Origin of the sequence: Pelosinus fermentans DSM 17108 (assembly GCF_000271485.2) — a bacterium.
Lineage (GTDB): Bacteria > Bacillota > Negativicutes > DSM-13327 > DSM-13327 > Pelosinus > Pelosinus fermentans.
In genome coordinates, this window is record NZ_AKVN02000001.1 from 4,337,844 (window position 1) to 4,395,514 (window position 57,671).

51 protein-coding genes and 1 other RNA gene (2 of these 52 cut by a window edge) are annotated in these 57,671 nt (G+C 37.3%); 9 read left to right on the plus strand and 43 right to left on the minus strand.

Annotated features, from left to right (window positions below):
* Window positions 1-1,177: the 3' portion of an LTA synthase family protein gene (locus FR7_RS20020; protein ID WP_007932438.1), read on the plus strand. The gene continues 812 nt to the left of window position 1, outside the view; only the last 1,177 of its 1,989 coding nucleotides appear in the window; the start codon falls outside the window, past its left edge; the stop codon is at window positions 1,175-1,177.
* Between the two features lie 140 nt (window positions 1,178-1,317).
* On the opposite strand, the gene FR7_RS20025 is transcribed toward FR7_RS20020, so the two are convergent.
* Window positions 1,318-2,547 carry a purple acid phosphatase family protein gene (locus FR7_RS20025; protein WP_007932439.1) on the minus strand — a complete coding sequence of 410 codons (1,230 nt, stop codon included), beginning with the start codon at window positions 2,545-2,547 and terminating at the stop codon, window positions 1,318-1,320.
* A gap of 303 nt (window positions 2,548-2,850) precedes the next feature.
* Here FR7_RS20025 and FR7_RS20030 point away from each other — a divergent pair, with 303 nt between their 5' ends.
* Entirely contained in the window at window positions 2,851-3,039 is a 189-nt protein-coding gene (locus tag FR7_RS20030) for a hypothetical protein (RefSeq protein ID WP_007932440.1), read from the plus strand.
* A 124-nt stretch (window positions 3,040-3,163) separates the two neighbouring features.
* On the opposite strand, the gene hcp is transcribed toward FR7_RS20030, so the two are convergent.
* Window positions 3,164-4,879 carry a hydroxylamine reductase gene (gene hcp, locus FR7_RS20035; protein ID WP_007932441.1) on the minus strand — a complete coding sequence of 572 codons (1,716 nt, stop codon included), beginning with the start codon at window positions 4,877-4,879 and terminating at the stop codon, window positions 3,164-3,166.
* A gap of 217 nt (window positions 4,880-5,096) precedes the next feature.
* Here hcp and FR7_RS20040 point away from each other — a divergent pair, with 217 nt between their 5' ends.
* Entirely contained in the window at window positions 5,097-5,591 is a 495-nt protein-coding gene (locus FR7_RS20040) for a hypothetical protein (RefSeq protein WP_007932442.1), read from the plus strand.
* Window positions 5,592-5,674: 83 nt separating this feature from the next.
* Here FR7_RS20040 and FR7_RS20045 read toward each other — a convergent pair whose 3' ends face one another.
* From FR7_RS20045 to FR7_RS20085, 9 genes are all read right to left on the minus strand, one after another.
* The gene (locus tag FR7_RS20045) at window positions 5,675-7,189 is read right to left on the minus strand and encodes an FGGY-family carbohydrate kinase (RefSeq protein WP_007932444.1); all 1,515 of its coding nucleotides are present in this window, start codon (window positions 7,187-7,189) and stop codon (window positions 5,675-5,677) included.
* A 296-nt stretch (window positions 7,190-7,485) separates the two neighbouring features.
* On the minus strand, window positions 7,486-8,019 hold the full coding sequence (locus FR7_RS20050; RefSeq protein ID WP_007932446.1) for an ECF transporter S component: 534 nt from the start codon (window positions 8,017-8,019) through the stop codon (window positions 7,486-7,488).
* Window positions 8,020-8,288: 269 nt separating this feature from the next.
* Entirely contained in the window at window positions 8,289-9,053 is a 765-nt protein-coding gene (locus FR7_RS20055) for a glucose 1-dehydrogenase (protein WP_007932448.1), read from the minus strand.
* On the minus strand, window positions 9,054-10,367 hold the full coding sequence (locus FR7_RS20060) for an aspartate aminotransferase family protein (RefSeq protein ID WP_017531239.1): 1,314 nt from the start codon (window positions 10,365-10,367) through the stop codon (window positions 9,054-9,056).
* A gap of 206 nt (window positions 10,368-10,573) precedes the next feature.
* Entirely contained in the window at window positions 10,574-11,464 is an 891-nt protein-coding gene (locus FR7_RS20065) for a substrate-binding periplasmic protein (protein ID WP_007932450.1), read from the minus strand.
* A gap of 109 nt (window positions 11,465-11,573) precedes the next feature.
* On the minus strand, window positions 11,574-12,266 hold the full coding sequence (locus FR7_RS20070; RefSeq protein WP_007932452.1) for an amino acid ABC transporter permease: 693 nt from the start codon (window positions 12,264-12,266) through the stop codon (window positions 11,574-11,576).
* An 11-nt stretch (window positions 12,267-12,277) separates the two neighbouring features.
* Window positions 12,278-12,997 (minus strand): amino acid ABC transporter ATP-binding protein, encoded by a 720-nt coding sequence (locus tag FR7_RS20075; protein WP_007932453.1) that lies wholly within the window; start codon window positions 12,995-12,997, stop codon window positions 12,278-12,280.
* A gap of 508 nt (window positions 12,998-13,505) precedes the next feature.
* Window positions 13,506-14,729, minus strand: a complete 1,224-nt coding sequence (locus tag FR7_RS20080; RefSeq protein ID WP_007932454.1) for a PucR family transcriptional regulator — start codon at window positions 14,727-14,729, stop codon at window positions 13,506-13,508.
* A gap of 424 nt (window positions 14,730-15,153) precedes the next feature.
* Window positions 15,154-16,038, minus strand: a complete 885-nt coding sequence (locus FR7_RS20085) for a LysR family transcriptional regulator (protein WP_007932455.1) — start codon at window positions 16,036-16,038, stop codon at window positions 15,154-15,156.
* A 256-nt stretch (window positions 16,039-16,294) separates the two neighbouring features.
* Here FR7_RS20085 and FR7_RS20090 point away from each other — a divergent pair, with 256 nt between their 5' ends.
* The 3 genes from FR7_RS20090 (at window position 16,295) to fosX (ending at window position 18,907) form a co-directional block, all read left to right on the plus strand.
* The gene (locus FR7_RS20090; protein WP_007932456.1) at window positions 16,295-17,272 is read left to right on the plus strand and encodes an NAD(P)-dependent oxidoreductase; all 978 of its coding nucleotides are present in this window, start codon (window positions 16,295-16,297) and stop codon (window positions 17,270-17,272) included.
* Window positions 17,273-17,525: 253 nt separating this feature from the next.
* Complete coding sequence (locus FR7_RS20095; protein WP_007932457.1) at window positions 17,526-18,386, plus strand: EamA family transporter; 861 nt, start codon at window positions 17,526-17,528, stop codon at window positions 18,384-18,386.
* 116 nt (window positions 18,387-18,502) lie between these two features.
* The gene (fosX, locus tag FR7_RS20100) at window positions 18,503-18,907 is read left to right on the plus strand and encodes a FosX/FosE/FosI family fosfomycin resistance hydrolase (RefSeq protein ID WP_007932458.1); all 405 of its coding nucleotides are present in this window, start codon (window positions 18,503-18,505) and stop codon (window positions 18,905-18,907) included.
* Window positions 18,908-19,053: 146 nt separating this feature from the next.
* Here fosX and FR7_RS20105 read toward each other — a convergent pair whose 3' ends face one another.
* The 19 genes from FR7_RS20105 to FR7_RS20200 form a co-directional block, all read right to left on the minus strand.
* The gene (locus FR7_RS20105) at window positions 19,054-19,524 is read right to left on the minus strand and encodes a HEPN domain-containing protein (RefSeq protein ID WP_237715554.1); all 471 of its coding nucleotides are present in this window, start codon (window positions 19,522-19,524) and stop codon (window positions 19,054-19,056) included.
* Complete coding sequence (locus FR7_RS20110) at window positions 19,455-19,790, minus strand: nucleotidyltransferase family protein (RefSeq protein ID WP_237714815.1); 336 nt, start codon at window positions 19,788-19,790, stop codon at window positions 19,455-19,457. Before FR7_RS20110 ends, FR7_RS20105 begins: the two co-directional genes overlap by 70 nt.
* Window positions 19,791-20,319: 529 nt before the next feature.
* Complete coding sequence (locus FR7_RS20120; RefSeq protein ID WP_007932464.1) at window positions 20,320-21,138, minus strand: PDDEXK family nuclease; 819 nt, start codon at window positions 21,136-21,138, stop codon at window positions 20,320-20,322.
* 106 nt (window positions 21,139-21,244) lie between these two features.
* On the minus strand, window positions 21,245-23,467 hold the full coding sequence (locus FR7_RS20125) for a hypothetical protein (RefSeq protein WP_007932467.1): 2,223 nt from the start codon (window positions 23,465-23,467) through the stop codon (window positions 21,245-21,247).
* A gap of 618 nt (window positions 23,468-24,085) precedes the next feature.
* A complete protein-coding gene (locus FR7_RS20130; RefSeq protein ID WP_007932469.1) occupies window positions 24,086-24,385 on the minus strand; it encodes a hypothetical protein in 300 nt (99 codons plus the stop codon).
* Window positions 24,386-24,766: 381 nt separating this feature from the next.
* Entirely contained in the window at window positions 24,767-25,801 is a 1,035-nt protein-coding gene (locus FR7_RS20135) for a hypothetical protein (RefSeq protein WP_007932472.1), read from the minus strand.
* A 27-nt stretch (window positions 25,802-25,828) separates the two neighbouring features.
* Window positions 25,829-26,959: a cyclophane-forming radical SAM/SPASM peptide maturase YhhB gene (gene yhhB / locus FR7_RS20140; RefSeq protein WP_007932473.1), complete on the minus strand. Its 1,131-nt coding sequence runs from the start codon at window positions 26,957-26,959 to the stop codon at window positions 25,829-25,831.
* Window positions 26,960-27,052: 93 nt separating this feature from the next.
* Window positions 27,053-27,988, minus strand: a complete 936-nt coding sequence (locus FR7_RS20145; RefSeq protein WP_007932475.1) for a radical SAM protein — start codon at window positions 27,986-27,988, stop codon at window positions 27,053-27,055.
* A 533-nt stretch (window positions 27,989-28,521) separates the two neighbouring features.
* Window positions 28,522-28,701: a YhhA family cyclophane-containing RiPP gene (gene yhhA, locus FR7_RS20150; protein ID WP_007932476.1), complete on the minus strand. Its 180-nt coding sequence runs from the start codon at window positions 28,699-28,701 to the stop codon at window positions 28,522-28,524.
* Between the two features lie 930 nt (window positions 28,702-29,631).
* A complete protein-coding gene (locus FR7_RS20155) occupies window positions 29,632-30,687 on the minus strand; it encodes a hypothetical protein (protein ID WP_017531228.1) in 1,056 nt (351 codons plus the stop codon).
* Entirely contained in the window at window positions 30,680-33,160 is a 2,481-nt protein-coding gene (locus FR7_RS20160) for an ORC-CDC6 family AAA ATPase (RefSeq protein WP_237715552.1), read from the minus strand. Before FR7_RS20160 ends, FR7_RS20155 begins: the two co-directional genes overlap by 8 nt.
* 166 nt (window positions 33,161-33,326) lie before the next feature.
* Complete coding sequence (locus FR7_RS20165; protein ID WP_007932479.1) at window positions 33,327-34,193, minus strand: SIR2 family NAD-dependent protein deacylase; 867 nt, start codon at window positions 34,191-34,193, stop codon at window positions 33,327-33,329.
* Between the two features lies 1 nt (window position 34,194).
* Complete coding sequence (locus FR7_RS20170) at window positions 34,195-35,220, minus strand: ParA family protein (RefSeq protein WP_007932480.1); 1,026 nt, start codon at window positions 35,218-35,220, stop codon at window positions 34,195-34,197.
* 130 nt (window positions 35,221-35,350) lie between these two features.
* Window positions 35,351-37,084, minus strand: a complete 1,734-nt coding sequence (locus tag FR7_RS20175; protein WP_007932481.1) for a DNA-methyltransferase — start codon at window positions 37,082-37,084, stop codon at window positions 35,351-35,353.
* Between the two features lie 246 nt (window positions 37,085-37,330).
* Window positions 37,331-37,681: a hypothetical protein gene (locus FR7_RS20180; RefSeq protein ID WP_007932482.1), complete on the minus strand. Its 351-nt coding sequence runs from the start codon at window positions 37,679-37,681 to the stop codon at window positions 37,331-37,333.
* Window positions 37,682-37,781: 100 nt separating this feature from the next.
* On the minus strand, window positions 37,782-38,330 hold the full coding sequence (locus FR7_RS20185; RefSeq protein ID WP_007932483.1) for a DUF1643 domain-containing protein: 549 nt from the start codon (window positions 38,328-38,330) through the stop codon (window positions 37,782-37,784).
* 151 nt (window positions 38,331-38,481) lie between these two features.
* The gene (locus FR7_RS20190) at window positions 38,482-38,985 is read right to left on the minus strand and encodes a hypothetical protein (protein WP_007932484.1); all 504 of its coding nucleotides are present in this window, start codon (window positions 38,983-38,985) and stop codon (window positions 38,482-38,484) included.
* Window positions 38,986-39,157: 172 nt separating this feature from the next.
* Window positions 39,158-39,481, minus strand: coding sequence for a hypothetical protein (locus tag FR7_RS20195; RefSeq protein ID WP_007932485.1), 324 nt, complete (start codon window positions 39,479-39,481; stop codon window positions 39,158-39,160).
* 22 nt (window positions 39,482-39,503) lie between these two features.
* On the minus strand, window positions 39,504-40,910 hold the full coding sequence (locus FR7_RS20200; RefSeq protein ID WP_007932487.1) for a hypothetical protein: 1,407 nt from the start codon (window positions 40,908-40,910) through the stop codon (window positions 39,504-39,506).
* A 231-nt stretch (window positions 40,911-41,141) separates the two neighbouring features.
* Between FR7_RS20200 and FR7_RS23380 the strand changes: the two genes are divergently transcribed.
* Window positions 41,142-41,360, plus strand: coding sequence for a helix-turn-helix domain-containing protein (locus FR7_RS23380; RefSeq protein ID WP_071524647.1), 219 nt, complete (start codon window positions 41,142-41,144; stop codon window positions 41,358-41,360).
* Between the two features lie 300 nt (window positions 41,361-41,660).
* Here FR7_RS23380 and FR7_RS20205 read toward each other — a convergent pair whose 3' ends face one another.
* The 7 genes from FR7_RS20205 to FR7_RS20235 all read right to left on the minus strand — a co-directional run bounded on the left by FR7_RS20205 (window position 41,661) and on the right by FR7_RS20235 (window position 50,218).
* A complete protein-coding gene (locus FR7_RS20205) occupies window positions 41,661-43,241 on the minus strand; it encodes a recombinase family protein (protein WP_007932489.1) in 1,581 nt (526 codons plus the stop codon).
* 99 nt (window positions 43,242-43,340) lie between these two features.
* Complete coding sequence (locus FR7_RS20210) at window positions 43,341-43,559, minus strand: hypothetical protein (RefSeq protein WP_007932491.1); 219 nt, start codon at window positions 43,557-43,559, stop codon at window positions 43,341-43,343.
* A 169-nt stretch (window positions 43,560-43,728) separates the two neighbouring features.
* The gene (gene radC, locus FR7_RS20215) at window positions 43,729-44,328 is read right to left on the minus strand and encodes a RadC family protein (protein ID WP_007932493.1); all 600 of its coding nucleotides are present in this window, start codon (window positions 44,326-44,328) and stop codon (window positions 43,729-43,731) included.
* The gene (locus FR7_RS20220; protein WP_007932494.1) at window positions 44,325-44,726 is read right to left on the minus strand and encodes a hypothetical protein; all 402 of its coding nucleotides are present in this window, start codon (window positions 44,724-44,726) and stop codon (window positions 44,325-44,327) included. Before FR7_RS20220 ends, radC begins: the two co-directional genes overlap by 4 nt.
* Before the next feature lie 357 nt (window positions 44,727-45,083).
* Window positions 45,084-45,974: a tyrosine-type recombinase/integrase gene (locus tag FR7_RS20225; protein WP_007932495.1), complete on the minus strand. Its 891-nt coding sequence runs from the start codon at window positions 45,972-45,974 to the stop codon at window positions 45,084-45,086.
* 20 nt (window positions 45,975-45,994) lie between these two features.
* Window positions 45,995-47,719, minus strand: a complete 1,725-nt coding sequence (locus FR7_RS20230; protein ID WP_007932496.1) for a DNA polymerase — start codon at window positions 47,717-47,719, stop codon at window positions 45,995-45,997.
* A gap of 114 nt (window positions 47,720-47,833) precedes the next feature.
* Window positions 47,834-50,218 carry a hypothetical protein gene (locus FR7_RS20235; protein WP_007932497.1) on the minus strand — a complete coding sequence of 795 codons (2,385 nt, stop codon included), beginning with the start codon at window positions 50,216-50,218 and terminating at the stop codon, window positions 47,834-47,836.
* A 428-nt stretch (window positions 50,219-50,646) separates the two neighbouring features.
* Here FR7_RS20235 and FR7_RS20240 point away from each other — a divergent pair, with 428 nt between their 5' ends.
* Window positions 50,647-51,219 carry an arginine repressor gene (locus FR7_RS20240; RefSeq protein ID WP_007932498.1) on the plus strand — a complete coding sequence of 191 codons (573 nt, stop codon included), beginning with the start codon at window positions 50,647-50,649 and terminating at the stop codon, window positions 51,217-51,219.
* A 279-nt stretch (window positions 51,220-51,498) separates the two neighbouring features.
* On the opposite strand, the gene ssrA is transcribed toward FR7_RS20240, so the two are convergent.
* Window positions 51,499-51,845: a transfer-messenger RNA gene (gene ssrA / locus FR7_RS20245) on the minus strand.
* Window positions 51,846-52,145: 300 nt separating this feature from the next.
* Here ssrA and FR7_RS20250 point away from each other — a divergent pair.
* Complete coding sequence (locus FR7_RS20250; protein ID WP_007932500.1) at window positions 52,146-53,060, plus strand: DMT family transporter; 915 nt, start codon at window positions 52,146-52,148, stop codon at window positions 53,058-53,060.
* Window positions 53,061-53,066: 6 nt separating this feature from the next.
* Here the strand turns inward: FR7_RS20250 and FR7_RS20255 are convergent, their stop codons facing one another.
* The 5 genes from FR7_RS20255 to glpX form a co-directional block, all read right to left on the minus strand.
* The gene (locus FR7_RS20255; protein ID WP_007932501.1) at window positions 53,067-53,825 is read right to left on the minus strand and encodes an amino acid ABC transporter ATP-binding protein; all 759 of its coding nucleotides are present in this window, start codon (window positions 53,823-53,825) and stop codon (window positions 53,067-53,069) included.
* Window positions 53,826-53,837: 12 nt separating this feature from the next.
* Window positions 53,838-54,491, minus strand: coding sequence for an amino acid ABC transporter permease (locus FR7_RS20260; RefSeq protein WP_007932503.1), 654 nt, complete (start codon window positions 54,489-54,491; stop codon window positions 53,838-53,840).
* Between the two features lie 236 nt (window positions 54,492-54,727).
* On the minus strand, window positions 54,728-55,510 hold the full coding sequence (locus tag FR7_RS20265; protein WP_007932506.1) for an amino acid ABC transporter substrate-binding protein: 783 nt from the start codon (window positions 55,508-55,510) through the stop codon (window positions 54,728-54,730).
* A gap of 343 nt (window positions 55,511-55,853) precedes the next feature.
* On the minus strand, window positions 55,854-56,759 hold the full coding sequence (locus FR7_RS20270; protein WP_007932507.1) for a M23 family metallopeptidase: 906 nt from the start codon (window positions 56,757-56,759) through the stop codon (window positions 55,854-55,856).
* A 188-nt stretch (window positions 56,760-56,947) separates the two neighbouring features.
* On the minus strand, window positions 56,948-57,671 hold the 3' portion of the coding sequence (gene glpX, locus FR7_RS20275) for a class II fructose-bisphosphatase (protein ID WP_007932508.1). Its footprint extends 242 nt past the window's final position; the window shows 724 of its 966 coding nt (coding positions 243-966); its start codon lies off the right edge, out of view; it ends in the stop codon at window positions 56,948-56,950.

A 57,671-nucleotide genomic window follows, 5' to 3' on the forward strand; every position in this document is an offset into this window, starting at 1 on the left:
ATTTTCAGAACAGGAAACCAAGCTGCTAAATGAATTAGGAATTGCTGTTAGCGAAAAACCTACTCCCAATCAAAAAGCTTTTCCATATGAAAAAATAATTGTAATTATCGCTGAATCGTTTCATCGAGATTACTTGAATTTCTATAATTCACAAATTCCAATGGAAACAACAGAATTCTTGGATGGCTTATTAAAGAAGTATCCTCATTTAGATCATTATTACACTTCCAATAAACCTACAACGCAGGGACTTAACTCTATGTTTCTTTCTCAGTCGATCTATTCCGACGAACAATCTTTTGAAAATAATGTCACGTTATTCAAAACTCTCGAAAGTAACGGTTATGATACAGTCTTTTTGGAAGCTACCAGCCAGTACTATAATGATGAATTCCGAGCATATAAAAAACGGTTTGGAATGCAGACTTACAGAGCAAAAGAAGATTTAGAAAGACAAGGATATATGGGAAGCAGTGGCTGGGGATTCCATAATGACGTAATGTATGACGAAACGATCAGGTTATTGGAGCAAAACCGGGATCATAAAATTTTTATAGCAACTAAGACGATCGATTCCCATCAACCTTTTCCATATTGCGGGCTTTCTGAAAGAGATATTCCGGCAAATATCAAGGAGCAATATAAAAATGTTTATCTTAAAGGAATCTATTGGGAAAATATTACCTTGAAAAAATTTTTCCACGACCTTGAAGATCGAAATTTGCTGGACGATAAGACTCTTATTATTGTTACAAGTGATCATAATCCTCATCCAAGTCAGAATGACAATTATAAACGCCTTGGGCAAGACGATCTGCGTTTAAGCCCAGCTCCCATCCCGCTTATCTTTGTTAGCAAAAATTTGCAGCCTTTTGACAATTTCAGCAGTGCAACATTCGCGAGTCAGATTGATTTCGCACCCACACTTTTAGGAATATTAGGAATTCCTTCACCACCGGAGTTTTCAGGCAGAAATATAACTACTATTCCTGAAAATCGTGGTTATGCCATTGGGTGTGTGGGAGAAACAGTTTACTACTGGTCAAAAGACCGCCAACTAACAATAGACATGTATAGCGGAAAAAATCAAAATGATTATGAAAAATCACTGATACATTGGGTTCAAGATTCATATGTCAAATATTTTCATGGTAATTCTACCAATGGGCTGCAGTAGAGTCGTACAGTATTTTTTACTGCTTTGCATGCAAGTAACACCAGGCTAATAGATATAATAATTCAATATAAAGATATGGCAAAATGCCTCCATTTGTAATTTCATTAATATGCTTACAAACGGGGGCATTTGAAGTATTGCTATTTTTTTAGTTCTGTTTGATCAATAATCTCACCGTTTTGCTTAAAAGCAGTTACTTTAAGAGCATCATGTGAGGCTTCAAATACAAGGTAATTCGGCATATCAAGTGGATTATAATAAAGCTCATCCATCGGTTTTTGCGGAGATTTATCCCATACCCTGTCGCCGCTGCGTCCTGTCGAAATATAGATAGTCCCGTCAGGATCGGGATTGCCATTTTTCAGTGCCTTGGTACGCGCGTAGGAATGGACATGCCCGGTAAATACAAGATCAACATGATATTGATCAAACACTGGCACAAAGGTTTGACCAATCACATCAAGCGGTCCATTGAAAGGATGTGTCCAGATACCACGATGCATAAGAACTACCTTCCACTTTTTCTGTGTTTTGGAAAGATCTTTTGCAAGCCATCTCTGTTGCTGCTCTAGTAAATCAGGATACCATTCCTGTAACTCATTTAATTGAGTATTGAGTACGATAAAATGTACATCGCCATAGTCATAGGAATAAGCGAATCGTTCCAGGCCTGCCAGACCATTTGCCGGCAGGGCAAAAAGCGAAAGATAGTAATCGGGTTTTGCCATCTTCCAATCGAGACTATATGTCTCGTGATTCCCCATGACCGGAACTACAGGTATTGCTGCGAAAAGCTTTGCTCCTCCATTAAACCAGGCATTCCACTGCCATTCGTCCTGCCCATTATCAACGAGATCACCCATATTAACAAAAAACGCCGCATCCCCATTTTTTTCCCATGCTGTCTGAGCTGTTTTCGCCCAATCTTTATAATCTAATGACTGTGAATCACCAAAAATAAGTGCCTTAAATGATGTTGACTCTGGCTCGGTCTTGAATTCCATCCATGCAGATTGCCGTTTGCCAACGGAAATACGATATTCATACTCAGTTCCAGCCGTAAGATTGGTAATATGTGCTGTATAAATCCCAAAGTGTTTTCCCCCATTATATGCAGGCAACTCCACTGCCTCTGCGTTGACTTTTATGATATTTTCCGACTGCTTGGGTCGTATCTCCAAATTTCCTGGCTCACCAAACTTTGCCGTCTTCCACGAAATCGTATGCTCATGCTTCATATCTGCCGCAACCACATGCATGATCTGCCCCACATCAGTACCATAACCGATATGCATCAATTTCGGCACAGCTAAAAAACCTATAGCAGCTATGACGCAAATAAGTATAAAACCCAAGATATATTTTTTCATTTACATCACCTCGTTACTATATTGATTTCCTTTATTATCCACATTGACGCCTCACTTTATCCCTTCCATTGTATGATAAAATTGGTTTCGGCTTCTTTGAATAAAAACTCCCAATAGTATTACTCTATTTACCATAAAAATACCAACTCCTGCAAGACTAGCTGCTTTTGCAGGAGTTGGTCATATTTTTTTTGATTAACACTTTTTTCTTACAGGCAAAGTACTAATTATAGGCAATTTATAACCGTGGTATGTAATTTTTCATTCACTTTTGGCATCCTATATTATAAAGGAGATGTTATAATGGCTGAAAACAGAGATTTAAAAGCAACTCCCGGCATACCTGATAAAAATAGAGTTGTCGGAGAAATCTCAATGAAGCAGGCTGAGTATTATGGTTATTTTGATTCGGAACCCAGTACAGAAGAGATTATTAATCAAATTGAAGCCGCTGTTAAAGAATCTGTAACTAAGAAAAAAAGCGAAAGTTAAAACCAATTGAAACGTTGGAGGCTAGAACCAAGTATTCGCCTAGACTTAAAGTCTAGGCGAATACTAATATACTTATAAATATCTCGAAACTTCAGTAAATTGCTAAATGAAATGCTGCAGTTGCTTAGGCCATGAACATTTTGATATCATCTTCGGGATTGCTGATCCCGCCGATGCCAAATTGCTCTACAAGCACCTTGACTACATTCGGTGAAAGGAAGCCTGGCAGCGTCGGTCCGAGATGAATATTTTTCACACCAAGATATAACAGCGCCAGGAGTACGATAACGGCCTTTTGCTCATACCAGGCGATATTGTACGATATCGGCAATTTATTAACATCATCCAGGCCAAAAACTTCTTTAAGTTTCAGGGCTATAACTGCTAGGGAGTAGGAGTCATTGCATTGACCAGCATCCAGTACGCGGGGAATGCCGCCGATGTCACCCAGCGAAAGCTTGTTGTAGCGGTATTTGGCACAACCCGCTGTCAGTATGACAGTGTCTTTAGGCAATGCTTCAGCAAATTCAGCATAGTAATCTCTGCTCTTCATGCGGCCATCGCAGCCAGCCATAACAAAGAAACGTTTGATGGCGCCGCTTTTCACTGCATCCACAACCTTATCAGCCAGAGCTAATACCTGGTTGTGAGCGAAACCGCCGATGATCTCCCCTTGTTCCAGCTCCTTGGGCGGTGGGCATTTCTTAGCGTGAGCGATAAGAGCCGTAAAGTCCTTCGGTTTGCCATTTTTCCGCTCACCGATTTCTTTCAGCCCTTCAAAACCGACTACACCCGTCACATACACGCGGTCTTTATAACTGGCTTTCGGCGGTACCAAACAGTTCGTAGTCATCAGGATGGGTCCGTTAAAGGTTTCAAATTCTTTATCCTGCAACCACCAGGCATTGCCGTAGTTACCAGCAAAATTGGTATATTTCTTAAAGGCTGGATAGTAATGCGCCGGCAGCATCTCGCCGTGGGTGTATACATCAACGCCCGTCCCTTGGGTTTGTTCCAATAATTCTTCCAGATCTTTTAAATCATGGCCGCTGATGAGGATACCAGGATTGTTTCTCACACCAATATTGACTTTGGTAATCTCCGGGTTGCCATAGGTACTGGTATTGGCTTTATCCAATAAGGCCATAACATCAACACCATATTTGCCGCATTCCATCACTAAAGCAACCAATTCATCAGCACTCAGCTTATCGTTAGTAGTGGCGACTAGTGCTTTTTGCATAAAGGCAAAAATAGCATCCTCCATGTAGCCTAATGTATAGGCATGCTCAGCATAGGCAGCCATTCCTTTTATTCCATAGGTAAGCAGCTCGCGTAATGAACGGACATCTTCGTTTTCGGTCGCCAAAATGCCGACTGTGGCAGCCTTTTTTTCAAATTCCGGAGCATTATCAGCAAACCACAGAGTGCTGTCATGAGAAGCTTCTGCTGCCCCATCAGCTGTGAACCAGCCAGTCAATTTCCGCCAGATGGATTTCGTACTGTCATTTGCAGCTTCTACCTTTATACCAGCTTTTACTAAAGCAGCTTTCACGTTATCTCTCACGATCAGTGCTTGTTTAATGAGCACAACAAAGTACTCTTTATCAAAGTTAGCATTGGTAATGGTGGCAAACAAGCCCTCCATTATAAACTTATCGGCTTCCGGTGTCGCAATTTTAGCCTTACGAGCCTCGAGTGCATAGACCGAAATCCCTTTTAGTGTGTACATGAGCAGGTCCTGGAGATTAGATACATCAGCCGTTTTTCCACAAACACCGCGCATGGTGCAGCCAGTACCTTTGGCTGTTTCCTGACATTGATAACAAAACATCGACATATATTTATCCCCCTTATATTGTGAAACGCTATTTAAATCTTCTGATGTTATTGTATCGAAAACTATAGCGATTGACTGTGAGCAAAATCACATAAAGGAAAACAAATCAACGTCTCTACAATGAAATTTATCCTAACTTAATTCGACTTATATAGACAAAAAAGCTAATCTCCTGTAACATTAACTCATAAATACAACACATTTTTAAGGAGTTATTGTGCGTAAAAAGACAACCATCCTAGTTTTCGTTATAGTCGCCATTGCCTTTTATTGCAGCTATATGGCTTATTCCTACGATAATCGTATTGTGAACAACTTATCAGCCTACTGTAATATTGATTTTCGCGGCGTAGCTGATTCTCAAACAAATACTGTTACAGGTGCAACCTTATCTATAGTCGATTTCCGATATGATTCTGGACCACTGGAAAAGTTTTTCATCATTGATGTCGATGATAAAGCATATAAAATCGATAGTATTGAGATATCCGCCCAGCCGCCGACTTATTCGCCCAAAGATTTTTCCACAGAAAGATGCTTTAAGCATACCAATACTCTATTTGTTACCTTCCCTCCGCAAGTCCTGAAAGAAATATCCCAGGCTGCTGCTGTAAAAGTTTCCTTTACATATTTGGGCAGTAATTCCGCTATTGAACTTCCGCTGAGCGCTGCTGATTTACAGTACTGGAAAAATCAATTGCAGTCTTTCTAAGATTGCGTTTTGTCGCCTTACCATCAAAAACAAGCCCGCAGTTACCTGCTAAGGCTTGTTTTTTTTCAGTCTTTGCTAATGACTTAGTGACCTAATTTATTCAATAAATCTTTTTGCTTCTGGGACTGCTGCTTGTAGATCCCGGAATTTTTGCTGTCGGGGCTATATGTATGGGTTATTTTCAAATTACTGCTGAGCAGCTCTTTCAAGTCTTCATCTGCACCCGCTGCATAGGCCGCGATGATGGAATTTGTCAGCACTGCGCCGCCGGAAATCTCCAGGGTAATCGCCTCGCTGTTTATGACATCGGCTTTGATCTGATTCCAAAGCGCATCGCGACTGCCGCCTTCGGTAATGGTGATTCTGTTGATCTTGATGCCGGCCTGTCGGTAGGTGTCGGTGATTTCCCTGTAGTCATAGGCAATGGCCTCGAGCACGGCCCGCCATAAGACAAATTGGTCTGTGTCCAGGGTCATGTTCAGGAAACAGCCTTTTACATTGGAATATTCGTCATAGCCGCCCGTCAAGTAGGGCAAAAAGAGCACATCATTGCAGCCCGGGGCGACTTTGGCAGCACCTTGGCTCAACGTTTCGTAATAACTGTCATCATCGTTTTGCTGGCAGATACTGTCCTTGAACCAGCGCAGTGCCAACCCGCCAGTTCGGACAAAGCCCCAATAAAAATATGTATTTTCCAATGTGCCGCTATTAAAGATCAAGCCGCTGCCTTTACGGCTTAGTTCTGGAATGATCCCTGTGGTCGAGACACAGAACATCGCACAGGTACCGGCAACATCTACGGCTTTATTGGCTTCAAAGACCCCGCTGCCCAGCATAGACTGCATAGTATCACCGGCTCCGGCACAGATAGGGATCCCCGCTGGACAGCCCGTTTGTGCCGCTGCTTCAGCCGATAAAGTACCGATGATATCCCACGGTTTTACGATCTTCGGCATATAGCTTTTATCGATTCCCAATATAGTTAACTGTTCATCGGACCATTCTTTTTCATATACTTTGTAACCTAATCCCCAACCCGACATTGCCCCCCAGTCAATAAAGGCATCGCTGCTCTTCAAGCCAGCGAGATTAAGCAGGATATAGGGTGTATTGTGGACAAATTTCTTGCCCCTAGCCTGAAATTCTTTATTATTGGCCAACAGCCAGCGGGCATGCATGGCCGGAAACATGCAGAGTGGCTCAGCATTCCCCGTCTCTTTGCCCCAGATGTCAAGATCAAGTTCTTTCAGTGCTGCCGCATCACCCTGCGTTCGTGAATCCAAATAATTGATGTAGGGTGTGATTGCCTTGCCGTTCTCATCGATACCGACAATCCCACAAATAATTCCATCGCCCATAATGGCCTTGATCAACCCAGGATCAATACCCTGCTCTTTTAGCTGCACCATGCACTGTTTTATGCCTAGCTTGGTCAATGAAAAATATTCATCCGCGTCCATTTCAACCCAGCCCGGATGGGGATAGGTCAACGTCGTCTGATTGGATACTTTCGTTACGCATTCCATTTTTTCATTGTATACCGCCACTTTCACACTTTGCGTTCCTGCATCAAAACTAAGATAATATTTTTCCGTCATTTGCCACGCCTCCTGTTTTATCCAGCCATATCTTTTAAAATTGCACCTAGTGTCATTGCACTTTTGTTTTATCGTTTAAAATACGGGGAAAAATTAACTTAACTGTTTACATTCGCTATATCAGGATAAATTCCTTGAAAAATATTTGACTATTCTGCAAAATGCGTTCAAATTTTCCCTGAAAAATTCATCTTAAGACCCTGTTTGAGCAATAAAATAACCTGTAGGAGGTTTCTCTCCCACAGGCTATCCTTATGATTCGCATTAATGATTCATTAGCCAACTACCCTATAGGGTCATTTGCGGCTTCCTGCCCAGGAATAAACAGGCACATGCTTTCTCAACTTCGCCACGATAGGCAAAACGACAACTGACGCCAAGCCAATCTGAACGAGATTACCGGGAATCGATGCCATCGGTACCAGCCAATTGCCGTAAATAATCCCTTCGGCACCATAATAACCAACCACCTTAATGAGACAAGCCGCCGCCAAGGCCAGGACATAAGCCGTCAGGTTCCGGCGCTTCTCGCAGATAGCGCCGACCGTATACCCCATGAGACCAACAATGACCAGCGTAAAGGGAGCCCATAAAAACCAGCCGCCCACCACATCAAAAAGAGCCATGCCGATTCCACCCGCCAAAGCGCCAAAGCGGCGTCCGTAAAGAATGGCAATAATAAAGAGAGGCACATTCCCCAAATGAATTAATCCGCCATTGGCGGCAATGGGAAGACGAACATTTACAAATGCCGTACAAATAAAAACGAGGGCAATGCCCAATGCTGCATAAACCAGTTGTTTTGTGTGACTGAAGGATTGTTGTTCCATACCGGCTGTCCTACCTTTCTTAGCTTCTAACATATTGACTGTACAAGCCTTATTGTTTATAATACATCATTTTGGAGGATTGAAAATACCAATTAACATACATTAAAAAATGTCAGTTCAAGGCGACATGGATAATTGTATTATTTGATATCATACGCTTCCATTTTTGATAATATATCATAGGAATTATTTTGATGTCAACTCCTATAGTATAAATATTGCATAAATCTCCTTACAAATACAGCTGCCAAAATCATTAATACCTCCTTTCATTCTATTAGCCAACCACCATCTACATATATTACCTGACCGGTGATGTATGCAGATGCATCTGATGCCAATAATATAGCAGTTCCTGTTAAATCCTTCGGCAGTCCTATACGTTTTAGGGGTATATTTTCAATCATTGATTCCACCTTTTTTTTGTCACTAAATAGTTGTTTCGTCATATCCGTTTCATAATAGCCTGGTCCAATTGCATTGACATTAATTCCATATTCAGCCCATTCATTTGCTAATGCTTTTGTCATTTGTATAATACCAGCTTTGGCTGAGCAATAAGCTACCATGCCTTTAAATCCTAAAACACTGGTTAATGATGCAATATTTATAATCTTTCCTTTGATTTTTTCATCAATCATATACTTACCTACTACTTGATTCATAAAAAAAACATACTTTAATTGGATATCCATAACGTTATCCCAATCATTTTCTGTAAAATCTAAAGCTTTTTTCCTAATATTGATTCCGGCACTATTCACTAAAATATCTATGCTGCCTTTCAGTTTTACTACTTCATTCACAAATTGCTGTATTGCTTCTATCGACGTTATATCTACAGAAATACCAATAACATCTGCATTCACTTTACTCCTTATATCTGCAGCTGCCTGATCTAGTTCTATTTGATTTCTACTGCCTAATACCACTGTTGCCCCTGCTTGAGCCAGGCCGATTGCAATACCTTTTCCAAGTCCTTTACTTCCACCTATTACTACGGCGACTTTTTTCTGTAGTGAAAATAGTTCCATTTACATGTCTCCTTTTATTTCAGAGAAAATTAGTTTAATCACTTCCAGGGTCTTCATAATATCTTCCTCTGTGTGCTGCGATGAAAGATAAATTCTTCCTCTTTTAGATGTAAATCGAATTCCATATTCTTGCGCCTTTTTTACAAAAAGCTTATAACCATTACTATCAGCCTTTTCAATATAATCCCTGAAATCTTCTGCTGGTTCACTCATTCCAAATACAATCATACAGATTGATCTAACTGAATGGCAGAATAATGTAATATTATATATTTGTCCTAATTCGATTATTCCTTTTGTTAACAGATTCCCTAATAACTCAAATTGTTTATAAATCTCGCCCTTTTCCAGGGTCTCTATTGTCGCTAATGAGGCTGCTACCGCAATTGGATTTGCATTAAATGTACCAGATGCTTGTACTCCCGATTCCATAATTTCTTTTTTTCCCGCAATGGCAGCAAAAGGATATCCTGCAGCGATTGCCTTGGCAAATACAGCAAGATCCGGTGTAACATTATAATATTGTTGTGCCCCGCCAAGAGCTACTCGAAAACCAGTGATTACTTCATCAAAAATCAACACAATATTATATCGAATCGATAATGCTCTCATTCCCGCCAAATAACCAGGTTTTGGCAATATAGGCCCGGAATCACACATAATAGGTTCAGTTATAACGGCAGCAATTTCCGAAGAGTATTTCTGCATAACACATTCTAAAAGTTCTAAATCATTCCAAGGAAGAATGATGATATCATCAGCAGTCTCATGCCTTTGCCCTTTGGAATGAAAAAGTCTATTAGGATGCTCTCTTACTCCAAGTTCACTTACAAAATTTGCATCAATACTTACTTTCTCCTCATCCGACCAACCATGATATTGTCCTTCAAATTTAATTATTTTTTTCTTGCCGGTATATGCTCTTGCCAGTCGAAATGCATGCATATTGGCTTCTGTTCCTGAATTCTGATAAGATACTTTTTCTGCACAAGGAATAATTTCGGTGAGCTTTTTTGATAAATTACACAAGTCAACTGTCACAGCAGATAAATGCGAACCTTTATCAAGCTGTTTGATAACTGCTTGGTTTACTGCATCTGGACAAAATCCCAAAATCATTGGTCCAAATGCTCCGATATAATCAATATATTCATTACCATCTACATCATACACTTTTGATCCTTTGCCTTTTTCCAGACAAATAGGATACTCCTCATCAGCTGCTTTATGAAAGGAACTAGCAACACCATCCACCAAATACATTTTAGTTTCCTCAAATAATGCTTTTGACTTTTCAGTTTTCAGCTTTTCCATAACTTCATTCCTTTCTAATATTATTACAAAGCCGATCTTTCCTTCCCAAAAGACTAGAAAAAACGCGCAGCGCTGGTACAATGAAGCATTATAAGTGGTACAGCTGGACGATTTAGTCCCAGTGCGTAACAGGAGGAAACTTATAAAAGTTTCCTCCTGCGGTGTAGAACGAACATTATCTTCATATCCTATCGATTTTATAATGATCACTTCGTATTCGTTGTTTTTCCATCTTCAACCGATACAAAATAATCTTGATTCAAACCGAATTCCTGTAGAATTTTCATTAACGTTCCATCTTTCTTCATATCATTTAACGTTTTGTTAACTTCTGCATTGAACTCCTTATCTTCAAAGCGCAAAGCAGCTCCAATTTTGCCTGCAGCTTCTGCGTCATATGGACTTAAGATTCTTAAATCCAAACTTGAATCCTGCTTGAGTGTATATCCAGCCACGATACCATCTGTTACACATGCATCAATTTTCCCTGTATTAACAGCCATCATAAGTTCAGCCTGATTGCTGAATATTTTTATTTCTTTTGCTTTCCCTTCAGCAACCCATTTTTCTGCTACTTCAAGAAAAGCTGTTCCTTTCTGCCCACCGACTACTTTATCTTTTAAATCTTCCTTCGCTTTAATACTAGAATCCTTTTTAACAACAACTGCTTCTCCCTCTTTGTACCAAACATCGGTAAATAGAGCTTGCTCTAGTCGTGCCGGTTTAATATACATTGCATCGGTTACCATATCAATCGTACTTTTATTCAATTCAATTAAAAGGTTTTCAAATGGTATCTGCTTCATTTCCACCTTATTGATGCCTAGCCGTTTGGCAATTTCCTTTATAATCACGGCATCGACACCTGAAAACTCTTTAGTACTTGCATCAAGATATGCAAAGGGAGCATCATTTGATGAACCTACTGTTAAAACTCCCTTTTCTCTTAATTTATTTAACGTTGCACTGGCATTAGGATCTTTTTTTACCGCATCTGATTTATCTGCCGACGTTGAAGAACCACATCCCGTCAATACCATTGATACTAAAAAAACAATAACTGCTAACAGCGTAAATTTTTTGTACATTCTTCTCATAACTTATCATCCTCTCTTATTTATTAATATTATTCTTATAAAAACCATTCACTCTTCAGCATAAACTTTTTACTATTCTTCTTGGTAATAATCACCCTTTCTTAAATTTCTATTTATCTTTTAATCTGTATTCGATAAATTTAACAAAATAAGATAGCGGGATACTGATGATTAAATATGCTATCGCCAAAAAGGTATACGATTCAATCGTCAAAAAAGTTTGAGATGCAAAATTTTGCGTCCTGAGCAGCAATTCATTTACCGCAACATACGCTAGCAGAGATGTATCTTTAACCATCATAACGAGATAATTTCCAAGGGATGGTATAATACTGCGTAATGCCTGAGGCATAACAATACGAAATAATGCCTCATATTTTCCAAACCCCAGGACTAAAGCTGCTTCTGTCTGCCCCTTGTCAATGGAAAGTATCGCTGCTCTGACCACTTCAGACATATAACAGCCATAATTAATACCTAATCCCAATATACCTGCAGTCACCGATGCTATTTGAATATTTGTTTTAAAACCAAACATACTTGCGATCAAATTCAAGAGCAAGGGAACTACATAATAGATATATACGAGCTGTACCAGTAACGGTGTTCCTCGAATCAGTTCCAAATAAAGATATAAAATTCCTTTGACTATTTTAATAGTAGAGAGCCTACCTATCGCAATAATCATTCCCAAGACAGTTGCAAGCAGAAACCCCAAAACAGTGGCCTGAATAACAACACCAAATCCATGAAAGAGAGAAGGAATTAAAAGTTCCGCTGCTTTAGCAAAATGTAGTGTCATGTTTTCCCTCCTTATATGACTCTTGCCAGAAATTCTTTAGTTCTTTGATTTTCCGGATTACTGAAAATCTTTTCTGGTGTGCCTTCTTCTACAATATAGCCTTTATCCATGAAGATAACACGATCTGCTACTTCTCTTGCAAATCCCATCTCATGTGTTACTACAGCCATCGTCATTCCCTCGGTAGCCAATTGTTTCATAACTTCCAAAACATCTCCTACCAGTTCCGGATCAAGTGCTGAAGTCGGTTCGTCAAATAGCAGCATCTTGGGTTTCATGGCTAAAGCCCGGGCAATAGCCACACGCTGCTGCTGTCCACCAGAAAGTTTCGAAGGGTACTCGTTTGCTTTATCGGCCAGCCCAACCTTTGCCAACAAATCCATAGCCAATTCTTTTGCATCTTCCTCTTTCATTTTATTGATATGCATCGGTGCATAGGTTATATTTTTCAATACATTAAACATTGGGAACAGGTTAAACTTTTGAAATACCATTCCAACCTCCCGTCTGAGTTTTTTGCTGTCCAGATCAGGATCAAGAATCGTTCCCGAATAATATATCCTCCCGCTTGTCGGTATTTCAAGAAGATTTAAACAGCGAAGAAAAGTACTTTTTCCGGAACCGGATGGACCGATAATACATACCACCTCTCCATAATCAATAAACATACTAATACTTTTTAAAACCTCTAAATTACCAAATTTCTTTTCTAAATTAACAAGGCGAAACATAGTATCCTCCTCCTAATATCTTTAGTTGTTTCAAACACCATGCTTTTAAAAACAAAGCAAAGAAGCTTCATCAGCGTCTTTGCTTTTCATACTTTCGTAATCGATCCTTATAACGGAATAATACATTAGACGTTCCCTCTCACGTTGGTAATCGCTGCCCCCACTTACCTTTTTAGTAAAATGGGTGTAGAAATCGCAATTCCGCTAGTAACAGAAGTCTGTTTACGTCTTAATGGTTTCCGTTTTTGCAATGCCAAAGCCATCTTGAATTTGTCCTATATGAAAATAAAAAATGCTAAATGACATAAGATATATCTATCTTATCCATTTAGCTCCGTTGCTCAATCTATTTTTTTCATAATCAACTATGAATTCATTATAGCAGAGCTGATATATGGTGTCTATAGGCATATCTAACAACGTAAACATCAAATGCATATACAAATCACACAATAAAACAATATAAAAAGTCTTATATTCCCAGTAATGGACTTAATTGATAGGAATATTAATCGTCGATGGAAAAACTCTCACTGGCCAATTGCTGCCCTACAATAACCCCTAACTGTAGAGTCAGACGCTCATAGGGATTGTCTAAGCTTCTGCCGGTGATCTTCTCAATCTTTTTCAGGCGATAATCCAGGGTATTACGATGGACAAAGAGACGCTTGGCAGTTTTCGCCGCATTACAGTTTTCCTCTAAATAGACGAATAAGCTATGAACCAGATCCATGTGATTTTTCCTATCATATTGATTAAGCGGCTCAATGACTTCCTGGTAATACACGGCAAGCTTATCTGGCTCAATCTCAAATAGCAGCTTATAGATACCTAGTTGTTCATAGGCATATATAGGACTGGAAGTTGCCTGTAACTTAGTGAAACGCAATACTTTAATTGCCTGAAGATAACTTTTTCTAGCATCTTGCAAGCTTTCAAATCTGCCGCCTAAGGCTGCTGTAGCCACCAATCCTGACATTTTTTCAGCAATTTTTTCTAAGATATTCCGCAAAATGTCATTATTTTTCTCGCTCTCACTTTCATAAGGCATCAGTAAAATAACATCATCGGCCCACAACATCTGCAAAACTTTTTTGCCATGTACGTTTAAAGCGTCGCTAACAATATGTTCAAAACGCACTTTAAAAGCAACCAGATCTTTTTCATCTTTTACCTTTTGTGCCCGCAAAAATTCAGCTAAATGGGTGGGGCTTATAATGGCTACCTGATGAGGTTTTGCTAAATCATAGCCATAATAAGCCGCCCGTTGAATGAGCACTTCAGGGTCTGCTAAGGGAAAGAGCAGCAGTTGCTCTAAAAAATCCTTTATTGATCGTTCCTCTGTGTGCTTCATAACAATATGACTGCATATCTCTCTGGTAACCTCGATGATTTTTACTTCCCAAGGGAGTTCAAAAATAGCAAAGCCGGCTTGATCTGCCAAACTGATAACCTCAGCAGGAACTTCTTTAATATAGGGACCGATATTAATAATTAGCCCAGCCAATTTCTTTTTTATACTTCCTCGAACAATGTCTTGCAGTTTATCGATATCACCGTTCAAACCGATACCAGTGATAATTAAAAGTTCTCCGCCCTGCACCCAAGGGATGACGTCAGGCAAGTCGATAAAATGCACCCAACGCACCACGCGATCCAGACCAGACTTTCCCGCCACAAGACTAAGCTTACTCAGGGAAGGGAGATTGATAATTTCTCGGCAACTGATCATAACTGGCATCCTCCTTACGGTTTAAAATACATTCTTTTTTATCTAAAGGCGATACAAAACCAAAAAGACTGGGAAATCACGTATAACATACATGATGTCCCAGTCTTCATTGACGGCTACCAAGAAAATTCTACTGACCCTTATTTTGTTTAGTATAACAAAATAAAAAATACCCGTCAATAGAATCGTTTTGTTACTCATTTATACTACTATTTATTTGTTTTATGCGTTTCTCACAAAGTCTTGCGAATCCATCCACAACGATTAATGTTTTTATTAAAAATTATAGGATTTGTACATAGCCTTCCGTTCCATTAACCTGGATTCGTTGCCCATCTTTTATCAACATGGCAGCATTCTCCATTCCTACAACTGCAGTTTGCAGGCCCAGAATCAATTGCCGCTATTATCTCGACTGGTCAGATCATTGTATTCCAAATATATCTTGCAGATAGTCATCAAGAATACGAAGGGTATCGTGTAAAGCCTGGTTGGGAAACTTGTGAGTTACCTTATAGCATATCCTTGGAGGCACCGTTGCCGATAATTTCTGAAGAACAAAATCTCCCATCCGCATCATATATGCGCCAATAGAGGCCGGAACTATAGTCCATTGTCTTGTGTCCTTCAAAAAAGTAGCGATGAGTCCCGCCGTGTCCAGATGAACACGGGATGGGCAAAGAGGATCGAACCACTGGTCATGCCTAAATTGAAACTCTCTGTTCCAATTTATGAAGACTTCGTGCTGCGCCGCCAATTCTCCCATTTCAACAGTATCTCCAGCTTGCCGCCCCAGCACAGCCAGACGCAACAGCACCATTTCTTCTGCAAAAAACGGTTTAACCGTGACACTAGGCGACGCTATCTCTCGCACCACAAACGCCACATCCATCTCGCGTCGCTCAATACTATCAAATGCTTCCTGCGTATGTTGAGTACGAATTTGCAATCGAATCGGCGGGGTATGCTGATTTAGCATTCTATATACAGGAGGCAAAACAAAGTGACTTATACTTTCGGCAGCGCTAATTGCCAGACTTAACTGAGAACCGCTGACCTGTAAGATTTGTGTTTCCCTCCAGAGTGCATCCCATCTTTCCGCAATGCTAAAAAAGTTCTCCCCTTTTGGTGTCAGACGGATTTTGGCTGCTCCTTTTCTTCGCTCAACCAAAAGGCCACCCATTTCCTGCTCCAATGTCTTTAACCGATAGCTTACAGTAGCTTGCGACAAATGCAACAATTCCGCCGCTTTACTTATACTCTCGGTCCGTACGATAGCTAAAAACGCCTCAATCCCAGGAAAATACATAGAACACCTCTCAATATATAGAAATAATTAATATAGTTCACAAAATATTTGAGTTTTACAACATCATTCTTTATGTTTAAAATTATCATTAATAGAGACGATGGTCAAAGGTTTTTTCACTGAAGGGAGGACTCTGTATATTATATTCTGAGATTCCTCTCACAGTATATGGCGGAGAAAATGCCGGGCTTGTAATTGCAAACATCAAACGGGTTTTCTTCGACGCATAGTATAAAGCATGAAAGGTGGTTTAGCAATGAAGATTCTCATAGTCGGCTATTTTACCGAGACCTCAAAATCAAATATTGCAAGGCATTTTCCGGAAGACTGGGACATTGTAATTGTCCCGCCCGGAAAAGAAATGCTGCATCATATTGAAGATTGCCAGGTAATCATACCTGAACATATTAAAGTAGACCGCAGCTTGCTTTCAATGGCAAAAAAATTAAAATTGGTACAGACGGGTGCAGGATTTGATAATGTAGATATCGATACCTGCACGCAGCTCGGCATTTGGGCGGCCAATGCTGCAGGAGTGAATGCACAGGCGGTGGCCGAGCACGTAATGGCACTGCTATTATCTTATTATAAAAATATACCGTTTCTTGATGCTTTCATGAAAAACAGGACAGATGCAAATCATTTGGATTATGTAGGAAGTGAATTAAAGGGCAAAACGATTGGAATTATCGGCTTGGGCGCCATCGGTAAAAAAGTAGCTGAGTTTTGCAGGGTTTTTGATATGAATGTGCTGGCTTATGCTAGAAATGCCGTTGTACAATCTGACGGTTTCGTGAAAATGACGGATTTCGATAATCTTGTAAGCGCATCGGACATAGTAAGTGTACATATACCCCTGAATCAGCAAACCAAACAGCTGATTAACAAAGCGGTATTCAAGAAAATGAAGAATACCACACTTTTTATCAATACTGCCCGCGGCGGGATTGTAAATGAAAGAGACTTGATCGATGCATTAAAAAACGGGGATATTTCAGGTGCATGCCTGGATGTGTTTGAATCTGAACCGCTTCCAACTGACAGTGAGCTCCGGAGTCTGGGTAATGTGATACTTACTCCCCATACGGCAGGCATGCCTGACGGTCTCAAATTCCATAAAAAAAGATATGATTTCTTTGTAAATAATATAAAACATGTAGAGAATGGTGAAGAGCCTGAAAGTAAGCTCAATCAGTTATTTAACATGCAATATAAAGGAGGCATGACAAAATAACTTATACTTTCAGCAGTACTAATTGCTAGACTTAACGATGAGTCACTGGCCTGTAAGATTTGAGTTACCTTTTGCAGTCAGGCTGATTTTTAAATGCCTCAATCCCGGGAAAGTACATAAAATCACTTCTTAATATATAGAAATAATTAATATATATTACAAAATACTAAAAAATTACAGCATTATTCTATATATGTACAATTATCATTAATAAAGCTAATCGTCAAATGATTATTTTCAGTGGAGGGATTATATGACAGGATCGGCTATTGTTCTTATCCTGACTGCTGCCTTCGGTCATGCTACCTGGAATTATTTAGCCAAAAAAGCATGTGGTGGTACAGCCTTTATTTGGCTATTCGCTGCTCTTTCCACTTTGCTTTATTTCCCGTTAGCTTTATGGATAATCGTCGCACAAAAGCCGATTATAGGATGGCCTCAATTAGGGTTTATGCTAGGCAGCGCCATATTGCACTCTTTATATTATATCCTGCTGGACAAAGGCTATCGGATTGGTGATCTTTCGGTCATTTATCCTCTCGCTCGCGGTACGGGCCCTATGCTTTCGACTATTGCAGCCATTGTAGTTATAGGTGAACATCCTTCCGCAGCAGCGCTTTTCGGAACGGTATTGATTGGATTAGGGATTGTTATAATCACAGGGAATCCCTTTAAGCTGGCGGAATCTACCTCCCGCAAACCAATGATATTTGCTATTCTCTGCGGCACTATGATTGCTGGCTATACGCTCTCAGATAAATTGGCAGTCAGCACCTTCCTGATACCACCTTTACTTCTTGATTGGTCGGCAAACTTAGGACGAGTATTTCTCTTAACTCCATATGCGTTTAAAAATTGGGATAAAGTAAAAGACCAATGGGTCAGTCACAAATTGGAAGCTATTAGTGTGGCTATTTTATGCCCATTAGCGTATATTTTGGTTTTAACTGCTATGGTATTCAGTCCTGTAAGTTATATCGCACCAGCGAGAGAAATCAGCATTCTAATAGGCACTTTAATGGGAGCCAGACTGCTATCAGAAGGAAATATAAAGATTCGTGTCATCGGCGCAAGCGCGATGGTCATTGGACTGGGAGCGCTGTCTATAGGATAGCTATGCAATAGAACGAGGTTCTTACACTTCGCATGACGCACCATTAACAGAATGGAGGAGCTGATACCGATCTTACAGAAAGATGGTAAAATAACGAATGCATAGGAGGAGATAATATGATAGAAGGCATCAGTCACGTTACTTTTATTGTTAGAGACCTTGAACTTGCAACTAAATTTTTCAAACAAATATTTGAAGCAGAAGAAGTTTACTCTAGCGAAGATAATACATTCTCGATATCGAGAGAGAAATTCTTCATGATTGGCGAGCAATGGATCGCAATTATGGAAGGAGAGTCCCTCCCTACTCGTACATACAACCACATCGCATTTAAAATATCAGAAGCAGATTTTGAAACATATAAATCACGCATTCAACGACTGGGTGTAGATTTTAAACCACCCCGGCCACGCGTAGAAGGTGAAGGAAGGTCATTATATTTTTATGACTTCGACAATCATTTGTTTGAAATACATACCGGAACACTTTCTCAGCGGTTAGAAAGATATAAAATGAAGTAACAAAGCGAGTGCGAGCAAAAAACCCGCGAAATTCGCGGGTTCAATTTATTTTCGGAATTTAGTTGGTAGAAGCGATTCGTAACCAGACAAATCCTATCTTCTCTACCACAATTTGTAAAACGAGTTGATGGTTTCATCAATCTAAATCAGCCAATCTCAGCCTCTGCGTGTTTACGCAACACTTCAAGCAAATCCCTGGCTTGTGTTAAAAGATCTTCAGCCATTTGCTCATTCATTTCCAGAAAAGCTTCGTAATCGGCCTTTTGTCTCCATTCAAACAGTCGATTATACACCATACCCACCTCTACAGGCAATGCGCCCGTTTTTACAAAATCTCTATGCAAGCTAGCCCTAACAGCGGAATGCTTTCCATAGCTTAACTGACGCAACGCAAGAAGTGCACTCATAGCGTAAAACGAAGCATAGTATAGCCTACTGATACAAGCTGACCATTGCTGATGATCGAACAACAACGTTGCACTTTCTTCTGCCTCGAGTGACTTGCTCAGCCAGTAACGCGCTAATTCTTTCACATTTCCTTCTAAGGTCATACGGCAATTCCCTCTCTTGCGATTGCCTGATGAAGTGGCAGCAACGACCAAACGGGAGATTCCCATTTTTCCTTTGGAACAACCACTACGCTAATGTTGGTATCATACTTCATGTTAACAAAGAAAGCTATATCAAATATAGAAGTTTCCTCTAAATAGGAAATTGATTTTTCTGTAAGAATTAGTACATCCAGATCAGACTCTTCTGTTGCCTCGCCACGAGCTACCGAGCCAAAAACAACGACCTGTTCAACTGCCGTTTTCTCTTTTACACGTTTCTTTAGCTCAGCCAATGCAAGATGCTCATTGTCCTTAGCTTTCAGTAAATCCATAGCCACTACACACACCTCCCGCTCTAACGTAATTGAATGGTTAACACTCTTTCATTTATATCTATTATAACAAAATTCACTACTTTATCATACATTTTAGGAAATCCATTCTTCCTAAAATCATCTATTATAATGAAGATACTTTACTTTCATTGCATTTTTTTGCTTCATTTTCTTTAAATTGACTATCAAGATAGTCTTTAAAACATTTTTACAAAATATGCAAAAATGTTTTGGTATTTCTTATTCAATCAACTAGAAATACTATAAACAAAGATTTTTCTTTTTAGTATTTTAATTAGGTATCTCAAAATAACGAAAGTCAGATCCGAATAATTCGGTTCCATTAAGTCTTTCGAGCTCTAGTTTGAGATAACTGCTTACTATTAAATGTTCATAAAAATATTTGATACCTATCATTATCTGAACCAAAAGAATAGCAAAAAACCCGCAAGAATTCGCGGGTTTAATTATTTTTCCAAATTTTGGTGGAGGCGATCCGCGACCTTGCAAATCCACCCACTTAAAATCAAATTCTAGCTATACATTGACGTATAAATTGAGGGCATCCTGATAAATCAAGTTTCGCAAATACTTGTTTCCAATATAATGACTGATGTGTATTAGATGCAGCATTATATTTTTGGATAAGGTAAATAAATTGAGTATCAATACCTAATAAATCTTCCATCATATATTTTTGCAAAGACGTTTGCTGCACCTGATCTAACCCACGACGTCTAAACTCTTGAATTTCCTCGATGTCAGTTGGATAAGATCCTTCACCAGATTGGTACTTACACTCGATACATATTGCAGTTCGCTTCGTAGTATGAATAACTATATCAGGTTTTACGTTGAATGCCCATTTGAATTTCGTTGCTTTCAGAAATTCTTCATTATTAGTAATATTATTTTTGTATTTCTTAATACTCCAGTTGCCTGGATTCTGAATATAGTTCGTCGATGGTGTAGGGACAGCTCCAAAATGAGTATTGAATTCTAAAACTGAGAGTTCTTCCAATTCCTTTAGATTCTGAGGAGCTAATAAGCTGAGTATAATTCTTCTCTTAATCTCATTTGAATTTAGATTAAACCAAATATCCCGCAAGTTTGAATACTCAAAATATATTCCTACTTCGTCAACAAGTGTTGGCTTATCATAGTCAATCATGGATAAAAATTCTGCTAAGTTGTCATTAATTAAGAGCAAGTGATAAAAGATAGCAGCGAGATTTCTTTCCTCTCGGTTGTATTCGCAGTAATCTTTATGCCAATTTAGTAACTCACTAATACTTCCGCCCTTAGCCTGAGCTATCAATTGACTCTTTAATTTACTACCATCCATATGCCTGAACCTCCATATCAATTCTCTTCCACAGCGAAAATGATTTGCCTTCATATTGCTAGCTCCTGCCAACAGTATTAAGATCTTTCCGTAATTTTCTAATGTATTAATTTATTTCATCCTCATCTAGCGTTCCACCTCCAAATTCAGTCCTAACTTCCCGTAAGGCCTCTTCAATATACAGTCTTAGTTCTTCTAGTAAGTCAGCACTTGCGGTTTCATAACTAATTTTGGGAATCGGAATTGCTTTTTCAGAAATATTACGAATAGTATTAGCTCGTTGATAAGTAGACCCTTTTCCCCGGTAGTTAAAGGCCGCTACCCAAAGGCCGACATTATCGTCTTTTATTCGCTTGATCGCAATCTTATTAAGTTTTATTGAAATAAGCGCAGAGATCTTACTAATTATTTCCTGCTGAACTTCATCTGAAGGAGCTTCACCACTCCATTTCTTTGGACTGGAGATAAATTCATTAATACCCTGTATTAGACAACTGGCTAAATCACTAGCTGGATCTAAATCGCCATACCTCGTTAGCCCTGTCCATAAAGCAAGACGATTAGATAATGCTTTTATTCTCGCCCAATGTTGTGGCGGGTATTGGGATGGCCTAAGACCCAACAGACTTTGCCACTTATTCATGAAAACTGATTCTGCCTGTGTTATTACTAAAACAAGCCTCCCAAAGTCGTACAGAGGAAAAGAAAACATTGCCGACTTTCCATCATTCATCCCAGTTTTGATACAAACATCCAAGAAATTGATTACTTCACCCTGTAATTCAACCGAGGGAGCTTTCAGTTCATTTGTTTGAGAAAAGAAGAAGGTTCGCTTCCTAAGATATTCTCGTAACATACGAGTTAGCCTTATATTTATGTTGTAAGTTTCATGTAATGCATCCATAGCTCCGTCCTGGCTTGCAAATACATGATCACGCCTGTCATCATCATCTAACAAATTAGAACCTTCTACTTGTTCAAATCGTGTGTAAACGACAGATAGTTTAGAATAAAGACCTCTAATAGCTATATCTTTAATTATTACCTTCGGAATATCTAGCATTGGCTGTGAAGCATTGTCAACCAGGACTATATTATCTACCTCAGAGAACCGATTGGTTAGTTCTATAGGCAGACTAGTTGTAATGCTTGAATCATGACCAATTCCTTCACCATCAATAAGCACAATCTGTGGAACACCCATTTCACACCACCAACGAGGCTTAAATGGACCTTCAATACGAATTCCATTTACGACAGGAGCAAGTAATTGGCCGAACCTCCTCCCATCATTTCCAGCGAACAACCGCATATACCCCATGAGCATATTTTTTTCAGGCGTCTCAAATGTCCACTTAATCGGCCAACCTGTAGTATCTCGTTGTATTTGTCCTCCCCCAATCCCTTCAAAACGAGAGTAAATTTTTTTCATTATGTAGTCAACTAGATCGTTTAAAATTTCAGTATCTTCCCTAATCCAGTCTGAATATAACTGGTCAATAGCTTCATCTATATTTTCAGAGTTTGGTGTAAAAGCTTCTTTTGCATCTTCGGCTAATTGTCCGATCTGGCTTAACAAGTAATCTAAATCCCTCATCAATTCGGCAGAATCAGGAATTTCTTCATCTATCCTTCCCATCTGCCCACCCCTCTTATCTGGCACTTTATACTGACCAAAGAGATATGTTAGACGAAAACGTTGTTCCGGATGGATAAGCAAATTTTTCATTATACTTTTTCCATCTTCACCTACGACTGCTCGCTTAAATGCCTCCCATAAGCATTCTTCAACAAGGTTTCTAACCCTTCCACGCGGAATAAAAGTAACAACTGCCCTCCAATTAGAGCTATCCCGGAATACAAACTCAGAATTACATGTCGTGGTACGTCCAGCAGAAATCGCCGGAAAACTCGTTTCATCTGGATCTGTTCCGATTAGTTGGCGGATTACCGTAGTTTTTCCTGCCCCCGTTGTTCCAAGAAGCATGATTCTGCTATAGCCACTATCTTGGTTCGGCAAGCTTATATAGTCATCCCTAACTTTCCAAGGGTCAGAGCAAGATTCATCATCAACCTGATCAAAAAATATACCGTTAGTCTTTTCGGTAAACTTTTCTTTAACCAGTGTCTTACTGGCTAATGTCCATAGGTTTTCATCGGCCAATATCTGGTTGACCTCGTCAACAATTTTTTGAGCTTCTTCTCGATCAATGCCTAAACCTCGCCTTACTTTTTTCCCAATATTACCTTGACGATCCCTTAATAGCGGATGTCGAAATTCAACAACCCAACTATTCGCCCCACCCTTCGCTAGACGTGCACTATACATCTTTTCTCCTCCTTACAATTTTGTTCCATATTGTTCCCGATATTTCCATTATAGGAACAACGCGGAACAATGTCAAGTTTTTTAGGAAAATAATTTCAAAAGTAAATACAATTATGCCCTACAGTTCATTTGCTTATGAACTGTAGGGCATAATCGTATTTCGATATAGTTATTATAAATAAGTTCTATAACCCCCGGAAAGCTAAGCATTACAACCTAGTTTACAGCAACATTTGGACAGGAGTTACAAAAACTGATCCGAATCAGCCTAAACCCACCTATCTTATCGATATTACATCTTATACTGCATCACTTGCTCGAATTAATCAATTAATGCAGTATAAGATTAATTTAGGTCGCCGTATCACTGGTAACGGGGAACTTTCATTTTAAATTCAAACAAGGCTTTGTTCGCTGATTCAAGTTTTTATTAATCTACCTATTTTTTTTGCGGCATACAGTTCCGCCTCGCAATAACTTCTAATCAAGCAGCCAACAAATTGTCTACATATCTTATAATTCAAGCATACCCTGCTTTTTGTAAATTATACAAAGTCATCCGCACACCCGGAAAATCTCAAAGTAAGCCTTGTAATCATTAGGACAAGTTAGGATTTTTTAATCAATTGCTGCATTTGTCCAATAGTTCCATTTATCAAAGTATTTATTGTATTTATTAAGCATTATAATGCTTAATGCTTTTTGCGCAATGTTCAGCGAAGGTTCGCAATTAGGCGAACAGGGTATATGTGATATAAGAGAATAGCCTTCTCTATACCCTTTAGGATTAATAATTTTATATCGTCCTTCAAAATGAGTTTTTTTCACAAACAGCGCTTCCCACTCATCAATATACATTTCACCAACAACTGCTATTTTTTGGCAACAACATATTGGATAACCCAACAGATGACCCAATTCAAATTCCTTGAATTATTTAAATCCTCAGGTAAACCTTCAAATTCTTTAACAGGAAATATCATTTCTGTTTCCATAATATTGCACTTTGGATTTTTGAAGTATGTGTCTTCTTAGCACATACTTCAAAACAATATTGTAATGCCCTTATTATAATCCATACTTCTCACACCCTAGTGAAGAAGATTCTAGAAAAGGCCACTCAACATTCTTCTATCCAATGCTCCTCTTTTTCTTGAATTAACATATCACCTTTGTCATTTGAGCATTAACACTACTATATATAGTATATCTTTTTGTTGAAACGAAGAAACAAATGCATCTTATTTTTATTCTAGGTACTATTTTCTGGATTTTCGGAATGAAATCTCTTACTCATGGCTAACTATCCGTATTTAACTTTAGCTTTTTCATAAGCTCACCTACTTTAACACCCACAGAATGCAGTCTACACAAAAGATAAGATACGCCCTCTTTCCAATATTCACAAGGATAAAATGATGGAGATATCCCAATGCTAACATGCTTAATTCGGCTACCTAAACCAGCTTCGAAAATTTGTCGGCATAAATCATCCATTATTTCTTTTTGTTTATCCATATTCAGATTATTCTTTGCTGCAAAGATTCTCCAATCAGTTGATCCGTTAAACCTATTATTAAAAAAATCCATATCTATATGAAGAAATATGTCTGTGTTAGGTTTTATGTTTTCAATCAATTCCGACAATCGAGACGTTCTTAAATACGTATTATTCCTTTCTCTTAAGTTTTTTGGTCTTGTAACCAATTTTACTGCTAACCTCTTTTTTCCAAGACAAAATAAGCTATCAAGCTCTGTTGTTTTTTCAATATATCTCGAAATTGAATCCACATTTTGTTTAAAATGAAATAAATTAACATTTTTTATATAGTGAATAAGTGGAGTCATCATGCTTCCAATTGTAATAGCTCCAGACTGAATAGCCTTTTTAATGCTTTCAGGTTCAGAGAAGCTTACCTCGTCTCCCGTAAGCATATCCTTCCATTTACCATTATTAACACTTATCCTTGGTGACATGAGATCCGCATGATCATCGAGATGGATTATCGTAAGATTATCGGTAAGCTTCGAGTTTTCAGCTATAAACTTACTCCAACCATAGGGTATCCAAGACTCTAATAAACAAAAAATACTGTTCTGCTCTACAATTCGAAAATCCTTCACTTTTTTTTTGTTTATGCCCAACCCTTTCAAGCTATTCTCCATATTCTCACAGTATAAGAAATCTGAACGAGTAATTCTTAGACGATAGTGTGCATTCGTTTCTTCTATTTCGATTTCTTGATCAGAAAAATAGTCAAAAATGATATCCATACTTACCTTTTCATCGACTGGTAAGAAATTTTTATCTATTTCAATAATTTTACTTTTCACTTTCGAAGAAACCTATCCTTTGAAAAATCAAAGTAAAAGTTCATTTTCAACTTCATCATTAAGGCGCTTCTTTGCATGGTTTATCAATGACCTCATTTCATTACAATAAATTGTAGGATTATCAAAACTGTTTATTTCTGAATATCTGTGTGGTAATGCCCCTCCTCCACATACATATCCAACATCGCAGGACTTACATTTTTGAGGAAGATTTTCTTTGGCTAAAAGCATATTGTACTCTTCGACCTTCTTGTGTGTTGCAGCTTGATTAATAGTCGCGTTCTCTAATGAAATTCCCATTGCTGATGCATTTTCAAACGCCACTTTCAATATATCTGTTGTATGATAAGAGCCGTCAACTTCAATCGTCAAATAGTCTAGCTTTCCAAAACCAAAAGAATCTGTAGACGTATTACAATCTAACAGTCGTTTAAGAACATTTTCATATGTTCTTAATGATAAGTCTTGGTATTTATCAAACCATGCATCAAAAGATTCTATAAGCCAATTCTTATAAATATACGGAGCTGCTTCTCTATATTTAGGTGGAGACTCATAATTAGCATCAGGTAATAGCAAATCAACATTGAATATTTGGGTTTGATTGTAAAATTCCATTAGCTGTTCTGGATTGGAATATGGATCAATTACACCAATAGCCCCTTGAAACAAGTGCGGATATTTTTGGACCTTCTGAATTCCAGAAAAGACAAGATTAAATGATCCGTCGCCATTAGCCATTTTCCTATTTTTATTATGAATATCTTCCGGACCATCAATACTAAGCGATATTTTAATTTTTCTTCTATCACATTCTTCAAGGAATTTATCTGTCAAAAGTGTTCCGTTGGTTTGTAACGAAAACTCAACACTGACAATACCATCTAAAGCCTTCAGAATAATATCTGTATATTCCAATAGAACTGATTCACCAATAAATAAAGGTTCACCACCATGATAGATGATATAAACTTCCTTTAACTTCGTTTCCATTACATATTCTTTTAATCTATGAGAAAATAATACTACATGCTCTTTCGACATTGTTGGAGGATAATTTTTCCACGACATATCTCGATGCTTAAATACATAACAATAATTACAATCCAAATTACATCGGGCAGCAACCCTTAAAAAAAATGTTTTAATTTTTTCCATTATATTATTCCCTTAATTATTAGTTTTCTCCATCAGCAACCAGCTAAACTTATTAGAATTATTTAGTTTTCCTAGTAACAATGCGCAAATATACTATAAATTGTTACTTAACATGCTGTACATATCCTTTAAAGGATATAATTGTTTATATTCTTTCCAAACACCTAAGCAGCAATTATCATATGAGCACTTCTTACAGGTATCATATTTAGCATAGCCTTCTTCATTAACTATCTTATAGTCTATATGACCATCTTTTTCCCCACCGTAACCTACAACATTCTGATTTCTTTTTTTATAATACTCAAGTGCATATATCCGAAGCTTTTCCTCAAAAACACAATATGGTAGCGCTTCTAAATAAGGGTTCATATCATTCTCTAAACAATATTTTAATGCATCATTAACATCTTCTTTTATTTCATGATAAGTCGGGATAATTTCCATATCATATGCTACTCCCAAAGGATGTGGAAATGTAATATTACATTCCAAAATACCATATTGTTCACGAACAAATTTATAAACATCCTTTAAGCCTTTATAATTCTTTTTGCTAATAACAGTTTGAATTGCGATAGATTTCACATTAATCATACTTGTCAGTTTTGCTAATGCCGCTGTTGTTTCTAAAAAACTTGATTGGCAGGATGTAATATAATCATGTATTTCGGAATTATTGCTATGAAGTGCAATTAAATAGAAGTCAACCACGCTAAGGGTTTCTTCCAATATTTTATCATGCGATAACATTCGTCCATTCGTTTGAATGTCTACAAAATCGATAGAACCCCTATTCTTTTTTTCTTTTATAAATTGCATAATTTGGCGATAATCCTCCCGGTAGGTAATTTCGCCTCCGGTTAGAGTAAGATTGATCTGATTATATTGATCAATATAATCTTCAATAATCTTTTTTATGGCTTCCAACGACAAATCTTTTTCGTTCCTTTTATCGGAAACGACACAATGAATACAGTTATTATTACAGGTAAATCCAACTTTTAAATCAACAAGTTGATAAGACATTAAATAAAACTTCCTTCTCTTAACGATTTTTCTTTTCCTTCATACTTTATATTTAAAGATTGTTTCGTTCCCAACAAAATGTTTAAAACTCCTCGAGATATAAATTCTGCAAAACCATCTGTTATTTACTCTTATTTCACATTTTTTCAATTCTTCTATATAAGATTCTACTATGGCGTCTAGAAAATTTATACTGTACTTTTAATAGCTTCATACTAATCATGGGATGATAAGTAGAAGAGAACGCCTACTTATCACCCCATGAAACATGTCCATTTATTAATGTAGTCAGACCTAAAAAACAAAATAAATTTGCAAGAACAAATGCTGATTAATGGCGCTTAGCAAAACAATTTTGAAAAACCAAATTAGGTAATGCACAAAGATGACCAAATTATCGCTCTCTTCACTCAAATGAAGTCATCCTCTTTGAGCCTCACACGGTGTCACTAAACTAAAAGAACTAGTTTCTATTCGAAAGTCCAGCAAGTGAAACTTCATGTCAAGATCTACGCTTCGCTTTTGTGCGCAAATTACGATCTGTTGTGTCTATTATGCATCCTACTATAAGCGGATATCGGGTCATTCATAGAACCCCACTTCATCTGGGCTTTTAAACGAGCAATAATCTTATTTTGCGGTGCAGGTATTTCGTTAATTTTACCCAAAACTGCATTGTCTGGTACTTCTGATTTCAAGTATGCGTTGTTCATAGTTATACCTCCTTAAAATTCTCACATATTTTTTTTCGACAAGTAGAACACTTTTCCTCTTTTATGCGCCAAATTGCATACTGAAAATACTGATAATGTATTATTTTTTTATCTTTGACTTTCATATTTTATTCCCTAATAAAGCAAATTGACTTTATCCGAGAGTTTCCCGATAAACGTAACACCATAGAATTTAGCTTAGCGTTCTAATTGATCTGAAAAGCCCAGAGTACAATATGTTTATCTATTCTCTGTGGATGGGCTAAATGAGTTTCGTTAAGCTATCGGCGCGATCTATCTCAAAGCCAAAATACAACCCTATATCATACACCAACTTCGTGCAAGTATGCGACATGTGAACTATAAACATATCCAAAAACCTTTACTGCTGATTTAAAAGAAGTCTATACGGCAATAATAGAAGAGGCAACTCTAGAGAAGCTAATGATCATTAAAGAAAAATGGGGTCAAAAATATCGGACTGCAAACAAATTTACGAAACAATCTTGACGGTATCGCTTTCTATTGATGTCCTCTAAAGTTATCGCTATGATTGTAATATTCATCGAGTTATTTTTTAGTTGCAAATTCATAATTACATAGCAGTCTTGATCATGTTTAGTTGAACTCTTTGTACGAAAATGAGGTGTTAGCGCGTTTGGCTGAATAAGAGTTCGGCATTATAACATTCGGGACAATACTATCATTGTAATATTTTTTAGATATTTTCTTTGTTTTTATTATATATAATATCTATCATATCTTCAAGTGCACATATTTGATGTATCTTCTTTATATAGCACTCTCAAATTTCATATAACTTTTATCCTATAACCCAAATAAATTTATACAATAAAAGCAACCTATATTGAGTATAAAGAAGAAATGTTTTTCTGCAATTATTACTAAATAGACCAAATTTGAAAGAGATTATCCATTAAGTCTATATGAATCAGCAATATCGTATAATGTATTTTTAAATCGAGGAATAACCACTTCATGAACCATCCTAATTTTAGAACTACTATAGTCGCTAATGAAATAGCTTTCCGGATTTGGATACTCAATATGAATATCAGGGCAGCAAACTTTTATAAGTGCACATGCAAGTGCCTGCATTTTACTACCGGTTGGAGCTATAATAATTCGTCTAGAATAGCAATATTGATTATATATAGAGGCTAATAATTCAAATGTTTCCTGATAAAACACAGTGCTAGTTTTTTTATTCAAAAGACCTCTTTCATCCACTGGGTTGTCATTAGCATATTCTTTTATAATACTATCATGGATTTCAGCCATAGCTCTTTCTCTCCATAGCAAATTCGGTGATATAGCATTTATTAAAAAAAGGCTTGCAGGATTAACAACTGATAATAATGCTCGAATTAGTTGTTCATTCAAAGATAGAAATGCTATCACTATAGAAGGGCTTCGTTGCATAACAATACTTGATAGTAATGGTGTTCTTACAACATCATTAACTCCGTATGAAGGTAGCTTCAATGGCTTGCCATACACATCTTTAAGTTCATTATATTCTTCTAAAGATGGCGTGTACGTTTCAGGCTCAGAATAAATAATTTTAACCATACCTCCATAATCTTTTATTACACTGATTATTATTATGATTAGGAGTTTGGACATTACAGATATATCAATGACTACTTCATCATATTTAGATATATTTTTAAATAACTCTAGAAGCTGTTCTTCAAACTTATTAGGGTAGACTCGTTCAAACTCTACTATCAATGGGGCATTAAACGTACGCAATGCTACCTCAGGTAATAATTCTGCTAAACATGATTTTTTTTCTGGTTGATATTTACATATTATAGCATCTAAAAAATATTTTTCTTGGTGAAGAAGTTTGGTCCAATACACAGAACGTGGCTCAAATCCTTCCGCGACAATAACTAATCGTGTAGGACCACATAACATTTCATCGGAGTTAAACGAAGTAACTTCTGGTAATTTATTCATTTTCACCATCCCATAAACCTATACTTATATCTTCAGTTTTCCTATTTTGTTTCTTATACTCTTCTTTAAAAATGCTCGGATTCTCTAATAACTCACAAAATTCTTCCCATTTCAATGTTATACTATCCCTTTTAGAAAAGCTCAGCCTAAAGTAGGGAATCAATAAACCTCTTAAATAGTGACGTGGAACAACTTTCCCCCTAACACTCTTACCTCTATTGTCTCTAATAAATAACCCATATCTTATTAACCCCCTATAATAGTCCTTTACTTTACCTGTTAATTCATTTGTTACCCCCGTAATTTCGATCCGCCTTGCTTGTTTTGGGGGATTTGTATTCACATTTTTAGAGGTCTTATTTTTTAAATCAAAACTTGCTATCTCTTGAAATGCTCTTGCTATCTCTACCATATGATTTCCAAACGATCTTTCCTCTTCATTGCTAACATAATTTCTACTTGACGGATTTGTAGCCGCTTCAAGCAAACTTAGGAACTTACCTCCAGCATCTCTGAAAATGGTATCCTGTATATCGTCACTTATAATCTTATCATCTCTACTTTTAAGCTTCTCATCCTCTTCCATAGATATCATCTCTGCAAATAAACTTATTACTTCCCTAATGTCACTCGACCAAATATTATAGAAAACTGTACTACCTTGATATATTTCTTTAGAAACCACTTTCTTATTTACTTCTATTTTTTCCCCACGAATTAATTGTGACCTTTGTACATTGTTTAAAACAGTTGGGCCAAGGAGGTTTTCCAGCTCCAAGTTTCTATTTGCTAGTGTTGAGTGCCTCTCAATGCGTCGCTTAAGTATTGAAGAAAGTATATCTTTTATTTCTCCATCGCTCTTCAACATAACTTGAGTAGCAAAATCAATTAGAAAATAATCATCTTCTTCCTCTAGTATTTTCCCATTTAAACCTGTTGGTTCAAAGCTCTCTACACTTTCTGTAGCAACCTTAAAAAAAACTATAGAAGAGCGTCTAAAAACGAGCGGATTTAAAATTCTTTGAGTTGCTGATGTAACTAATGGAGTAGAGTAGTCGTCTAAAAAAAAGTAAAAAGGTTTATCAATTCGGCAATATTTCGCTATCTCTCTGCAGAATTTTTCTAAAAATGTAATATCTGTCAATTCCCACATCTTTTCACTTTTATACTTACTTTGCAGACGCGACTTTTCTAATTCCGCATTTAATAGGCTAGTTATATGACCAAGAATATTAATAGTATTCTCCGTTGTATTAAAATGTTCTGGATAGTACCTCCCAAAAAATCCTGGCAACCACTCTAAATTAATAATATTAGCTCCTTTTACTACTTCTCTTAACCAGTCAATTATTTCTAAACACCAACTCAAATGAAAGAAATTAATAACTTGATTTCTCGCGTCTCTTTCATGATCATCTGGTAACCAAGGAAACGCTTCTGCTATATTTCTTGCATTTAAATAAAATCCTATAAAACTATCCGCTCCTGGAACGCCAGAAGGACCGAGGTGTTCGTTAAAAAGTCCAGTTAACCGACGGAAAATCATTGTTTTCCCACAACCTCGCAACCCAGTTAACACGCATATATTTTTGGATAACAGATCATCTACTGTCAGAAACTTAGGTACAAACAATGTTTTCCACTCATCATATCTTTCCCCAATATGTTCAGCAGCTAAATAGTCTCCAATATTTTTTTTGTACTCCTGGGTAATTTTTGATTCTTCACAAGATTCTTTCCACTTTAACAACAAGTTCTTTGGGTTTCTAACATAATCCCCGGTAACTGAATTACTTTCGATTAAAAGTTTGGGAAACTGATTTTTTAGAGTACTGTAAAGGCATTTTTCCCTTCCATCTAGTTCGTGGAAATTAATCGCTCTTAAACACTGCTGGATAATCCTATTTAGCCCTTTAAAATCATCTAAAATATCAACGTCTCCTGCTGCAGTCGCATAGCCAAAGTCAGTAATCCAAACTTTCCTTTGTTCAGGGTTTAAACTTAATGGATTGCTCCGTTCAATAATAATATTACCCGAATGTAAATCAGCATGATCTATTCCTACATACTTACATGCATGTAAAACTTCTAATACTTTTTCCAGGACGTCTTGCACAATTGGCATATTAATTTGTTGTTTATTAATAATTTCTTTCAAACTTTCTCCTGGAATATAATCCCAAGATATATATAGATAGTCTTCTCCTTCGATAGTTTCAAAATTATGAGTATGATATCTAACTACTCCTTGAGTAGTTCTTAATTTCGTTACTTTGCTTATTTCATTTTCCCAACCAGAACGGAGATTTTCTTTTTTTATAAACTTTAGGGCTCTTGACTCATCTATATCTTCTCTATATCCACGATAAACACAACCGATACATCCATCACCAATATGTTCTTTTATAATATAAAGACCTATTTGTTTGCCTATAAATATATCTTCCATATAATCATCTCCGTTTAAAAACACATATATTTTCAACTTTTACACTACTATTTCCCTTAACGAGTTTACATTCTTCAGGGATTGTGTCGAGTATAATTCGATAACTCGTATCTATTTCTGTAAATAATTTATATTTGGGGGAATGCCATATTATAACATCGCTATGACAGTATCTTTCGTAAAATGATCTTTAGGGCAATCCTCTCCTTTGTCTATAAGCAACAACCGCATCTTTTAGATTTCTAATATTAGGAATCAAATCTTCATAACTAGGCCCATATTTTAGCGCTTTTACATTGTAACTTTCCATCCAATCTTTTTCTACTGAGGGATGTACGGCATCAAAGACTATAGCATAATGAGATTTATAGGAATTCGTCGTTATATAAACATGCTCTAAAAGCAAAGCTATATCGGGGTCATTTAAACCACATCCCAAAAAAAGGATAGTATTAGTCATAAATAACGCTGCTAGAACCTTATAAAAGTGTGGATGATTTTTTTTTGCTGCAAAATATTCTCGCTTTGTAAATATCATGTTTTGAATTGCATCAATTGTACCATGTGCCTTAATGACTAGCCGTTGGTCAGAGCGTAAGTTGTTAATTAAACCCTCATGTTGATCATATGTTATGATCGTATGAGCATCACTAAAACACGCTTTATCATATATTTTATCAAAATTCGTTGTAATTGCGATTTTAGGGTCAATATCTACAATATCCTTATGTACATCCGATGGTTCAAATCTAGGTGTAAGAAATTCGCTTTGTAATAGTGTAAAGTATTGATTGTTCCCTATAGAATCATAAATACATTGTAATGCTAACAAATAGTTGCCTTCCTTAATAAGTCTTTTAGTATGAACTTTGTCTTTTTTATTTGCAATTAATTCACTAGCTGTCAAAAGAAATTCCTTCCACGCTTTTGGTCTTTCTTGACTTGAATTCTGCGCTGTTGCCGAAACACCTGAGCCTAAGAATATGATACACCTTCTAAGCGCGAGGTCTTCGATAAGGTCGACTGGCCAACTAATTGCCTGTATCTGCTGTGACATATTACTGTTCTCCTGCGATATCAATATTTTTCAGTATCTTTGAACATATCTCATGCATTAAATTTTTATAGTTTCGTACCATCGCATATTGATTTCCGACCACCCCGTCACTTTTCGTTAACTGATGAATGGGCCGTTTACTAGTTTGAGATAACGGCACAAGACTAAAATAATTTGGAATCCCCCCCAAATTACAATCTTCCATCGTTAGGATAGTTGGCTTGAGAAAACTCATATATTGTTCAAGTGAATCAGGTATTTTCGTAATAATGCGTTCATAAGCATTAATTGGTCTTCTCTCCCCACTAATCACTTTAGTAGTATACTGTTGTACAGAAAAACCAATAAATCTAAAATTGTTATCAATATTGTCATTAATATGATATTGCTTAAAATCAAATTCTGGATGTCGACGTTTTAAAGATTTTAAAGCATCTTCATATAAATCTTTCCAGAGTTTTATCCATTCTGAAATATTCTCAATTCCAATTAAACTAAATATATCACATCCCATTGGTGCAATAAAAAAATCAGAGTTTAATAAAATACTTCTATTTAAAGCACTAAGTGCAGGTCCTACATCAAAAATTATATATTCATATTGACCAGCAAATCGTTGCTTCAATCCAGCAACCCAATTAGTGACACGTAACCCTCCTATATCATGATTGCATTTTTGCCAACCTTCACTCAATCTATCTTCTATAAAGGATAATCTGGGATGCCCTGGAATTAATGACACCCCATAGTTATTTTCTTCTGCGGGAAAAACCTGTAATCCAGTATTTATACTGGACTCTCCCATCTCCAAAGGTTGGAGATAATTATAAATTGTAAATTGTGGTTTTGTATAGACTTTTTCAAGCTGATTGTCATCTAGCATTAATTGAGTGGTATTAGATTGAGGGTCTGCATCAATCACAAGTACTTTTTTTTTCAATTCTAGTTCTAGATATGCTGCAATATTCGCAGATAGCGTTGTCTTTCCAACTCCGCCTTTATTATTAAAAAACGTTAATACTTTCACTTTGCTTACTCCTTTTTCCACTAGATGTTGCTTTGTTTAAAAAACATACCATATTTGTAATTATACAACAATTTTTTCATATTCTACATAAAAAAATGATGGCTAGATTTGTATCAGCCATCATTTCATACTAATCAATAATCTTATACTCTGTCATCCCTGTAGTTTTAGCGGCAGCAACCGCTTCAGTCCAACTCTTGAAATATAATCTGTAAAACTCTTCTGGTACTGGAAGATACTCCAATGCTTCACTTAGTACCGGAACTTTATTAAGCTGCTTTGACAAATCCCTTATCATCAACTGAACAGCCTTTTTAGTAAACCCAGTAATTCGAGGATTTGGAGATTTTCTCCTCTCCTCATTATTGTTCTTAACCTTTAGAGATGAAGGACTATAATTGGGAGGCAGAGAGTCCAAACCACTAATAAAATTACAATGTCGATCTTGGGCAACATTATAATATGTTTTATTGATCTCAATACCAATATACCTACGTTTAAGCCATTGAGCACAAAGAGTTGTTGTGCCAACTCCATTAAAGCAATCTAAAACAATATCATCTGGTTTAGTATGAATTGCTATTAATCGTCCTATTAATTTAGGAGGCAATTGACATGGATGATTATAACGTTTACTATTATGCACTAATCGATGAATATCAGTCCATAGATCCGTTAATGGTTTAAACTTTTCTTCACGTTTTTTTATACAAGACTCCCTCAAGCAATAATGATCTGCCCGTGGCATCAATTCTTTAGGCAAATTTATATTCACATTCTTCTGGATAACCTCGTCATGTGGTTTTTTCATTGTTAATATCGTATAATTTGCTGGCATAATATTTTGAGCCGGACGAGATAATCCTTCCCATGTGATCCAATTTGAAAAGTCCATTTTTGAAGCTAAAAATGCGAAATGTCTGCAACACCATAACGATAAATTCAAAATAGACAAGTATTTACCAGGTTTTAAAATACGAACGCATTCATCCAGCCATTGGTCACACCACAATAAATATTCTTCAAGTTCTAAATTGTCATGATAACCCGTATATTGTTTCTTTAGATTATAAGGAGGATCCACAAATACATAATCCACTGAGGCAGTATCAATTTTCCTCAACTCTTTTAATGCATCGCCTAATATCAGACAACTTTCATTTATTTTGGTTCTTTTTCTATTGGATGCTTTACTTGGATTCAAAGTTGGTAACTCTATAGATTTTTCTAGACAACAATCCCAATCAAAATCCCACAACGTTAAAGATACCATGTTAGAATAAGGTTCTATTGAGAACATGTCCCGTAATCTCTTAATCATACTCTGAGGAAGAGGGTCATTGCTATTAATAGTTATGTCTTTCCACACGTCACTAATGAGAGTACCATACTCATGGTATAAGTGTTTTTTCCCACCGTAATCTTTAGTAGTCTTGTTACAGGAAGGACAATAAGTATATGGAAGTCTAACTTTGCAAATTTTAAGTGCAGAAGCATCCTTCGAAAAAATAACTGCACCCTTTGTCTCATTTAATAAACTACCATTATTATTATTTATTTCTTGCCTAATGCTAATCCATCTTTTGTAGTTAAGATTTTTTTCATTTCTAATGCCAAAAGTTAATAATGCTAATATTTCGTTATCAGCAAAAATTATTACGTTACACTTATCATTAATACGAGGATAAATTAAATCTATAAAAGTAAGATACTTTTTAAATTCACGATAAGGGTGCTTAGCCTTTGGAAAAGAAACAAACAAAATATCTATCTCAGAAAGCTTGTCTATATTTAAATCATATGAATTTCTAATGTTATATTCTTTATAATCGAGTTCTTTAGTCTTCTCTGCTCGATGAGCCATAGCATTTCCTCCTAGGTATTTCAATTTATAATTATACCATAGAATTAAACAATCATGCCTATGGATTTTCTTAAATGTTTAGAAAGCTATCCTAAGTATATTTATCTAACCTATAGTAAATTATTACGCAAATTTCTCTAATCTATAATCGAAGATTGTTTCCTGATATTTGTATACAATGACTGCACTTCCACTGATTTACTCGAATTTTAAAACATGTAACTACATAGAATCGTTAGGATACAACTATACCACCCAATTTGTGTAATAAATAAATTCCATAGGCATGACAACTATAATGCCAAAATCATTATTTAATAAAACCAGTATACTCACAAATATTTGTCCATCATTACACTGAATTTTATCCGCATATTCTGGTATTGCTATTTTCACATCAATATGAATCTCTTTTAGTCTTTGTAATTCATCCTTCGATTCAATAATTATCACATATCCACCATTTCCATGATCTACATCTCTACTTTGACCATACTCTATATCTAAAATAGTTACCGCTTCCCGAATCACATCAACAACTTCACTAGACACCCCTTTTAACTGCTCTACTTCCTCTATATGGGCTATTTTTCTCATAAATTTTTCTCCTTTCAAACCGCTATGGAAATTTACAGCATAATGTAGCAAAGACTCATCAGCGCGCTAGCTAGTGAGTCTTTTCCAACTTCGTCCCCTTCTACTCATCTTGTTTCTTTTCTTCTTTTGACTTTATGCAAAGTTTTATTAAATTCCAATCATATCGAATCTTAGGCGACAAAGGATGAAAGCCACTATTCCCACGATCATCACAGATGCTAAATAACTTATCTTCATAATGACTTAACATATTTAGAATGTTTCCTTGCCTTTCCTGAATGTTCTTATTGTTTTCACCCACACTGCCCCATGCAATGATAATGCTATCTGCCTTTTCCGCTGATGCAGCAATTTGCTTTTCATTCTCGTTGTCTACTTCTGGTATACTTCCTTTGGTTTTTCTACTTCCATCTATATTCGGAAAGAGATTCACGATATCTACTGCACCAAAGTCTAATTTAGAAAGATTGTTAATTACATACATGGTGGTATGATCAATGAACACTTCCGCAGCAGTACTTGGATTAATCATGATGACCAAGACTTTCTTTTTATTCTTATCCCACTCTTTCCGTAATAGATACCGATACTGTTTATCTGCCGAGAAGATAGCCTCTGTCTTTATCACACTTTTTTCAGTAACTGTCATCATACCGCCTCCATTTATAAATATAATAGGTGCAAGTAAGTATATTAACTCACTTGCACCTGTACGTAGCACCCTTTAAAGTTTCAAAGTATTAAAAAACAATCTATAAAAAGGGGAGTATCAGCCCTCTCACTGCTACTTCCTTCACCATTTAAAAATACGACTTTAAATCACTAAATAGCTTTTCGAAATTGGCTTTTGCATCTTTATCGGTAACCTCACTCACATCTGTCCAGTCAGAATTGGTCGGCTGCGCTCCTAACGCTTTACCTTGAGCATCCAGGACTATTGTTTCAATTACCCTGATTTTATTTGTATCTTTAAAAAAGCCTTTCTCTTTAGCAAGGTCTACCGTTATAATTCCAACTTTAGCTCCTGGTTTATTCGGAATTGTGCGGACAAACACCGACACATTGCCATCCTTATCTTTCATAACGGAACCAGGAGCATAGGAAAGGGTTCCTCCAGCACCTTTATCAAGCAAAACCCATTTTTCATTGTCCTCTACCAAGCCCTTTTCAAGAATTTGTATTCGATCTTCTTGTGTAGTAGTATGACTTGTTGCTTGACGTTCCTTTGAACTTGAGCACCCTGTCAAAAGCAAGAATACCGGAATAATTGATAGTAAAATAATCCATTTACCGATTTTTTGCATTATCGTTCCTCCTTATTTTGATATATTTACATTTACCTAAATACCCAGCAACTACCAACAAGTTACTTATGTTTTCTATAGTACTTAGCTCGTAGAAAAAAGGACTGCTTTACAGCAGCCTTAGCAAACCACGACTTATTGAAACATAAACGTGGCACATACCATTGAGCTATTATACTTTTTTCTGATAGGCTGAATAACTCATCCAAGCAAAGATTCCCGATACTACCGCCCAGATTTTCATATCACTAAAATCAGAAAAACCAGCTAGTAAGGCTAACATACCTGCCACAATAAACAGGTACATCGCAATTTTCGGTAACTTAAAAACAAAGGCACCACCACTTAATAGTACAATCCCTACCAAAATGCCAATCGCTCCCCCATCAGACGCACCTTGATTCTGAGAAATATTGCCACCCACCGATACTGCGCAGGATTGAAATAATACAGCGAAACTTAGTAGTATTGATAGAATACCTACTGCTACTTGCATGTTCTTTCCTCCATTTCGATCATCATTTACTATTTTTTAAGTCAATTTCTTTTGGAATATAATGTTCTCCCTCACTGGAGATAATGCGCCAATGCAGGGTTTTATCATCCAGTACCGTAATTTCTGCTTGTCCTTTTCCATTGCCATAGCCACTCTTCCAATTCACTATAAAGGGTGATTGACCTGTGAATTTACCCGTAATCGTAGTTTGGTCACTTCCATCTACCCGTTTCTTATCATTTCTTGCTGCATAGTGGTGTCCAACAATATAACCTTCATCAATTGTCAGCAGTAAACGCATTCCATGGGTATCATTCCGCCCTTCCCATGTACCATAAATATCATTGGGTTTAATGGCTTTGGTAGCGTTATTTGTCATCGCAGGGGCGGCTTTTGGCTGCTCCACCTTTGGTTGCTCAACCACTACATCCGCTTTACTGGAAAGAGTAACTGATGATGCAATAGCGTCCAGTAACTTTTCATTCTTTTCAAATGCTTTTTTGCTACCATCCTCTATGATATAAAGTAAGGTACCTTCTTTTATAGTTACCATCACTTTACCCTGTGCATCTTTGCCGTTAGGATCAAATACATTATCGTTTGCAGAAAAGCCAATCTCATAAGCTTTTTGCCCTAACCATGTTGTTTCTTTTTTATATAAGACTTTAGGATTTGTATGTCCTGCCATGTATTGCACGATTTCAGCAGCCTTCTCTTCTAAGGTACTTTGTTTTTTATCACTTCTAGCACCAGCAGTAAAAGAAACAATCTGATCTAAAGGTTCTTTATCGGAAGAAAGCAGGTATACATCATTTTTTCGAACCTCTTTGATCCAGGTACTCGGATAGCTAATGGTAAATCCAGGTTTTGCATTGGATTGATATGTAATAAAATGACTAGTATCTACAGCACTGGAGGAAGGGGAAAACATAAGACCAATCAGAACTATAACAATGATCCCTACTCCACCAATCATCCACTTGGGACGTTGATACCACGAAGTCTTTGCTACCTCCGATTCCAACTGCCCTTCACTATGCATTTCTGGTGTATTTTCCATAGTCAGGTCCCTATTTCCAGCTTGCTTTCTTTCATTCATGACCACCTGTATATTATTCCAGAGGGTAACTAGTAAAACAGCAAAACCCAAAATTAATACCCATATGGATAAGCGATCAGCCATAAAGCCAAAGAGTATTATCAATATACCTGTAATATTAATGGCAATAGCACCCCATGCTTTCTTGAGTCCCATACCAACGGCGGCCACTAGCAGACCTATGCAGACAAGTCCTGCACCAATAGGAGATATCGGCATTTTATTCGTATTTTTCACAACCATTAATAGACCAATTAGTCCGCCTAGCCCCCATATGATAGGCATTATAATATTGGATACTAACTTGCGTGGTTTATGTAATGTTTCCATCTTCTCATCCTCCATCAATTACTATTAGGTTCGATCAAATCCAAATTAAATTGCGTAATCAGAAAATGATTCTTCTTACTAGCTCTATGCAGTAAGACCTTACTCCGTTTAACCCGTTTCCTGTGGTATAACTCTAATCCTGTGATTTAATAATATTTACTTCATCCTTTCTTTGTTTGAATACTATAGTCTGTAGATCAATAGTATTATTCAGATTATAGTTTTGGTATTATGATAGATAAAAGATTTGGGCAAGTACTAAAAGCACTACGAACCGAAAAAGGCCTGAGCCAGGAAGAATTTGCTCTCAATATTGATTTGCACCGCACCTATATCAGTCAATTAGAGCGTGGTCTTAAAAGCCCCTCCTTACGGACGATAGCCAAAATATGTGAAGAACTTGGCGTTACTCTCGTCCGATTCATGGAGTACTTGGAGCAGAGCAAATAAATCAGCGGTTCTGCCATTGACTTCTATTTTAGCAATAGGAGTCTTTATATTTTTTGAATACTATAGTATTCGTTGTCTGTTAAAAAATTCCCTTTTTCAACATGCTTTTTGTCTAAAAAAGTTATATCAAGAGTTTAATTCATGCTTTTATGTAAAGTTTCTCCCAAAAAAGGTCTTACAAAGACAACCATGTTGACGAGGTCACAGACTATTCCCTGCTCAATATAGTACCTCTTGCCATACTAGCAACTTATCAAAATCATGCCGTTATATTGATTTTCACTACGATATATAGCTTCTCTAACCTGCCAATAGCTTACTTCTCGTTACTACCGAGCTAAAATGATATGCCTCTGCTTTACATATGTCACCCCATGAAAAGAAAAAGACCACTTCTACGTGGTCTCTGTAAATAATCACTTTTTCTATATAGTTACTGATAAATTTTTTAACTTCCAAGATATTTTTCTCCGCTACAAACTGACGAAACATAGTAAATAAGCTTCTAACCATATCCTCTGTTACAATATCTTTTGGTTGCTTCCTGTTTCTTTCCATTATGGTTATTTCTATGGCTGCTTTTTGTTGTTCCAACACTGTTAATTTCTCAACCAATGAACTATGTGCAAAGCCATTGGTTATTGCATCGACAATATTATTGATTTGACCGTTTAGCTCCTTTAATGTATCATTTAAACGCGTTATTTCTTTAGCTTGGTCACTACATACGGTATCTTGGTAATCATTGAGCTTCTTAACCAAAAATGGGATTGCTTTTTCACTAAATATATTCTTTTCTAGCTGGGTCAATACATAATTTTCAATGTATTCGCGCCTTAACTCTTTATTATCGCACTGCTTTGTACGGTCACGATTGGCACATCGATAAGTAACATGCTTGGTCTTAGCACGACCAGAATGTTTTACATTGCCCATCATTGAATGCGTTTTACCTTCTCGCTTCAAGCATTCGCCACATACGATAAGGCCGCTTAATAGATACGTTTCTTTAGCCTTATAAGCTCCTGGCTGATGCTTATTTTTATTCATTTTCTCCTGAACTTTGTCAAACACTTCCTGAGACACAATGGCTGGAACACCGCCAGGAATACGAATCACATCCTCATCTACTTTTGACATGTGATTATTACGTTTCCCATCATAATTCTTACTCGTACTGCGGTTAAAAGTATAAACACCACAATACTTTTCATTTTTCAGAAGATCATGTATGCTATTTTTCCCAAATGGATTGCCAAGTTTCGTTACATGCTGACCTTCATTTAATTGGTCTATGATTGGCTTGTACCCATAGCCAGCTAAATAAAGGTCAAATATTTTTCTTACCGTCTCAGCTTCCCTTTCATTGATTATATATTTTTTTGTCACACGATCCACATCAAAGCCCAACGGCGGGATACCGCCCGTATGCTGACATTTCAAGGCATTTTCCGTAAGTCCCTTCATGACTTCACGCGCCAAGTTTTTGCTGTAGTATTCTGCCATCCCTTCGATTACAGATTCTAGAATAATGGATTCTGGACTTCCGTCTAGATTTTCTGTGACACTAATCAGCCTAACTCCGTTTTGTTTTAGCTTGCGCTTGTATTTAGCACTATCATATTTATCCCTGGAGAACCGATCTAATTTATGAATGATGAGAGTTGAAAAAGCCTCTGTACTACTTTCCTCAATCATACGCTGAAATTCTGGTCGCTTGTCACTGGTAGCTGATTTGGCGCGATCAATATATATTTTCACGATTTGCATACCGTTACGCTGTGCATGTTCTTCACAAGCCCTAACTTGTGCATCAATGCTTTCATCTCTTTGATTATCAGACGAATACCTAGCATAAATTGCTGCTTTTACAAGAGCCATTACTTATACCTCCTTAACGTATCTTAAATTTGCTATGGACGGACTATAGAGCAGTAGCAGTATATTTATATGGGCTTAGCACTAGCTAAGCCCATTTTATTAAGCCATTTTCTTAGCTTCATACATTTTAAGAAGCAACATGACGGCAGGTTGATAAAACGTATCATAACTAGTATCCTTATCCGAGGTTTCTTTAACAACCTCAACCTTTTTAGATTCATAGTTTTGATACTTTAAATTTACTCTCGATATACTTGTTGAGTAGTGTCCGATAGATACTTTGCCGTCTTGCGTACTTACCTTTGCTACATCTCCCATAGTGAACCTCCCAAGCAATTCATTTCAATTACTTACAATCAATTATTATTATTACTAATTATTAATATTCTTCTGGTAATAACATCGTTGTATATTTAGTGCTAGCTATAACCCAAACTCTTACCTGTTACTAACTGGCTATCGTGACAGACCTTGGTGCATGAAACACTCAGATCAACCCCATTTCTTTTAGGCTTACATATCCACTTTCGGCGATGATGACATGATCCAATAGTGCAATATCAAGAATCTTACCAGCTTCTACTACTTTCTTGGTAAGCGCAATATCCTCATGGCTCGGATTAGGGTCACCAGACGGGTGATTATGAACTAGGATCACAGAAGCTGCCAAAAGTTTTACTGCCACAGAAAAGATCTCCCGTGGACTGATGATAGTTGAATTGATGGTACCTTGACTTAGGGTACGGGTTCCTAAGATACCATTTTTAGTCCCAAGATAGATTGCTCTTATCTGTTCGACTTCGAGATATTTGATATCTACCATTGCATCGGCAGCATCTTTGGGTGTTTTAATAGCACTAGGACTGGCATTATTTTCTCTATAAATCCTTTTTGTCAATTCACAAATGTACGTCAGTTGTTTAGCTTTAATTGGGCCAACACCAGGAATTTTATGCAACTCATCGACATGGAAGTTACGAAACAGGCGAGGTATGCTACCATAGTCAATTATAAGTTCCTTGACCGCAGAAGGCGGTATTATCGCGCCCAACAACTCCTGATCAGTGAGTCTCTCAGTGGATTTCATGCCCATTCCTCCTCTTCCATTGGTTGATCCAGTAGCCAAACCATAATTACATCACTTGCGATCGATTCTGGAATTAAGCAGCGACTACAATTCCCATTACCGTGAAGAAAGTATGCCACAAAATAGTTCACGTCGCTTAGCACAAGCCTACTTATCCATTCCGGCATCAAAAGCTCCAATGTTTCTGGCAGTCCCAATTCGGCTAGGCTCCTATCTCCAGGCTCCAAAATGCCAATGGAACCGTGTTTCTCCAAACCAAATGCTGCTAGTGGTATTTTGGATTTAACGACTGTATGCATTGCTTTGATGCTTCTTTCGAGATATTGGATTAGATTAATTGATATACTGCCTGATGCCTCTAGGCAGCGGACATCTGATAAAGTATTAATAATGTACATATACGATCCTCCTTGAATTGTCTAGCAATGCTGTTGCTAACATATTCAAAGGAATAATATCTACTTCAGATATCAGTTATTACATTTTTATTTTGCGGTTTACAATATTACTTAAGTTAGATTCATAAAGTGTCACAGAAAAAAGTGTTCTGTGACACTTTATGTCTTAGCAAACGCTTGAAAACCAAGGATTTCTACCTATACTCTTGAATTAGCCAATTTAACAACTTACGCTGAATGCCTTGTTTTCATTGACTCACTGCTTTATTTGGTCACAGATATAGAACATCTGTGAATATAGACCACTTATCCCACTTATCCCACTTTTATAGTAGAGAGATTTGATTTTCTGCCCTTTTATATGTGAACATATTGCTCAACAGTTATAGCTGGCGTTGAATGTCCCAGGCTCCTGCTCAAGTGCTTTACTGGCATACCATTGTTGTGTGCCATTGTAGCATAGGTGTGTCTGAGGTCATGAAATCTGATGATGGGCAGCTTATTATCAATCAAAAGTTTCTTGAACATTTTGTTAAGAGATGTTGCGTTATACCTTGTTGCGTCATTTTTACAAAATAGTAGCGTATTCACGTCATGGGTTATACCGAATTTTAAAAAGCTATTTTTTTGTTCTACTAAATGATCTTTGAGCATATTTCCAACTTTTTTTGGCAGTTTAAGAAGTCTTATACTTGAATCGCTTTTAGGAAAATGATCAACATCTGGTGCAGATGTACCCTTGTTGACCAGAATTGTATTATGTACAAAATCAATATCTTTCCATTGTAACGAAAGTATTTCTCCGCGTCTTAACCCAACATTTACAGCAAGAGTTACGGGAATATCCAATTTACTACCTTTCGTCAATGACAAAAGCCTTGTAACTTCTAACTTGCGGTACACTTTTGGAACATAAGGTTTTCTTTTTGGCAGGACTAAATGATCTGTTATGTTTTCTTTCATTACTCCCATTTTTATTGCAAAATGGAATACCTTTTTTGTGATGCTATAAATATTGCCTATGGTATTGGGGGAGATTTTTTCCATCTCGATAAGCACAAAGATACTTTGTAATTCTTCTCTGGTAAGCTCATTTAATTTTATGTGACCCACATATTGTAATAAATGCCTTAATTTCGAAGAGTAGCTTGCATATGTGGCTTTAGAATAATCATGTTTCACTATATACCCGAGCCAACCATTTACCAATTCTAGAAACGTTGAATTGCCATTTAGTAATGCATCCATAGTAGTCTCCTTACATCTCTTTATTTGTCCGCCCAACTAGCACCAATCGAAATATCCGCAATGATGGGGACTTTTTTAATGTAGAATGCTCCAGCTTCTTCCATTAATCTTTTTAGTTTTTTGCTTATCGCATCTGCTTGATTTTTTGGTACTTCTAAGACGATTTCATCATGCACAATACAAATAAGTTTTACATCATCATTGAGTAAGTTATCATTTAATAGAACCAAGGCTCTCTTCAGAATATCTGCTCCTGTCCCTTGTACACCAGAATTTGCTCTTTCCGTTATTGGAGGGAGATGTTTCCAAGCCCTGCGTCGATTGCCCATCGTTCTTTCCTCCAATGTACGACGTACATTCAATTCATTGAGTCTATCTGTTAAACCTTGATATGTTCTAAAAAATTTATCTACAATACCCGTTACTTCATCTAGTGATAAGTCAACACCATATCCATTTTTAGCATATGCCTGAAAGCCATTGTAACCCATGCCATACACAAGTCCAAAGTTCATCGCTTTAGCAGATTGACGCTCCTCTTTCGTTACGTCTTCAAGCGACTTTCCATTTATTAAGGCCGCCGTTTTCTTGTGGATATCTTCATTATTATTAAAGGCTTCGATCATGGTTTTATCATTCGCCATTTCAGCAACTATTCTCAACTCAATCTGAGAATAGTCTGCGATTATAAATACATTGTTCTTGCTTGCTTGAAAACACGACCTGAATTTATTTTGATGTGGTATTCCTTGCAAATTAGGCGCGGTGCAACTATATCTGCCAGATGATGTCATATTTTGCTTGTAATTTGAGTGTATCCTTTTTGTCGTAGGATTTATCTCTTTCTGCAAGCTTTCAAATAGTGAGCATCTCTTGTTTATGGTTCTATAATCCAGTAATTTTTTTACTGCATCATAATCAGCTTGATGTGGTTTTAGTATATCGCTCGCTGTAGACCTTACATCCAATCCCAATGCATTTAAGGCTTTCAATACCTGTGATGGGCTGTTTAAATTTTTAACACCTGGCAGCATTCCTTGCAACACTGCCTCTAATTCAGCTTTCTCTTCTTCTATGTCGATGAGCAGCGATAGAACAGAGGAATTTTTCATGTACATGCCGTGGAGCTCCATTTTATAGGTAGGAATTACGACTTGATTTTCTAACATGGCGGTATCATACAAACATAAGCTTTCTAAAATTTCTTTTTGAGCCACATATATACCAGAGAGTATATATACATCCATTGCGGCATACTTTAGTTGCTGCCTTGAAAGAGCGCCTGTCCAATTACTTTTTTGATTGGTTTTATCCAACTCAATTTTTAAATATTTAACAGATACATCCTGTAGTGAATACCCGGTCTTTGCTAAACCCGACAGTATTACAAGTTCTGCTAACATTGTGTCAAAAATATTGTTACTGATTTTTATTCCATTTACATGTAAGAATTTCAAATCGAACTTTGCATTATGAAATATTTTTACAGCATTACTTTTTTCCAACACATTGCCTAGTATCACTTTTTCAGCATTGTTTAGCTTAAAAAAGTCAATTATAAGGACTGGCGTATTCGGCATTGCTATTTGTAGTAGCCTTAACTTTGCACCTTTTAATGGGTCTAACCCTGTTGTTTCTGTGTCGATTGCCAGTAATTCAGCTTGTTCCAGAATCGGTATATATCTTGCTATTCTATCAAGGTTATCAACGTACAATATTTCAAATGCCCTTCCATATAAATCCATAATATAACACATCCTTTATACCTATTTTTATCTTTTTAATTCTGACGAATTAATGTACAATGTACTTAATATGTCTAAGCGTGCGGGAACACGCTTAGACTGTGTTACTTGATTTTAGAAGTTTTCAAGTTTCTTTTTTTCGATTTGGACTACTCTTACTTGAGCTAGTCCAATTTTCTTTTTTGCGAATTGGTGATTGTCATTTTCGGGAAGTTCAGGTGTTACGATATACTTTCTTTCCCGTAATATTTTCCATAACATACGATCTGTGATACTGAGCATTTCGTCTTTTCTTTTCAGGAATTCTGAGACCCTCGCATAGATGCTCTGAGGTATAAAATAATAATAATCACTGTCATGATAGCAAATAGTGCTTGTTTTATTTAAATGCAGCGGTTTTAAAATATCAGCAGGCTCAATTTCTTTGGCATCGATAAGCTCCTTGATGGTAAGCATAAACTTATCTGCAACGTCTTCTGACTGTGCTAATTGGTTCTGTTTTTCAGCTAATTTAATAAATACATCAAATGCAGTTTTGGAGAACCCAGCAACTTCTTCATCCGTAATAACCTCATAGTCATTTGCGAATTTTAAAAGCGTTGTGAAACCAATCTGAAGATATGCTACGGCTTCTGCAAATCTCAGATGTCGATTGGAATCTTGCGCTAGTTCCCTATATTTAAGAAATTCTGGTTTAAATTTGATTTTTTCGTCATTCATGATCTTATCTGCATGCCATTCAATGAATACTCGCATCGCTTTGTTCAAATATTCCGTCTTGCTTTGCAACTCAGTAAGAAGCTCTTTATCCACCTCTCCCCTGTATATTTCAATTGACATATGACGGCTATTTGTAGAATGACCTAAAAGCAAATCTTCCGATGTACATACTGCATTCCCACGGGGTTTATACTCCACCGATAGTGACATATTAGACTTTGCACGCCCCTTACTAATACGGTCGCCATATTTTCTTGTGAGATTTTGAGCTACACCCGTTTTATATCTTGCTTCATTTGGCGAAGAACTTGGATGAAAATCATCTACCAAAAAAAGGGAATCTTTACTTAGATACGCCTTTTTCTCTAATGCATTAATAGTGTCAGAAAAAGTAGCAGGTGGTGAAGTAAACTCCCCAAACAGATTAAGCAATAGGATACTAAGAGCTGTTTTAAAGGAACCACTTTGACCATAAATCCATAATAAATATTTGGGTTCCAGTTGTTCGTGCGATAATTTTTCTATTGAAATACTTAAGAAAGCATGTGCAATCAGAGGAAACGTGATTTCTGGCTTGGTCAACTTTAGGAAATCAAAGACTACTTTTATTGCTTCTTTTTCATTAATATCACTATTTCTAAATAAGTAATTAGGAAGTTCGTTGATCTCTGCCACCATATTCTCTACGTCCCCAATAAGTCCATTTGAATATAGGTAAGACCATCTGTTATTGACCATCTTCCAGCCGAGTTGATAATGAATGATTCTTTCTGGCGCATCCATGGATACCGTCTGGATGAATTCTCTAACCGATCTCACTGTAGCTTCATCCATGAGTATCGCTCGATTCCCCCACTGACTTATTACCCATGAGAGGCTATTAAAATCTTTTGCCTCGACGATTATTTCCGGAAGTTGATCTGTGGCATTCACGACACCTCTAATCTTGAACTTTCTAATTTGCACTTGACCATCATCAAAAATAAAGCTTTCAGTAATTCTTGCCACGAAATTAGCTGCTGTGATAATTTTCACGTCATCTTTTTCTTCTTTTTCATAGCAGATTTGACCATTTTCACTCACGAAAAACTTGCTATTCTCAAGATTTTTATTATATGGCTGTAAAATTTCTGGTAAATCCACGGAAGGTTTATTGCTAAACCCCTCACTAGATTTTGGAGCTGATTTTTTTAGTCTTTTTACAACGCTCTCGACTTCTTTCTCAAATTTTTGAGTTTTTATATTGTTTTGCTTAAACTCTTCAACGAGCTTTGTATATTCTTGAAGATTATTTACTTTTAAGTCTGCTGCTGCTTCAAGGAAATCTTCTGAAAGATAAGCGGTAGGATCTGTTTCTAGCCGGATAAAAATCTCTTCCAGTTGTTCCTTATATCTGGATGCGTTTATAAAAGTCTTTATTTTACTCTCAGTAATAAGATTTGCCGGTGAATTATTAATATCATTGCTAGAATTTCTAGTGATGAGTTCATGACATTTTTTTATTTGTTCGTCGTTGCAGCCAAAGGTTTTACAAAGAGTAGGTTTACACTTTTTACTTTTAATTGCTTCAAGTTCACTTTCAAAACCATCGAGAGCAGTTTCGTGAAAACTATACTTCACGAACTCTCTTGCTGCTTCATCATACCCAGAGTTTACAAATAGAGTCGCCCAACTAAATTCTAATTTTTCCTCTAAAGTTCCATTTTGATACTTTTCCAAATCCTTGGTAAATATTTCGCATTTTTGACTTAAGATTTCAAATATTACTGCTGTAGTCATGTTCTGAATCCTCCTGTTATTTTTAATATTATGTATTCCTAACGAGAAAAACGAAAGTTTTAGCTTCTTAATCAAACTTGCATGACGAACACTCCCCTTCCTTAATTGCTTAATTCCTTCCCAGGAAATTCCCATGTTTTATTGGGAATTTCCCGCCAACATCGTAAGTATACACCTTGATTTCATCAAGGTAAACAGTTATACTACTATTGGGAAATCCATTTACTCTATAATTCATTACGTCATATACAGGCCGTGAATAGCCCTTTTACCTTACTTTTTCATGGGATAGCTATTTTGTCTTTCTTCCTTTAACCTCAGTAACGGTGAGGCTTTCCTCCTTACTTACAGTTTCTTACTATCCCACTCTATCGAGCGATTTCCCATGAATCAACACTCTATATTTTTTATTTAGGGGGAAATCTTCAATGACAAGCGAGAAATTCGATCACTCATGCGACGATTCTAATAAACTTGAACGGGAAAATCGACGAAATATAGTCCACGAGCTATTAGCTGAAAATCCAAATCGCAGCTTACAAGCGATTTTGGCAGAACTCAACCCCAAACTTAGCTACGTAATAGGCAAATCCACCTTACAACGTGACCTAGTTGCTCTTGGTTATCAAAAAAAAGGAACTGCATGGACTTTAACAGACCCAGACGATGAACTATACAACAATCGCGTCAAAAGGCTGAAATCTCTAATTGCAAACCAAACAATAAGCTTGACTAGTCCTGTTCAACTATTAGCCATTAAGACATACAATGGGACAGGCAGAGCAGTAGCCTCTGCGTTGGAGAGGCTCTTCGTAATGAAAGATCCCTCAAATAAGAAATTAACTAAGAATAAGATACTCGGCACAATTTCAGATGAACGCACAGTTCTAGTAGTCATCCCAGATAATAACAAGTTAGCTGCGACGATAGAAGAAATTCAAACTTTCGCATCCTCCGCTAATGTTAACCTCAATTTCAAAGTTAGCAAAAAAGGAGAGTAAATATATTAAATGTATTTAAAATAATACATTTAATATATAAATCAACTCACACATACCCACCAATATCGGGGAGTCCATATTATTGAAAACAAAAAAAGTAGCTAGTTGCCCTCCATTGGACAACTAGCTACTTTTTCTATCACTTAAAAGAAAATGAACCAAATAAGTGGAGGCGAGAATCCTATTAAAATCAATAAAAAAACCACGATCTCTACCCACGAAGGTAGCAAAATCGCGGCTTCCTATTTTCAAATTTTTGTAAAAAAATCCGGATTTACATGGTGGAGGCGAGGAGAATCGAACTCCTGTCCAAAGGCATTACTACATGGGCCTCTCCGAGCGCATTCTGTACTTTAACATTCGCTCCATTGACGCTTACAGACGAGCTTCGCTGGTGCTATCTCTTTAAAATTTCCCAGTCGGTCCGCGGAGAATTAGACCTCAGGTATCCTGCATCGTGACGTCCTATCCTTCTCCGCAGGAGGGGAGACGGTAGAACGTTAGCATTAAGCTGCTAAAGCGTATTCGTTGTTTTCAATTATTGTTTTTCCACCGTATTGCGGGCTGATGGAATCCCGGCTCGCTACCCATGCCACAACAACCCCTGTCGAAACCATTACGCCCCCGATTTCAACATTGCATGATAATGACTCGAAAACTATGCGTGTACGCTTCAACACACATAACTCTCCTGTGTATCATTATGTACTTATTATATCATACAATCAATCAATCTACCAACTATAAGTATTACCATTTTTATAAGATCATCAGGTTCAGCAATTGTCTTTAATAATAAATTATAAATACTCAATTTTTGAACAAGGCGGAATAGGATGTAACAAAATAAAAATTTCTATATCAAGTCTTATATAAACTCGCAGGAAATTACTTTTATAGGCAGGAATATACTACAGAACAAGGAGATGATTCCACTGAGTCAACAACATTTAGGTGCTTTATTAGTCTTATCATCGGCTGCGGGCTTTAGCACTTTGGCAATTTTTATTAAACTCGCATATGGCGCAGGTGCTAATACCCTTACTATACTCACCCTGCGTTTTGTTCTGGCATCCTTATGCCTATGGCCGTTATTACATTTTTTAAAGATTTCACCTCGTATTTCAATCAAAACTGCAATCAAACTCTGTCTTATGGGAGCATTGGGCTACGGCACCATGTCTTTAGCATTTGCAGCTTCCTTGCAATACCTGCCTGCTTCCTTATCTGAAATGCTGCTCTTTACCTATCCTATAATCGTGAGCGTTCTTTCTTTCCTAATTGGCGATGAAGAATTCAGCTGGCAAAAAGGTGCCTCCCTCGCGATTTGCTTACTAGGTCTTTTTTTCATTTTAGGTGTCTCATTTACTGGTTTTAGCCAAATAGGCATCCTGCTGGGCTTAAGCAGTGCCATTGTCTATTCTTGTTACATTCTCATTGGTAATCGAGTACTAAAAGATGTTCATGCATTAGTTGCCACCACCTATGTATCTTCCGCTGCAGGCTTTGCCTTTGCCGCTTACAGCATTATTACAGGTCAGCTTATGCTGGCAACTCTTCCCCTCCACGGCTGGCTGGCATTAGCAGGAACAGCTGTTTTCGGGACTGTTTTAGGTATTTTGGGATTTTTTGCTGGCATTACAAAAATCGGAGCAGCTAATGCTTCGATCATCAGCACTGCTGAACCAGTCCTGACAGTCTTACTCTCAGTGTTAATACTAGGAGAAGCCCTTACACTCCTTCAGAGTTTAGGCGGTCTTTTGGTTATTGGCAGCATACTGCTTTTACAACTATGTACGAATGGCTCCAATGTCAAAGATGAAAGTCTGGAAATAGGTTAAATATTGTTATAACATACTCTTTAAAAAGGCTTGTGTGCGCGGCTGCTCTGGATTGTTAAAGATTTGTTCCGGTGTGCCTTCTTCCACAATTTCGCCATTATCCATAAAGATAACACGTTGAGCTACTTCTCGGGCAAAGGCCATTTCATGGGTTACAACTATCATTGTCATATGTTCTAATGCAAGCTGACGCATGGCTTTTAATACCTCTCCGGTCAACTCTGGATCAAGGGCAGATGTGGGTTCATCGAACAGCATGATATCAGGCTTCATCGCTAAGGCTCTTGCAATCGCAACCCGCTGTTTTTGACCGCCTGACAATCTTGATGGATAGCTATTCTTTTTTTCAAATAGTCCTACCTTTTTAAGCAATTCTTCCGCCTCGGGAATAATAAGCTCTTTTTTGATTCCTTTCACCAGCATCGGTGCCTCAATAATATTATCGATCACTGTCATGTGAGGAAATAAATTAAACTGCTGAAATACCATACCCATTTTAAAGCAAATTTCCCGAGCCTTTTGCTCTGAAACATACTGACATTTTCCCTCCGTATCTTCGGTGGCAAGAATTTCACCTTCAATTTCAATTGTTCCCTGGTCAATAATTTCTAATCGGTTTAAACACCTAAGAAGAGTACTTTTACCAGATCCGGAAGGTCCAATAATAGCCACAACTTCTCCTTGTGCGACTTCAAGGCTAATGCCTTTTAGCACTTCAAGATGATTAAATTTTTTGTGGATATTTTTTAAACGTAACATATTCATAAAAACTCACTCCTACTCATCGTATGCTGCATAGCGCTCTTCCAATTTATTAAATATCCATGTTAATACCAGGGTCATTGCCAAATAAAATACAGCTGCAATGACAAAAGGAGTCATATCAAACTCTCGCTGTACGATGGTTCTGGCGGTTCTAAGCAAATCATTCATGGCAAGAACATAGATGAGGGATGTGTCTTTCACAAGTGTAATGGTCTCATTACTAATTGGCGGTACTACCCGTTTTAAGACCTGGGGAAGTATGATTCGCCTCATCGTCTGCACATATGTCATACCTAGTACTTTACTTGCTTCATATTGTCCCCGTTCAATCGATTGTATTCCCCCACGAAAAATTTCTGCAAAATAAGCTGCATAATTGAGTACGAATGCCAGAATAGCTGCTGAAAAATCCGGTAATTTAATACCGATATAAGGCACTAAAGGTAATGCATAATATACAAATAAGAGCTGGAGCATAAGGGGTGTACCCCGCATCAACCATATGTATGTCTCTACTAAAATGCTAATCGGTTTGTATTTCGATATACGCGCCAATGACAAAAGCAAGCCTAATGGCAATGAAAGCACTAAGGTAATAAAGAACATCTGTAGTGTCACATTGACTCCATCCAGCATAGGCCCCATCATGGTTATTATTTTTTCCATTCATTTTCTCCTCTTTCTTGACTTTTAAAAATACAGCTTTTATTATATCATATCTCCCTGGGTGATTGGCGTAAGAAAAATCCTAAGGATCTTTAAAACATAAAAAAAGGAACCGCAGAGGCGCAGAGAAAAGATAGAGAGAATAGAAACACCCTCTGTGTTCAATGTTCCCTCTATAAAAATTATAGATGTTAAATATAAAAGGCTAATGGCATCAACCATTAGCCTTTTTATTGTTACTTAACGATGTCTGAGCCAAACCATTTCTGTGATATCTTAGCAGAAGTTCCATCTTTTTTCATTTCATTTAATGCTTTCTGCATTTTATCCCGAAGGTCTGTATCTTCTTTTCTAAATCCGATACCATATGTACCGACTTCACCAATAGGTTTTTCAATGGCTACATATTTATCTTTTTCCTTGGCCATATAGTATCTGCCAAGTATTTCATCTGTAACAACTGCATCAACTCTACCTGTATTAAGATCCATAAATGCAGCAATAAAATCTGGATATACTTTGAAATCTTTTAAAGAGTTTTTCAATTGCACATCTTTTACAACTTCTTCTTCACCAATACTGGCTTGCTGTACGCCTACCACTTTCCCGCTTAAATCAGCTGCACTTTTAATAGGAGAACCTGCAAGTACAAAAATCAATTGTTTACTTTCCATATAAGGATCACTAAATAATACATTTTTTTTCCGCTCTTCAGTGATATTCATACCATTCCACAAGGCGTCAATCCGTTTAGCGCTTAATTCTGCTTCTTTACTGCTCCAGTCAATTGGCTTAAATTCCACTTCCATGTCAAGTTTCTTAGCTGCTTCTTTAGCCATATCTATATCAAAACCAACGATATTATTTTTCTCATCTCGAAATCCCATAGGAGGAAAACTATCATCCAAGCCTATTACAATTTTCTTCTTTGCTGTCCCCTTGGTATCAGCGCTGCCGCATCCTGTTAAAACCATACCTGCCATCATAAGTAATAATACCAACGCAACTATTTTCTTCATGTATAAATCCCCCACTCCATATAATTAACCTATGTTTTACATTATACTTTAGTTCGGTAAAATTTAAAAGCGTTAAATTAATGCTTTTGTGAATTTTAAAAGCATTTTTCTCCATTTATCTCTTCCAGACGTACTATTTCACCTAATTTGTCATTGCAAACAGAGCGAAGCAATCTCTTAGCAAGCAGGGGATTGCTTCCCCGGTGCTCACAAATGACAGATTGATGTTACTTTCATCTTTAAAGCCTATAGATTTAGCATAACAAAATAGCTAAGAGCGGTCTTACCGCCCCTAGCTATTTTTGCAATCCACAATTTAACATTTAGCAGATTTTGGACTCTATTATGGCAGCACACTATATGGATTGATCGGTGTGCCATTTTTTCGCACTTCAAAGTGCAGGTGAGGTCCCGTAGAATATCCTGTATTCCCCATAGCTGCTATACGTTGTCCAACTTTAACATATTGTCCTTGTGATACGAAAGATTCATTTAAATGACCGTAGACAGTGGTATACCCTTGCTCATGTTCAATCATGACAACACGACCATACCCGCTAGACCAGCCAGCATAACTTACCCGCCCAGAACGAGCGGCTCGTACGGGAGTACCAATATCATTAGCCAGGTCAATTCCATCATGGTTTCTTCCCCAGCGATGTCCAAAGCCAGAGGTCAGTTCTCCCTCCGTCGGCCAGCTGAAGCGATTGCCGCTGCTACGAGACACTGTGGTTTCAGCTCGCGCCAATAATCGTTCTGTTTCCTTCGGTTTTTTTCCACCTGGGATAAACAAACTCTCACCAATGGATAAGTCTTCATTTACCTTGCCATTTGCCTGCAATATCGCAGCGACCTCAACATGGTAGGCATTAGCGATCCACCACAACGTATCCCCTGTACCCGCAGTATGCAATGCACCCTTTTGAGGCAAAATTACCAATTGGTCTCCTGGATGAATATCAACATTCAGATCTGGATTTGCGCCTTCTAGCGTATCAACATCAATCCCGTATTGTTCAGCAATCGTACTTAATGTCTCACCTTCTTTTACGGTGTGCATCGTCTTCTTCGGAACGGTTTGAGCAGGCTCAGGTACAGATTCAGAGCTTAGATTTTGAGTCACTTCTACTTTTTCTTCCGGCACCCCTTTTGGAATATGCACTGCTCCAAAAAACAATGCTCCAATTCCAAATAGGGCAGCCAGTGTATATAATAACTTAGGTTGTTGTTTTAACCAAATTAAATTCACTGCATCGCCTCCGCTTTTTATAAAAACCTAGTAGTATTGTATCTTCGTATATTCTCTTCACATAATATATCATAAACAGCAATGAAAGTATTTATGCATTATTTGCCTATTACGCAAAATAGACTTGCCCTAGGACAAGTCTATTTTGCTATGAAATTAGGAAACTTGCCTTCCCGCTATACCTTACGTTATGTGCGTTTAATCGCCATTGATTTACGCTCAAATTTGTGGATCGCATCTACAAAACGTACTGTACCTGTTTTATAGCGCATTACAATAGAATGAGTACGAGCACCGCCGCCAAAATAACGTACGCCATTCAACAAATCACCTTGGGTAATGGCTGTTGCAGCAAAGAATGCATCGTCGCCTTTCACCAAATCATCAATAGTTAATACTTTATGAATATCGGTGATACCCATTGATTTAGCCCGAGCAATCTCTTGTTCATTTTCCGGACGCAAGATACCTTGCATATCACCGCCAAGACACTTGACTGCCGCTGCTGCAATTACACCTTCTGGTGCACCGCCTATACCAATCATCATATGAACGCCTGTACCTTCAATGCATACATTAATAGCAGGAGATACATCACCATCTGTAATCAGCTTGATTCGGGCGCCAGCGTTACGCGCTTCGTTAATAATGCCTTCATGACGATCCCGATCCAAAATGACTACAGTTAAATCTTCTACCTTACGTTCCAGAGCAGTGGCTACGGCCTTAAGATTTTCTGTAACCGAGGCATTAATATTAACTTTACCTGCCGCCTTTGGACCAACAACAATTTTGTCCATGTACATGTCCGGCGCATGCAGTAAGCCACCGCGGGAGGCAATTGCCAAAACAGCAATGGCACCAGGCAAGCCTTTTGCGATAAGATTCGTCCCTTCAAGAGGATCCACTGCA

Coding starts and splice junctions, on each gene's coding strand:
- FR7_RS20180 (WP_007932482.1), bottom strand. CDS start 37,681: ATGAGAAAAATAGCCCATATAGAGGAAGTAGAGCAGTTAAAAGGGGTG.
- FR7_RS20085 (WP_007932455.1), bottom strand. CDS start 16,038: ATGTATTTTCCTGGGATTGAGGCGTTTTTAGCTATCGTACGGACCGAG.
- FR7_RS20080 (WP_007932454.1), bottom strand. CDS start 14,729: ATGATCAGTTGCCGAGAAATTATCAATCTCCCTTCCCTGAGTAAGCTT.
- FR7_RS23380 (WP_071524647.1), top strand. CDS start 41,142: ATGATAGATAAAAGATTTGGGCAAGTACTAAAAGCACTACGAACCGAA.
- FR7_RS20190 (WP_007932484.1), bottom strand. CDS start 38,985: ATGCAAAAAATCGGTAAATGGATTATTTTACTATCAATTATTCCGGTA.
- FR7_RS20155 (WP_017531228.1), bottom strand. CDS start 30,687: ATGAATAAATTACCAGAAGTTACTTCGTTTAACTCCGATGAAATGTTA.
- FR7_RS20185 (WP_007932483.1), bottom strand. CDS start 38,330: ATGACAGTTACTGAAAAAAGTGTGATAAAGACAGAGGCTATCTTCTCG.
- FR7_RS20095 (WP_007932457.1), top strand. CDS start 17,526: ATGACAGGATCGGCTATTGTTCTTATCCTGACTGCTGCCTTCGGTCAT.
- FR7_RS20260 (WP_007932503.1), bottom strand. CDS start 54,491: ATGGAAAAAATAATAACCATGATGGGGCCTATGCTGGATGGAGTCAAT.
- FR7_RS20240 (WP_007932498.1), top strand. CDS start 50,647: ATGACAAGCGAGAAATTCGATCACTCATGCGACGATTCTAATAAACTT.
- FR7_RS20065 (WP_007932450.1), bottom strand. CDS start 11,464: ATGAGAAGAATGTACAAAAAATTTACGCTGTTAGCAGTTATTGTTTTT.
- FR7_RS20220 (WP_007932494.1), bottom strand. CDS start 44,726: ATGTACATTATTAATACTTTATCAGATGTCCGCTGCCTAGAGGCATCA.
- FR7_RS20050 (WP_007932446.1), bottom strand. CDS start 8,019: ATGGAACAACAATCCTTCAGTCACACAAAACAACTGGTTTATGCAGCA.
- FR7_RS20075 (WP_007932453.1), bottom strand. CDS start 12,997: ATGTTTCGCCTTGTTAATTTAGAAAAGAAATTTGGTAATTTAGAGGTT.
- FR7_RS20235 (WP_007932497.1), bottom strand. CDS start 50,218: ATGACTACAGCAGTAATATTTGAAATCTTAAGTCAAAAATGCGAAATA.
- FR7_RS20045 (WP_007932444.1), bottom strand. CDS start 7,189: ATGACGGAAAAATATTATCTTAGTTTTGATGCAGGAACGCAAAGTGTG.
- FR7_RS20250 (WP_007932500.1), top strand. CDS start 52,146: ATGATTCCACTGAGTCAACAACATTTAGGTGCTTTATTAGTCTTATCA.
- FR7_RS20205 (WP_007932489.1), bottom strand. CDS start 43,241: ATGGCTCTTGTAAAAGCAGCAATTTATGCTAGGTATTCGTCTGATAAT.
- FR7_RS20030 (WP_007932440.1), top strand. CDS start 2,851: ATGGCTGAAAACAGAGATTTAAAAGCAACTCCCGGCATACCTGATAAA.
- FR7_RS20070 (WP_007932452.1), bottom strand. CDS start 12,266: ATGACACTACATTTTGCTAAAGCAGCGGAACTTTTAATTCCTTCTCTC.
- yhhA (WP_007932476.1), bottom strand. CDS start 28,701: ATGAACAACGCATACTTGAAATCAGAAGTACCAGACAATGCAGTTTTG.
- FR7_RS20120 (WP_007932464.1), bottom strand. CDS start 21,138: ATGGATGGTAGTAAATTAAAGAGTCAATTGATAGCTCAGGCTAAGGGC.
- FR7_RS20210 (WP_007932491.1), bottom strand. CDS start 43,559: ATGGGAGATGTAGCAAAGGTAAGTACGCAAGACGGCAAAGTATCTATC.
- FR7_RS20060 (WP_017531239.1), bottom strand. CDS start 10,367: ATGGAAAAGCTGAAAACTGAAAAGTCAAAAGCATTATTTGAGGAAACT.
- FR7_RS20055 (WP_007932448.1), bottom strand. CDS start 9,053: ATGGAACTATTTTCACTACAGAAAAAAGTCGCCGTAGTAATAGGTGGA.
- fosX (WP_007932458.1), top strand. CDS start 18,503: ATGATAGAAGGCATCAGTCACGTTACTTTTATTGTTAGAGACCTTGAA.
- yhhB (WP_007932473.1), bottom strand. CDS start 26,959: ATGGAAAAAATTAAAACATTTTTTTTAAGGGTTGCTGCCCGATGTAAT.
- FR7_RS20125 (WP_007932467.1), bottom strand. CDS start 23,467: ATGTATAGTGCACGTCTAGCGAAGGGTGGGGCGAATAGTTGGGTTGTT.
- FR7_RS20175 (WP_007932481.1), bottom strand. CDS start 37,084: ATGGCTCATCGAGCAGAGAAGACTAAAGAACTCGATTATAAAGAATAT.
- FR7_RS20225 (WP_007932495.1), bottom strand. CDS start 45,974: ATGGATGCATTACTAAATGGCAATTCAACGTTTCTAGAATTGGTAAAT.
- FR7_RS20230 (WP_007932496.1), bottom strand. CDS start 47,719: ATGGATTTATATGGAAGGGCATTTGAAATATTGTACGTTGATAACCTT.
- FR7_RS20090 (WP_007932456.1), top strand. CDS start 16,295: ATGAAGATTCTCATAGTCGGCTATTTTACCGAGACCTCAAAATCAAAT.
- hcp (WP_007932441.1), bottom strand. CDS start 4,879: ATGTCGATGTTTTGTTATCAATGTCAGGAAACAGCCAAAGGTACTGGC.
- FR7_RS20165 (WP_007932479.1), bottom strand. CDS start 34,193: ATGTCACAGCAGATACAGGCAATTAGTTGGCCAGTCGACCTTATCGAA.
- FR7_RS20025 (WP_007932439.1), bottom strand. CDS start 2,547: ATGAAAAAATATATCTTGGGTTTTATACTTATTTGCGTCATAGCTGCT.
- FR7_RS20255 (WP_007932501.1), bottom strand. CDS start 53,825: ATGAATATGTTACGTTTAAAAAATATCCACAAAAAATTTAATCATCTT.
- FR7_RS20105 (WP_237715554.1), bottom strand. CDS start 19,524: ATGGGAATCTCCCGTTTGGTCGTTGCTGCCACTTCATCAGGCAATCGC.
- radC (WP_007932493.1), bottom strand. CDS start 44,328: ATGAAATCCACTGAGAGACTCACTGATCAGGAGTTGTTGGGCGCGATA.
- FR7_RS20195 (WP_007932485.1), bottom strand. CDS start 39,481: ATGCAAGTAGCAGTAGGTATTCTATCAATACTACTAAGTTTCGCTGTA.
- FR7_RS20145 (WP_007932475.1), bottom strand. CDS start 27,988: ATGTCTTATCAACTTGTTGATTTAAAAGTTGGATTTACCTGTAATAAT.
- FR7_RS20200 (WP_007932487.1), bottom strand. CDS start 40,910: ATGGAAACATTACATAAACCACGCAAGTTAGTATCCAATATTATAATG.
- FR7_RS20110 (WP_237714815.1), bottom strand. CDS start 19,790: ATGGATTTACTGAAAGCTAAGGACAATGAGCATCTTGCATTGGCTGAG.
- FR7_RS20265 (WP_007932506.1), bottom strand. CDS start 55,510: ATGAAGAAAATAGTTGCGTTGGTATTATTACTTATGATGGCAGGTATG.